The sequence below is a fragment of the Streptomyces sp. NPDC057307 genome, from assembly GCF_042667665.1.
Lineage (GTDB): Bacteria > Actinomycetota > Actinomycetes > Streptomycetales > Streptomycetaceae > Streptomyces.
In genome coordinates, this window is record NZ_JBHUZM010000001.1 from 1 (window position 1) to 57,671 (window position 57,671).

Annotated in this window: 44 protein-coding genes, 1 tRNA gene and 1 pseudogene (1 of these 46 running past the window's edge); 24 read left to right on the forward strand and 22 right to left on the reverse strand. The window is 69.3% G+C overall.

The annotated features are described in order from the left end of the window. Window positions 1–21 precede the first annotated feature (21 nt). Both ACFUN8_RS00005 and dcd read right to left on the reverse strand, forming a co-directional pair. Window positions 22–519, reverse strand: a complete 498-nt coding sequence (locus ACFUN8_RS00005) for a phosphoribosyltransferase (RefSeq protein ID WP_383629400.1) — start codon at window positions 517–519, stop codon at window positions 22–24. Window positions 520–524: 5 nt separating this feature from the next. Beyond that, window positions 525–1,100 (reverse strand): dCTP deaminase, encoded by a 576-nt coding sequence (dcd, locus tag ACFUN8_RS00010; RefSeq protein ID WP_356587497.1) that lies wholly within the window; start codon window positions 1,098–1,100, stop codon window positions 525–527. Between the two features lie 433 nt (window positions 1,101–1,533). Here dcd and ACFUN8_RS00015 point away from each other — a divergent pair. Continuing rightward, window positions 1,534–1,607 (forward strand) — tRNA-Gly (locus ACFUN8_RS00015). A 123-nt stretch (window positions 1,608–1,730) separates the two neighbouring features. Here the strand turns inward: ACFUN8_RS00015 and ACFUN8_RS00020 are convergent. Next, a pseudogene (locus tag ACFUN8_RS00020) lies at window positions 1,731–1,884 on the reverse strand (site-specific integrase); the annotation flags it as partial. A 126-nt stretch (window positions 1,885–2,010) separates the two neighbouring features. On the opposite strand from ACFUN8_RS00020, the gene ACFUN8_RS00025 reads away from it, so the two are divergent. Then, a complete protein-coding gene (locus ACFUN8_RS00025; protein ID WP_383629403.1) occupies window positions 2,011–2,778 on the forward strand; it encodes a DUF4365 domain-containing protein in 768 nt (255 codons plus the stop codon). 55 nt (window positions 2,779–2,833) lie between these two features. On the opposite strand, the gene ACFUN8_RS00030 is transcribed toward ACFUN8_RS00025, so the two are convergent. Then, window positions 2,834–2,995, reverse strand: coding sequence for a hypothetical protein (locus ACFUN8_RS00030; protein ID WP_383629405.1), 162 nt, complete (start codon window positions 2,993–2,995; stop codon window positions 2,834–2,836). Here ACFUN8_RS00030 and ACFUN8_RS00035 point away from each other — a divergent pair. Together ACFUN8_RS00035 and ACFUN8_RS00040 are read left to right on the forward strand one after the other, a co-directional pair. Further along, window positions 2,994–5,285, forward strand: a complete 2,292-nt coding sequence (locus ACFUN8_RS00035) for an AAA family ATPase (RefSeq protein WP_383629407.1) — start codon at window positions 2,994–2,996, stop codon at window positions 5,283–5,285. The two genes, ACFUN8_RS00030 and ACFUN8_RS00035, sit on opposite strands and share 2 nt — an antisense overlap. A gap of 3 nt (window positions 5,286–5,288) precedes the next feature. Next, window positions 5,289–6,605, forward strand: coding sequence for a PE-PGRS family protein (locus ACFUN8_RS00040; RefSeq protein WP_383629409.1), 1,317 nt, complete (start codon window positions 5,289–5,291; stop codon window positions 6,603–6,605). A gap of 113 nt (window positions 6,606–6,718) precedes the next feature. On the opposite strand, the gene ACFUN8_RS00045 is transcribed toward ACFUN8_RS00040, so the two are convergent. Both ACFUN8_RS00045 and ACFUN8_RS00050 read right to left on the reverse strand, forming a co-directional pair. Next, a complete protein-coding gene (locus ACFUN8_RS00045) occupies window positions 6,719–6,940 on the reverse strand; it encodes a hypothetical protein (protein WP_383629411.1) in 222 nt (73 codons plus the stop codon). Window positions 6,941–7,013: 73 nt separating this feature from the next. Beyond that, a complete protein-coding gene (locus tag ACFUN8_RS00050; RefSeq protein ID WP_383629413.1) occupies window positions 7,014–9,329 on the reverse strand; it encodes an N-6 DNA methylase in 2,316 nt (771 codons plus the stop codon). A gap of 461 nt (window positions 9,330–9,790) precedes the next feature. On the opposite strand from ACFUN8_RS00050, the gene ACFUN8_RS00055 reads away from it, so the two are divergent. The 5 genes from ACFUN8_RS00055 to ACFUN8_RS00075 all read left to right on the forward strand — a co-directional run bounded on the left by ACFUN8_RS00055 (window position 9,791) and on the right by ACFUN8_RS00075 (window position 15,497). Continuing rightward, a complete protein-coding gene (locus ACFUN8_RS00055) occupies window positions 9,791–10,435 on the forward strand; it encodes a Crp/Fnr family transcriptional regulator (RefSeq protein ID WP_383629415.1) in 645 nt (214 codons plus the stop codon). A gap of 208 nt (window positions 10,436–10,643) precedes the next feature. Continuing rightward, window positions 10,644–11,552, forward strand: a complete 909-nt coding sequence (locus ACFUN8_RS00060; RefSeq protein ID WP_383629417.1) for a hypothetical protein — start codon at window positions 10,644–10,646, stop codon at window positions 11,550–11,552. A 113-nt stretch (window positions 11,553–11,665) separates the two neighbouring features. Further along, window positions 11,666–13,633, forward strand: coding sequence for a hypothetical protein (locus tag ACFUN8_RS00065; RefSeq protein WP_383629419.1), 1,968 nt, complete (start codon window positions 11,666–11,668; stop codon window positions 13,631–13,633). Continuing rightward, window positions 13,630–14,538, forward strand: a complete 909-nt coding sequence (locus tag ACFUN8_RS00070; RefSeq protein ID WP_383629421.1) for a hypothetical protein — start codon at window positions 13,630–13,632, stop codon at window positions 14,536–14,538. Before ACFUN8_RS00065 ends, ACFUN8_RS00070 begins: the two co-directional genes overlap by 4 nt. A 146-nt stretch (window positions 14,539–14,684) precedes the next feature. Then, on the forward strand, window positions 14,685–15,497 hold the full coding sequence (locus ACFUN8_RS00075; protein WP_383629423.1) for a hypothetical protein: 813 nt from the start codon (window positions 14,685–14,687) through the stop codon (window positions 15,495–15,497). A gap of 1,119 nt (window positions 15,498–16,616) precedes the next feature. Here ACFUN8_RS00075 and ACFUN8_RS00080 read toward each other — a convergent pair. Next, window positions 16,617–18,638 (reverse strand): TerD family protein, encoded by a 2,022-nt coding sequence (locus tag ACFUN8_RS00080; RefSeq protein ID WP_383629425.1) that lies wholly within the window; start codon window positions 18,636–18,638, stop codon window positions 16,617–16,619. A 519-nt stretch (window positions 18,639–19,157) separates the two neighbouring features. Further along, a complete protein-coding gene (locus tag ACFUN8_RS00085) occupies window positions 19,158–19,958 on the reverse strand; it encodes a hypothetical protein (protein WP_383629427.1) in 801 nt (266 codons plus the stop codon). A gap of 282 nt (window positions 19,959–20,240) precedes the next feature. Between ACFUN8_RS00085 and ACFUN8_RS00090 the strand changes: the two genes are divergently transcribed. Together ACFUN8_RS00090 and ACFUN8_RS00095 are read left to right on the forward strand one after the other, a co-directional pair. Further along, the gene (locus tag ACFUN8_RS00090; protein WP_383629429.1) at window positions 20,241–21,893 is read left to right on the forward strand and encodes a SpoIIE family protein phosphatase; all 1,653 of its coding nucleotides are present in this window, start codon (window positions 20,241–20,243) and stop codon (window positions 21,891–21,893) included. A 198-nt stretch (window positions 21,894–22,091) separates the two neighbouring features. Then, window positions 22,092–22,901 (forward strand): SAM-dependent methyltransferase, encoded by an 810-nt coding sequence (locus tag ACFUN8_RS00095; RefSeq protein WP_383629431.1) that lies wholly within the window; start codon window positions 22,092–22,094, stop codon window positions 22,899–22,901. A gap of 458 nt (window positions 22,902–23,359) precedes the next feature. On the opposite strand, the gene ACFUN8_RS00100 is transcribed toward ACFUN8_RS00095, so the two are convergent. After that, the gene (locus ACFUN8_RS00100; RefSeq protein ID WP_383629432.1) at window positions 23,360–23,971 is read right to left on the reverse strand and encodes a TetR/AcrR family transcriptional regulator; all 612 of its coding nucleotides are present in this window, start codon (window positions 23,969–23,971) and stop codon (window positions 23,360–23,362) included. 47 nt (window positions 23,972–24,018) lie between these two features. After that, window positions 24,019–24,528 carry a nuclear transport factor 2 family protein gene (locus tag ACFUN8_RS00105; protein ID WP_383629434.1) on the reverse strand — a complete coding sequence of 170 codons (510 nt, stop codon included), beginning with the start codon at window positions 24,526–24,528 and terminating at the stop codon, window positions 24,019–24,021. Window positions 24,529–25,128: 600 nt separating this feature from the next. On the opposite strand from ACFUN8_RS00105, the gene ACFUN8_RS00110 reads away from it, so the two are divergent. The 4 genes from ACFUN8_RS00110 (at window position 25,129) to ACFUN8_RS00125 (ending at window position 32,341) form a co-directional block, all read left to right on the forward strand. Continuing rightward, entirely contained in the window at window positions 25,129–26,721 is a 1,593-nt protein-coding gene (locus ACFUN8_RS00110; RefSeq protein WP_383629435.1) for a DUF4331 domain-containing protein, read from the forward strand. A gap of 322 nt (window positions 26,722–27,043) precedes the next feature. Next, a complete protein-coding gene (locus ACFUN8_RS00115; RefSeq protein ID WP_383629438.1) occupies window positions 27,044–28,465 on the forward strand; it encodes a tetratricopeptide repeat protein in 1,422 nt (473 codons plus the stop codon). Beyond that, window positions 28,462–30,048 (forward strand): nickel/cobalt transporter, encoded by a 1,587-nt coding sequence (locus ACFUN8_RS00120; protein ID WP_383629440.1) that lies wholly within the window; start codon window positions 28,462–28,464, stop codon window positions 30,046–30,048. Before ACFUN8_RS00115 ends, ACFUN8_RS00120 begins: the two co-directional genes overlap by 4 nt. Before the next feature lie 748 nt (window positions 30,049–30,796). Next, window positions 30,797–32,341: a trypsin-like serine protease gene (locus ACFUN8_RS00125; RefSeq protein ID WP_383629442.1), complete on the forward strand. Its 1,545-nt coding sequence runs from the start codon at window positions 30,797–30,799 to the stop codon at window positions 32,339–32,341. Between the two features lie 93 nt (window positions 32,342–32,434). Here ACFUN8_RS00125 and ACFUN8_RS00130 read toward each other — a convergent pair whose 3' ends face one another. Together ACFUN8_RS00130 and ACFUN8_RS00135 are read right to left on the reverse strand one after the other, a co-directional pair. Then, window positions 32,435–32,773, reverse strand: a complete 339-nt coding sequence (locus tag ACFUN8_RS00130) for a thioredoxin family protein (protein ID WP_383629444.1) — start codon at window positions 32,771–32,773, stop codon at window positions 32,435–32,437. A 130-nt stretch (window positions 32,774–32,903) separates the two neighbouring features. Beyond that, window positions 32,904–34,322 (reverse strand): DEAD/DEAH box helicase, encoded by a 1,419-nt coding sequence (locus tag ACFUN8_RS00135; protein ID WP_383629446.1) that lies wholly within the window; start codon window positions 34,320–34,322, stop codon window positions 32,904–32,906. Between the two features lie 425 nt (window positions 34,323–34,747). On the opposite strand from ACFUN8_RS00135, the gene ACFUN8_RS00140 reads away from it, so the two are divergent. Then, window positions 34,748–35,686 carry a CPBP family intramembrane glutamic endopeptidase gene (locus ACFUN8_RS00140; protein WP_383629448.1) on the forward strand — a complete coding sequence of 313 codons (939 nt, stop codon included), beginning with the start codon at window positions 34,748–34,750 and terminating at the stop codon, window positions 35,684–35,686. Here the strand turns inward: ACFUN8_RS00140 and ACFUN8_RS00145 are convergent. From ACFUN8_RS00145 to ACFUN8_RS00170, 6 genes are all read right to left on the reverse strand, one after another. Beyond that, on the reverse strand, window positions 35,646–36,929 hold the full coding sequence (locus tag ACFUN8_RS00145; RefSeq protein ID WP_383629450.1) for an FAD-dependent monooxygenase: 1,284 nt from the start codon (window positions 36,927–36,929) through the stop codon (window positions 35,646–35,648). The two genes, ACFUN8_RS00140 and ACFUN8_RS00145, sit on opposite strands and share 41 nt — an antisense overlap. A gap of 149 nt (window positions 36,930–37,078) precedes the next feature. Further along, window positions 37,079–38,485, reverse strand: a complete 1,407-nt coding sequence (locus tag ACFUN8_RS00150) for an MFS transporter (protein ID WP_383629452.1) — start codon at window positions 38,483–38,485, stop codon at window positions 37,079–37,081. 242 nt (window positions 38,486–38,727) lie between these two features. Next, complete coding sequence (locus ACFUN8_RS00155) at window positions 38,728–41,247, reverse strand: FtsX-like permease family protein (RefSeq protein WP_383629454.1); 2,520 nt, start codon at window positions 41,245–41,247, stop codon at window positions 38,728–38,730. Next, a complete protein-coding gene (locus tag ACFUN8_RS00160) occupies window positions 41,244–42,071 on the reverse strand; it encodes an ABC transporter ATP-binding protein (RefSeq protein ID WP_383629456.1) in 828 nt (275 codons plus the stop codon). The genes ACFUN8_RS00155 and ACFUN8_RS00160 overlap by 4 nt, the downstream gene beginning before the upstream one ends. Before the next feature lie 339 nt (window positions 42,072–42,410). Next, entirely contained in the window at window positions 42,411–43,265 is an 855-nt protein-coding gene (locus tag ACFUN8_RS00165) for a DUF5707 domain-containing protein (protein WP_383629458.1), read from the reverse strand. A gap of 397 nt (window positions 43,266–43,662) precedes the next feature. Continuing rightward, window positions 43,663–44,667 carry a helix-turn-helix transcriptional regulator gene (locus ACFUN8_RS00170; RefSeq protein ID WP_383629460.1) on the reverse strand — a complete coding sequence of 335 codons (1,005 nt, stop codon included), beginning with the start codon at window positions 44,665–44,667 and terminating at the stop codon, window positions 43,663–43,665. A gap of 108 nt (window positions 44,668–44,775) precedes the next feature. On the opposite strand from ACFUN8_RS00170, the gene ACFUN8_RS00175 reads away from it, so the two are divergent. After that, a complete protein-coding gene (locus ACFUN8_RS00175) occupies window positions 44,776–45,531 on the forward strand; it encodes an NIPSNAP family protein (protein WP_383629462.1) in 756 nt (251 codons plus the stop codon). Between the two features lie 146 nt (window positions 45,532–45,677). Next, entirely contained in the window at window positions 45,678–46,331 is a 654-nt protein-coding gene (locus tag ACFUN8_RS00180; protein WP_383629464.1) for a class I SAM-dependent methyltransferase, read from the forward strand. Window positions 46,332–46,396: 65 nt separating this feature from the next. On the opposite strand, the gene ACFUN8_RS00185 is transcribed toward ACFUN8_RS00180, so the two are convergent. Continuing rightward, on the reverse strand, window positions 46,397–48,007 hold the full coding sequence (locus ACFUN8_RS00185) for a serine/threonine-protein kinase (RefSeq protein ID WP_383629466.1): 1,611 nt from the start codon (window positions 48,005–48,007) through the stop codon (window positions 46,397–46,399). Window positions 48,008–48,330: 323 nt separating this feature from the next. Between ACFUN8_RS00185 and ACFUN8_RS00190 the strand changes: the two genes are divergently transcribed. Continuing rightward, a complete protein-coding gene (locus ACFUN8_RS00190) occupies window positions 48,331–49,554 on the forward strand; it encodes a serine hydrolase domain-containing protein (RefSeq protein WP_383629468.1) in 1,224 nt (407 codons plus the stop codon). Window positions 49,555–49,586: 32 nt separating this feature from the next. Here the strand turns inward: ACFUN8_RS00190 and ACFUN8_RS00195 are convergent, their stop codons facing one another. Then, window positions 49,587–50,420, reverse strand: coding sequence for a class I SAM-dependent methyltransferase (locus ACFUN8_RS00195; RefSeq protein ID WP_383629470.1), 834 nt, complete (start codon window positions 50,418–50,420; stop codon window positions 49,587–49,589). Between the two features lie 144 nt (window positions 50,421–50,564). Here ACFUN8_RS00195 and ACFUN8_RS00200 point away from each other — a divergent pair, with 144 nt between their 5' ends. The 5 genes from ACFUN8_RS00200 (at window position 50,565) to ACFUN8_RS00220 (ending at window position 54,869) form a co-directional block, all read left to right on the forward strand. After that, entirely contained in the window at window positions 50,565–51,512 is a 948-nt protein-coding gene (locus tag ACFUN8_RS00200) for a LysR family transcriptional regulator (RefSeq protein WP_383629472.1), read from the forward strand. A gap of 104 nt (window positions 51,513–51,616) precedes the next feature. Further along, window positions 51,617–52,159, forward strand: a complete 543-nt coding sequence (locus ACFUN8_RS00205) for a DapH/DapD/GlmU-related protein (RefSeq protein WP_383629474.1) — start codon at window positions 51,617–51,619, stop codon at window positions 52,157–52,159. 174 nt (window positions 52,160–52,333) lie between these two features. Further along, window positions 52,334–53,020, forward strand: coding sequence for a DUF4232 domain-containing protein (locus tag ACFUN8_RS00210; protein WP_383629475.1), 687 nt, complete (start codon window positions 52,334–52,336; stop codon window positions 53,018–53,020). Window positions 53,021–53,118: 98 nt separating this feature from the next. Beyond that, window positions 53,119–54,081: a RimK family alpha-L-glutamate ligase gene (locus ACFUN8_RS00215; RefSeq protein ID WP_383629477.1), complete on the forward strand. Its 963-nt coding sequence runs from the start codon at window positions 53,119–53,121 to the stop codon at window positions 54,079–54,081. A 5-nt stretch (window positions 54,082–54,086) separates the two neighbouring features. Beyond that, complete coding sequence (locus ACFUN8_RS00220; RefSeq protein WP_383629748.1) at window positions 54,087–54,869, forward strand: RimK family alpha-L-glutamate ligase; 783 nt, start codon at window positions 54,087–54,089, stop codon at window positions 54,867–54,869. Window positions 54,870–54,894: 25 nt separating this feature from the next. Here the strand turns inward: ACFUN8_RS00220 and ACFUN8_RS00225 are convergent, their stop codons facing one another. Both ACFUN8_RS00225 and ACFUN8_RS00230 read right to left on the reverse strand, forming a co-directional pair. After that, window positions 54,895–56,157, reverse strand: coding sequence for a low temperature requirement protein A (locus ACFUN8_RS00225; protein ID WP_383629479.1), 1,263 nt, complete (start codon window positions 56,155–56,157; stop codon window positions 54,895–54,897). Window positions 56,158–56,387: 230 nt separating this feature from the next. After that, window positions 56,388–57,671: the 3' portion of a peptidase gene (locus ACFUN8_RS00230; protein WP_383629481.1), read on the reverse strand. 21 nt of this gene lie beyond the right edge of the window; 1,284 of the gene's 1,305 nt are visible here — the last part of the coding sequence; the start codon falls outside the window, past its right edge; its stop codon occupies window positions 56,388–56,390.

Here is a 57,671-nt window from a genome sequence, read left to right on the forward strand (position 1 = left end):
GCCCCCCCCGTATCTCACGCTTTACGACTCGAGTATCTGCCCGGTGCGCCGCACGACGGGAGCCTCGACGCTCCAGGGGAAGTTGATCCACTCGTCGGTGCGCTTCCAGACGTACTCGCATTTCACCAGCGACTGCGTCTTCTCGTAGATGACGGCGCTGCGGACCTCGGCGACGTGATCGAGACAGAAATCGTGGACGAGCTTGAGGGTGCGCCCGGTGTCGGCGACGTCGTCGGCGATGAGGATCTTCTTGTTGGAGAAGTCGACCACGTTGGGCACCGGTGCCAGCATGACCGGCATCGCCAGAGTCGTACCGACTCCCGTGTAGAACTCCACATTCACCAGGTGGATGTTCTTGCAGTCGAGGGCGTACGCGAGCCCGCCGGCGACGAACACCCCGCCGCGGGCGATGCTCAGGACGACGTCGGGCTCGTACCCGTCGTCCGCCACGGCCTGCGCCAACTCCCGTACGGCGACGCCGAAGCGCTCGTACGTCAGGTTCTCGCGTATGTCGTCCACGTCCTTCACACCTGTGTCCGGTGGAAGTTGAGGAACGAGCGGGAGGCGGTGGGCCCGCGCTGCCCCTGGTAGCGCGACCCGTAACGCTCGGAGCCGTACGGGAACTCCGCCGGCGAGCTGAGCCGGAACAGACACAGCTGCCCGATCTTCATGCCCGGCCAGAGCTTGATGGGCAGCGTCGCGAGATTCGACAGCTCCAGGGTCACGTGCCCGGAGAAGCCGGGGTCGATGAAACCGGCGGTGGAGTGCGTGACGAGCCCCAGACGCCCGAGACTCGACTTCCCCTCCAGCCGGGAGGCGATGTCGTCGGGCAGCGAGATGACCTCGTACGACGAGGCGAGCACGAACTCCCCCGGGTGCAGGATGAACGCCTCGTCCCCGGCCGGCTCGACCTTCCGCGTCAGATCGGTCTGCTCGACGGCGGGGTCGATGTGTGGATAGCGGTGGTTCTCGAACACGCGGAAGAACCGGTCGAGCCGCACGTCGATGCTCGACGGCTGCACCATCGATTCGTCGTAAGGGTCGATACGCACGCGCCCGGAGTCGATCTCGGCCCGGATGTCCTTGTCAGAGAGAAGCACGCCCCGAGGATACGCAGAACGCGCGGGCCCACCCCAACTCGGGCAACCCCGCGCGCCCCTACCGACCACCTGCGTCAGCGCCGCCCGACCTCCACGGGCACGGCATGCCGCAACCGAGCACAACGCGGACACCGAATAAGCCGCCCGGGCCCGAGCCGCCCGGCGTCAAGCTGCTGCATCGGGAACGACGTAGTACTGAAAACATGCCCTTCGGCACAGCGGACGACGGTGCGCTCCATCAAGTCCATCAGGTCCCTTCCCCAAAAACGCGGACGAGCCCACACATTAGGGGATCAACAGGACAGCCACCCAAGCGGCACTCCGACGACGCAGGCTACGCCCCAACTACCGGCACCGACAGCCGCGTCGAGCACCGAGAGTCGACAATGGGGTAGAGTGTCCACGGAAGCGCCGCTGATCATGGGCGCTCCGCGCGGGTGTAGTTTAATGGTAGAACATGAGCTTCCCAAGCTCAGAGCGCGAGTTCGATTCTCGTCACCCGCTCCACGACGAACCCCCAGGTCACCGACCCGGGGGTTGTTTGCTATCCGGACCCCTTCAGGAACCGTGCACCACCTCTGCACCACCAGTTCCCGTCCTGACTCATTCAGACGCAATGTCGTATGGCCCTCACGCCATCCCGTCCAGCCCGTTCGCGAGTTCCTTTTGACGCTGGATCGGAGTGCTGGTCGGTCAGCGCCGCACGCTCGGTGGACTGTCCAGCGCGCACCATAGTGTCCTTGAGCGTCGTACCAGACCGGGTGGTCAGGGTGTGGCCATAGGTCTCGGGGTCGAATCCCGACGACGGCTCAGAGGAGCACATAGCCGTACACCCCGTGACCTGGGGTTTTATGACGCTCAAGGGAGGGTGCGGCGTAAGCTGGTCACCTCGTGGTATGAGGGGGAATAGATGCCAAAGGTGCCTGAGAGCCGGCGTATCGGACGCATGGCGGTGAATGAGGTACGCGCTCTGCTGGAGAGACACGGCCACATCGTGCAGGAGATTGACGGCGGTAACGACCACGGAGAGGACCTGCACGTCACCTTCGTGCAGAACGGGCGGCGGACAGAAGACTCCCTGGCCATCCAGGTAAAGGGCGGCGTCTCGACGCGGACCAGAAGGGGGCACCGCGTTCCGGTCGGTGATCACGGGGACAACTGGCGCGATGGCAGGCTACCGGTGCTCTGTGTAGTCCATGATGCCGAGCGGGGTGGCCTCTTCTGGGCCAACGCGAGCCGTCAGCTTCGCCGGGCCGATGCACTGCGCAAGAAGGTGAAGTCCATCGTCGTCTCCAGAGATTCTGTCTTGGACGACGCGAAACTTGCTGGGTTCGTGGAGGGCATGCGCCACTACTTGGCTCGAGAACGCCAAGGTGTTGGTAGGTGGGCGGATATGGCGGGCGTCGAGTTTGCCCCGAACGACATCGTCAAACCCTTCGAGAATGAGGTCTCTGAGCCCATGGTCTTCTGGCAGCGCCGCGGGGAGCCCTTCGCGGTGCTGCTCCACCACGATCTGGATTGGGAGCCAGTGCGCATCGAGGAGCGAATGCTCCGCCTCGAGCCGATTCCGTTGGTCGGTAATGTCATCCTCGACATCGCGGAAGCCCACTGGCTCATGGGCTGCTTCAAATCCACAGAGTGGTGGCGCCGACCGGTCGAGCAGGACCACCCCGCCTGACGCATCAACGGTCGGCCGCGATGTACGGCAGATACCTTCTCAGTAGGTCGCTGCCTCAGCGGAGTTGGGCGGTCACGTTGTTGCGGGGCGCCTTGGTGCGCGCGGCGCGGACCGTCGTGTTGTTGAGCGTCGTCGGGAGCAAGGCCCTGCCCAGCGGGTAGGAAACCTTTCTTGAAGTTGCTTTCCGGGCCGGTCCGATGTCGAAGAATGTACCCATGGATGAGGGTGGGCAGTTCCGGGATGGGCTCGCTGCGCGCATTGCGCACTTTGACAGGGAAGGGGCGCAGCGGACTGCCAACCTGGCGGAGGAGGAGCGGCAGCAGGTACTGGCGTTGTTTCCGCTGGAGAGTTGGGAAGGGCTGGACCTGGAGCGGTACGCGCTGGGGCCCGACGGCCGCAGGAGCGGGCTCTCCTTCTGCCGGCTGATGGAGTACGGCACCGACAATTTCGGCAGTATCCGCGGCGGCAGCGCGGCGAAGCACATCGTCTACCAGCACCGGTCGGGCCAGTGGCGTGTCGTGCCCATCGCATTGCGCGGGCTGGAGGTGAGGGAGGCTTGGGCCCAGGTGTGCTCCGAGTTTGTGACAGCCTTCGACGCGGCGCGAAAGGGAGCGTACGAAGTCCTGGACGACCTGGAGTCCCTGTCGTACGGACAGGCACTGACCACCAAGACACTGGCGGTCTATTTCCCCGGTGAGTTCCTGCCGGTGTTCTCAGCCGCGCACGTCCGCCACTTCACCGCACTGCTTGGCGGCAGGCCCCGTGCAGCGTACTCCTCCGGTGTGCGTACGTGGCGGGCCAACCGCGAGTTGCTCGAACTTCTCGGTGAGTTCGAGGAGTTCAGTGGGTGGAGTCCGCATGAGCTGATGGAGTTCCTGTACGCCTTCCACGATCCTCGTCCGCATGACCGTGTGATCTGGAAGATCGCACCCGGAGAACGCGCCAGCCTCTGGGACGACTGTCTCCTGAACCGTCGTATCCGGATCGGCTGGGACGAGGTCGGCAGTCTGGTGCAGTACGAGACCGACCAGGAGCTCAAGGCGGCGCTGGATCAGCAGTGGCCGCGCAGCGCCGGCGGAAACCTTCGGCTCGCACGGCAGATGCTCGCCTTCCGTGACCTGGAGCGCGGCGATCTCATCGTGGCCAACCGTGGAAAATCCGAAGTGCTGGCCGTGGGAAGCGTCGTGGGAGGGTACGCGTACGATCCCGACGCGCAAGCGCACCGGCACACCGTGGGCGTGGACTGGGACACCTCGTACGCGCATAGTTTCGACGCCCCCCGGCACGCCTGGCAGCAGACGCTCGCCAAGGTGCCTGGCAGCTTGATGCGGGAGATACGGCACGGGCGAGATCAGCGCGAGGCCGGGAAACTCCCCGGCCTGGTCGGTGACACCGACGGGGTCGGCAAACCCGGTGTCGTGGAGACTGCCGCCGAGGTGAAGGGGCCCGGACTTGCCGATGAGGAACTTCCCGATGACGTACGGAAAGTACGGGATCTGCTGGAGCACAAGGGACAGGTTGTGCTCCAGGGCCCGCCCGGCACCGGCAAGACCCGGCTGGCGCTCAATGTCGCCCTGGCCCTTGCGGGACACGCGGACCTGATCGAGGCGACTCCAGGAGAGCGGGCGGCGGTTCTGGCGGAACTGTCCGCCGTACCCGAGGAGGCGGAAGGAGGCGGGAAAGCGGGAGCGTCCGATGAGGCGCGGGCGGCGCGGCTCACGATGGTGACCTTCCATCCGTCCTACGGATACGAGGACTTCGTCGAAGGTTTCAGGCCGGACACGACGGCGGACGGGGCCGGGCTCCATCTGAAGATGAAGGACGGGGTCTTCCTCCGGGTCTGCGCCGCGGCCAAGAAGTCCCCGGACGACATCTACCTGATAGTCGTGGACGAGATCAATCGCGGTGATCTGCCGCGCATTCTCGGCGAGTTGATCACCTTGCTGGAACTCGACAAACGCGGATCGGTCTCCATCACCCTTCCGACCAGTGGGCGACAGCAGACCGTGCCGCCGAACGTCCGCATCATCGGCACCATGAACTCCGCCGACCGCAGCGTGGGCCACATCGACTCCGCGATCCGGCGCCGGTTCGCATTCCTCGACGTACCGCCGGACCTGGACTCTCTGGACGGCGAGGTCGAAGGGCTTGGGCTGGCTTCCTTGCTGGAGGGCCTGAACGAGCGGCTCGACGCGCAGTTCGGCCCGAATCATCTGCTCGGCCAGGCGTACCTTCTCGCCGACGACCGACCACTCGCCACCGCGGAGCAGCTCTCACACGCCTTCCACCACGAAATCGTGCCGCTCGTGACGGACTACTGCCTCGGCCGACCTGAAATGCTGCGGGCCGTGCTGGGCGAGTTGGTGGACGACAGGACAGGAAGAGTCGTTCAGACCAACCCGACGGACCTTCCGGGCATGCTTGCCAAGGTCTTCGTCACGGTCGGCACGACCCAGTCCGTCGATGAGGACGGCACGTCGGCCGAACTTGAGTGGGCCGAGGGGTAGAGGGTGCCGCACGGAGCCGCCAAGCTGAAAGTGACGCTCGACGAGTACGAGTCCGGGAAGGTGCCGAAATCCAGTCTGAGCTCCGACGATCTCGACAGGCTCCGTGAACTCAAGGGCGTCGGGATGGTCGAAAGGAACGACCACTGCGTCCTCACCGCACGGACGACTACCGGGGTTCTGGAGCTCAGCCGCATCCGGCTGGTGCTCCGCCCCAAGTTCCCCATCGCGGGAAATCGACTGATCGACTGGCTCTCGTATGCCAACGGACAGGCCGGCACCGTCGACGAGGCCCTGCGCAATTGGCCTCTCGGCGAGGACGGGTACGCAGGGCTCGTACCCGCCGCCCTGCTGTACGAGTGTCGCCTGCTGCTGCGCCGCGGTCTGCGCAGGGACTACATACGCCGACACCGCGTGGACACCACGCTGCGGGGTCGGCTGAACGTGGAGGCGCAGGCCACCAGATGTTTCGGCGCGGTCGACCAACTGCACGTCGACGCCTTCGAGTACGAGGACGGCGGCTGGGAGAACCTGGTGTGCGGAGCCGCCCTGGCCGCCGCAGCCGAGCAAGTGACTGATCCGGTCCTCAAGCACCAACTGACCACCACGGCACGGGACTTCCCAGCCTCGTCCCAGGTCCAGGACGCGTTGCCGCTGCTCGCCCGTGGGCAGTACTCCGTACTCAACGACCACTACCGGCCCGCCCATGCGTGGGCACGCATGGTGCTCGGTGGCGGCGGCCCCAACGATCTGCTGAACCCGTACGGCTTCGGGGCGCAAGGGCTGCTGCTCAAGCTGGAAGATCTCTGGGAGAGCGTGGTCCAGCGGATGGCGGCCGAAGCAGCGGCTGCTGTCGGTGGCCGGTGGGCCCGGCAGGCGAGCCACCACATCCGGACCCACGGAAGGCACCCAAGGCAGGGGAGTGTCTCCCCGCCCTTCCGCCCCGATGTGCTGCTGTCCTTCGCCCAGCCTTCCGCGCTCCCCGGAACCACGCCCTACCTGGCCGTCGACGCGAAGTACAAGAACTACGCGAAGGACAACGTCTCCCGTGAGGACCGCCACCAACTCCTGACCTACATCGCCGGCTACACAGACCCCGGCAATCCAGTGGCCCTGGTGGTCCACCCCGACCCGGAGGGACCGTCCGACCACCATCTGAAAATCCGTGGGCCGCGTGGGTTGGTCGGGCACATCCTGGTGCTCGGCCTGGACACTCGCAGCGATCCGAAGACCGCGGCCGAGCCGCTACGGGAGGCGGTCGCCGATTTCGCCGCATCCATGGCCGGCCATGGCCGAGCACCGACCGGGAAGGTGGGCAGCTGAGCCTCAGGCCGCCGGTATCCACCGCTCGTCACTCGTCCGGACGCGGAACCCTCAGGCCGATGGCCCGAGGGTTCCTTCAACCGGGCTCAGCCGCCTGAGACGGTCGATCCGGATCAGCCCAGCCGCTTGAGTTCGCGCACGGCCGCGGGCAGTGCCAGGCACAGGGCGAGCGAGGTCGCGAAGCCGCCTCCCCCTGCCAGAACGGCTTCAGTGGTGTCAGCGCCTGCTCGAAGCACCAGCAGGCTGACGACGAGGCCGACCACCATGGAGCAGGCAACGTACAGGGCCAGCCACAGCTGCCACGTACGGCCGGAACGGACTGTCGATTCGGGCATGGACTCGATCCTTTCGAGGGTCACGGACAAGAAGAGGGAAGGGCGGGTAGGAGGAAACGGCGGTGGCAGGCCGTCACAGTGGCTCGGCCAAGCCGTGGAGCAGGTGTTCGGCGAGTTCGGCGCGCAGCCGACTCAGTGCCGAGGCGTACGAGGCGTAGGCGTCGACGCGTTGACCGAGCTCGCCGAGGAGGCCAACGCAGCGCCGTTGTTGCCCGATCGGCGGAAAACGCATCGGAAGGTGGCCCAGAGCGGCGGAGCTCAGTGAGGGAGCCGCTGTGGCTGCGGCGCGGTGGGACATCCACTCGCGCGCGTACTGGAGGCCGAGGTAGGCGTGGAGGTACAGGGGGTCGATCTCGGCATCCGGACGTACACGCAGACGCATCACGTTCGAACTGAGCAGCCATCCGGCCTGCGCGCCGGCGACCAGGGCGGGTTGTTGCTGCGCACCCGTCCGCACGCAGACGATGTCGTTCGGAAGCAACTCGAATTTCTCGAAGCGCTCGGCTGTCTTCCACGGCACGCGCGCCCTGGGTTCGTCCGCGATTCTTCCTCCGACGAGGTCCTGCGGGAAGACGAGAGGAACACCGGCGTCCGCCGTGCGTGCCTCTGCGGGGAGGCGGGTGTATGACGGACCGGACTGGATCTCGCACAGATCGTCAAGCACCGCCTCGACCCAGCCGCTGGGTCCCGTGCTGCCGCCGTAGCCGTTCTCCGTACCCAACTCAGGCTGCTCCAGCAGGCGAAGCATGTCCGCATACTCTGCTGCCTCATCACTGACTTCGCGCAGCCGGGCCGCAACAGGAACAGCACCATAATTTCCACCCCCGAGGTAATCGGCAGGGCGCAGCGAATACTCCTCGCCGCGGATGTCCGCGCGTGCCTTGACGACAGCCGAGAAGCCTCGGTCGGCAGCACGCAACGCGTATCCCTCTCCCTCCGGGCACTGCTCGCCGTCCAGCCACGGGCGGACCACTGCCGTGATCGCGTCGCAATCCGTGTCCCGCAGCACCCGTCGACGCCGGACTTTCGCTCCCAACTCCTGAGCATCGACGAACAGGATGTCCTCTCGTACCGGGTGATCGACTCGTCGCAGCAACCACAGAGAAACCGGCACTGGCGTCGCGGAGAACAGGTGCGACGGCAGCGTGATGACACACTCCACAGCCCCTCTGCGCACAAGGGCGTGGCGGATCTCGCGCTCGGCAGTGTTCACCGAGTTGCCTGCCTTCACCGGCATGACCACCGCCGCTCGGCCGCCGGGTGCCAGCCCACCGAGGACGTACTGCACCCAGGCAAAATTGTCATTGCCGCGGGGTGGTGATCCGTACGACCAGTCTCCCGTCCGGCGCCCGGGACCAGGTGCGTCGCTCATGTTGAACGGAGGGTTCGTCAGCACGGCGTCGGCGCCGTACTCGCGGTCGGGTGGCCATCGGTCGGACCGGGTGCTGGTCAGATTCGGCCGCACGCCGAGGTGGAGAAGGTACAGACTCGCGACCGCCTGCAGCCGGCCGTCAAGCGTCTCGCCGTACACGATCCCGCGCGCGTCTCCGATGCGGCGATACGCAGCCGCCAGCATCTCTCCGCCCCTCGCGTAAGGGTCCAACACCGTGGCGCTCTGTCCAGGAGCAAGCACCAAAGCCGCGGCCAACGAGGCCAGACCCGCCGGGCTGCAGAACTCCGAACTTTGCAGCCCCTCCCTGGCGCTGAACGATTCCCACACAAGTTGGAATGCGCCAACCTCTGTGCCTGCCGCTGTCCGTACCGCCGTTGTGAGGTCGTCCCAGCTCCGCGGTTCCAGTTGCAGCAGGCTGCTTCGCATGTCGGTGCGGTCGCCGTTCCGGCGCAGCGTGTACTGAGCCATGTCGCCGAGTGAGCGGAGAAGCCCTGGCACGTCTCGTGAGCTCTGACCTGCCGACATGGCATCCTCAATTCGGCGCCACTGTTCCGGCTCCGCATGTCGCACGTACATCACGATGAGGCAGAGATTGACGAAATCTGCCATCGGCGCCGGACCCCGGACCCGATCCGCAAGTTTGCCCATCAGCTGATCAACGGCCTTCTTGTCCTCGGCCCCGGTGCGCTGAGCGGGGCTCCCCGCACCTCTCCGTGCCGCCATCGGTCGACCACTGCCGGTTCGTCCGAATCGATCGGCATAGGTGGTTCCCGCCTGCTCCCCGTTCAGCAACCGCGGTTCCGGAATGGTGCGGTTCGCCAGCCAGCGCCCGATCTCGGCCTCGTGGAACAGCTCTGTATCACCTGATCGCACCGGGGTGGGAAAGTCTCCGTGCCGCCGCGCCCAGTTCGACACGGCCGGGCGACTGACACCGACGCGCTCTGCGATCTGGTTCCGGGTAACAAGACCGGCTTGTTCTTCATGTGACAACTCCATGGCGACTCCCGAAGGTTGGGCTGGTTGAACTTTCCGACGTGAGGACCGTACGAGGGGGAAGGCGCACCGGCAAATGCGCATTCACGGTGCTCACTCCGCTTGCGTGAGGGAACGACGAGCCGTCCGACACCTGACCGTTGTCGCTGAACCAAAGAAGCAAGCAGAGACTGGGGCACTGATGCGCGCACTGAGGACCCCGATAGCGGGATTCCATCATTATGGGGGTTAACAAATCTGCTGACGTGAGCAGTACGCGATGGACGGGACTTCTCCCCGTCCAATCAGCTCGACCCGTCTGGGCGAGCACAGAAGGCCCGGACCCTCGTTCTCGGACAAGGTCGCCCGACTCGCGGCGGGAGCGGTCTGCCCGGCGTAGAACTCATGAGGGCGGGCGGGGGTGAAGACGTCTCGCGCACCGGGCCGAGGCCGGCCCCGCAAAAGGCTGACGGGGAAGGCGACGAGTGCTGTCGGACGAGACATGGCGTGAGCTGCTTGGGCAGGGAACCACCCGCACATTTCGCGAGCGCAGTGTGATGTTGAGACAGGGTTCCGCAGGAACGCACCTGCTCGCTCTCACCGACGGCCTGGCCAAGGTCGTATGCCGGGAGCCGGGCGGAGTCGTGACCTGGCTGGCCTTCCGGGGGCCGGGTGACCTGTTGGGTGAGGTGTCCGTCTTCAATGGGACCCCGCGTACGGCGGAAGTGGTCTCGCTCACCTGCTGCACGGCTGTCGTGCTGGAAGCGGAGAGGTTCCGCCGGTTCGTCGAACGGCGCGGTCTCGTAATGGACTTGATGCGCCAGGCCCTCTCCCGGCTGCGCGAATCCGACGCACACCGCACCGAACTGCTGACCCTGCCGGTGGTCGTACGGCTGGCGCGGGCGCTCCTGCGTTTGGTCGAACTCACCGCGCCCGGAGCCGAGTCCGACGTCGTACGGCTGACCGGTCTGAGCCAGGAGGAGATCGCCCAGGCGATCGGCGTGACCCGCAACGCCGCCATCACAGGACTGCAACGGCTGCGGGAGTCGGGCGCGGTCGAGACGGCCCGCCGGGCGATCGTCATCAAGGACATGAAGGTGCTGCGCGACTGGGCGACGACCGCCCGGTAAACCCCGACGGCGACGGTCTTCTCTCCCCTCGGTTGAATGAACGCTGTCCGCCCGAGGGCGGGCTCCCCCACGTGAGCACGCCGCCGCTGTGACGTGGGACACCCGCGAAGCGCCCTCCACTGTGCAGTCGGACGGACGGATCCGACAGAACCTCGAAGCAGCCGGCCAACGGCTTCGTCCCCGCCCCGCTTCCACGAGGAGATCCCGCATGTCCACGTCCGTTCCCGCCCCATATTCCGAGAGCCGAGCGCTGCCTCCCTACCGCGCCCTGTTCGCCGTTGACGCGAAGGACTTCACGGGCCTGCCTGCCGTGCAGCACGGACCGGTGAGCCAGTTGATCCCCGAACTGGTCGACCAGGCGCTGGAGCAGGCCGGGCTGCACGAGCTGCGTGACTCGAAGCGGTTTCCGGCCAACACCGGGGACGGCGTGGTGTTCGGTTTCGACCCGGCGTTGCTGCCCTTCGTCCTCTGGCCGTTCCTGGGCGTGCTGGACGACATCCTCGGCGCGTACAACAGGCAGAGTGTCGGCCCTCGCATCCGGCTCCGGGCCAGTGTCCACGTAGGACCGCTGCCGGACGCGGACAACCCCGGCGACGGCAACGGCACCGCCCGCAACGACACGCACCGACTGCTGGACTCCCGTCCGGTCAAAGCCATCATGGCGGCGGCGAGCGAAGAGGTCACCCACCTGGTGGCGGTCATCTCCGAGCGCGTCTACGAGGACGTCGTGCTCGGCGCGTACACCGGACTGCACCCGGACCGCTGTGTGGAGGTGCCGGCCACCGTGGAGGGGAAGAACTTCGCGCAGCGGGCCTGGCTGTACGTCCCGTCGCCGTCGGGAAACCTCGTACAGGCGGGTGTACGGCCGCGCGAGGAGTCTGCGGCGCAGGGCAGCGAATCCAACGATCGGGAACAGGACCCGGTGACACGGCCCGGCACACGGTACAGCGGCAACAAGCAACACGTGGGCGAGGGCGCCGCCGTGATGGGGAACGTTGGACGGGACGTCACGTACACCGGCGGGTCCACGTCGTACCGCGGTACCAACCAGCACTGGGGCAGCGGCGACAACGTGACGGGTGACAAGCAGGTCGGCGGGGCCGGAGACGGCCGGTGAGCGCTGAGGCCGGTGCGGATGGGGGCTCGATCGGTTCGGACGCCGACGAACGAACGGACGCCGGGAACTCGTACCGGGACAACCAACAGCGGCTGGGTCAAGGCGCACAAGTCATGGGCCCGGTGGGCGGCAACGTCACCGTGATCAACGGAGCACCGCTCGACGAGACCGTCGCGGACCTGATCGTCCCCCCACGACTGCGCGAAGGTCCCTATCCTGCGGCCGATGTCCGCGCCCGACTGCGCGCGTTCGCCGAACCACCCACCTTCAGACAGTGCCGCAAGGTTCTGGACAGCCACATTCTGGTGCTGAGGGCGGGCAGTGGCACCGGTGCGAGCACAGCGGCGTTCGCCTTGCTCGCGGAGCGGTACGGAACCGACGGCATCACCGGTATCGACTCCCCCGACGACCTCTCGCGCTGGCGCCCGGCCGAAAGGCGCGGATACCTGCTGCAGGGGCTCTCACCCGCCGCTGCCGTCTCTCTCAGCGAGGTCGTGCTCACCGGACTGGCCGAGCAGTTGCGCCTGTCGGGCGCCCACCTGGTCGTCACCGTACGGTCGGAGACGAAGCTCCGTGTCGACACGGAGCCGTGGCAGGTGGTGCACCTCCCGCCACCATCGGTCGAGGTGGCCTCGAAGCGCCTCAAGACCATGCAGGACGCGGACAAACTCACCACCGAGCAGAGCGCCGAAGCGCTGGGACACCTTGTTTCCGCCGACTTCGCCGACTATCTGCGCGCCCATCCGCTGCCACAGGACGGTGTCGAAGTGGCGGAGGGACTACGTGAACTCGTCGTATCCGGAAAGCCCGCCGCATCCGTACTCGACGATCTGCGGGCCGGCAGCATCACGGCGGCCCGGAAAGCGCTGGCGGAAGCGGGCGACCGGGCCGACAGACTCTCCCTGATGGCGGCGATCTCACTGCTCTCCCAACAGGACCGTACGGTCCTTGAGAAGTTCAGCGCGATTCTGCGTCCCCACATAGAGGAACGCGGTGGCCGGGCACCTGACGCGTCCGGGCTGCCTGAGCCTGTCGATACGCGGAGACCGGCCACGGAGAGGTCCCGAACGGGACGCGACCTTCTCGGGCCGTCCTTCGAGGAGCGGCTGGAAGCCGTCGGCGCACACCAACTGCCGCTCCGCTTCGGATCCGCGCAGCGCTATCCGGTCCAGCCGGTCGCGTTCTCCGGCCGGCACAGGTCGGAGGCCCTGCTGCGCTGCCTGTGGCTCGACTACGAAGGCATGGCGGACCTGATGTGGCGAACCTTGGGAGAAATTCCCCACCACTCCGGCATCGAACTGGCTGCGGGCCAGGCGATCGGGAAGGTACTGGCCCACGCGACCGGCCCGGACACGCTGCGCCAGTTGTATCCCTTCGCCGTCTCGGACAGACGCTGGCAGCGCCGGCTAGTGGCCTACGCGCTCGGCGAGATGGTCCAGCACCCCGCTCTCACCAGCGCGGTACGGGAACAGTTGCGGCAATGGAGCCGAGCCGCTCCCATCCCTCTCCGCTGCACCGTGGCGGAGACCTGTGCGGGCAGCTACGGCCTGGCCCGGCCTGCCGTCGCCCTGAAGCTGCTGGACTCCGTGCTCAACGGTCCGGACAAGGAGTTAGAGGACAGACTGCGTACCGCGGTGTCCTTCGCTCTGAGCACCCTTCTCTCCGAGGACGCCAACCGCCCCCTCGTCCTCGACCGCCTACGGGAGTGGCAGCGGGCCGCTCCGGGCACACAGCAGCACGCCTTGGCGGTTCACTTCATCGAATGGGTCAGCCTTTCGACCTTCCCCCGGCCAGGAGCACCGGGCGAACGGCGTGTGCGTCTCGCCGACCTGCTCACGGACCACCCCGAGCGGGCCTTCGATCTCGTGGTCACGGCCTTGAACCACCCCGCCACCCACGAAGCGATGGCGAAGGGGCTGTCCCTGATCGAGAGCGACCCGGCCCAACGGCGTCGGACCGCCTTCCCGGACTTCCTCTCCGCACTCTCCGGTACGGCCCGAACCAACCGCGGCGTCCTGCGATTCGTCCTACGCCGCCATCGCGTACGTACGGCCTCCTCAGCAGAAGGGTTCGCCTCATGACCAGTCCGCTCATCGCACCTCTGACATCCTCGCCGGTCTGGCAGTTGCTCCGCCTCCGCTTCAGTGCCCCGGAGAACCGGGCCCTGGTGTTCCTCGCGGACGGCGGCACCGATGGAATGGTGCCGCCCCGTGGCGGCGACTACTGGGGCTATCCTCGGCCGACATTGCGCGCGGTCCGTCAGGAAGACTATTTCGACATCGTGTGGGTCTCGCTCACGGAACGGCGGATCTCGGTCGACATCCCGCGCCGACCGCCGAAGCCCTCTGCCCGGTACGAGGTCGCCTGGCGAATCAGCAACCCGGTCGTCGCGGCAAGGAACCGGATCACCGAGGAACAGGCGGAGCATCTGGTGGCCAGCCACATCAATGAGGCCGCCACCCTGCCCGGCGCCGCCGCCCCGCTGCGGCAGCCGCCACCTCACTTCGGCATGACCGAGGTCGAACCGCCCGGCCAGCCCCGGGTGATCGACGGCTTCGGCCTCACGTACTGGTTCCTGGATCCACCGGCCGCACTCCTGCCCATCCCCGGCACTGGTGCGGAACCCGCCCTCCCGTCGGGCTTCGGAGAGGCCCACCGTGAGGCGTACCGCTTCTACCGGGAAGTGATCGCGGGCGGCCCCGTCGGCCTGGCCGCCCTCTGGCTCCTGAACCAGCCGGAACAGGCGAAGGACGTGCTCGACTGGACAGTCGACCACCGCAACCTCCTGTCCGACAAGGACAGTTGGGAACACACCCTCGCAGCGACGCTCCAGTCGCTGACACCGGAGGACCGGGGCTTCGTCGGAGTCAACCTGGCGCGTGTCCTCAGCGACATCGGGGTCCCGCAGGGCGACGAGATTCTGCACCGGCTCGGCCACGCCGAGGGGGCCGGGGGCTGGAACGGATCGTACGGCGATCCACGCTGACCCCGGCTGCGTTCTACCCGTCGAGTGCCGGACGAGGACGAAGGGAGCCGCGCGCAGTTGCTCGACGTATCGACTCGCTGCGCTCTGTCGCCGCCTCCGACTACGCTCGATCAGACAACCCTGTCCACGCGCGAGAGGTTGCCGAGATGGGCGACGAGGATGGCCTGTCCCCTGAAGTGCGACGCAGGATCGAAGAAGCTCAAGCCAGGATGACGGAGGAGCTTTTCGAGGAAACGCTCCGCACCAAGATCAACTTCGAGCCCGACGATCTGGGCACGTTGCTGGATCTCGTGGCGATCGGCATCACCAACAGCACGTGGCGCAATAGCTGCGTCGAGAACTGGCATGCCGAAGGGCGGCTGTCCGACGGCGACATGATGCGGATCAACAGCCACACCACGGATGCCATCCGCCGGCGGCTGGCCAGGTGGACCACCGAGATCGGGATCACCTCAGCCAGTGGCAGCGCACTGGCTGAGGTCGACATGGAAGAAGTGGACACCTTCGCCATCCGCCTCTTCCGATGGACAACAAACCCCAAGCGCAAGCTCACCACTGGCATCACGCTCGGTGAACTGGCACGTACTGCGGAAGACCTCAGAGAGTATGAGGACCACGCAGATGTGAGTCTCGGCGGATTCGCCGGGCAAATGGAAGACCGGGGAATCCGATTCGGCCTGCTCCGGACGGCGTGCCATGGCGCTCTCGCCTGCTCGTGTTGGTGGAAACACCCTGCCTGGCCAGCTCTTGTCGAGCGTTACGTCTCCGTCCTCGATAACCCGACTGACCCTCACTGGGGCCCCGGCGGTGAATGGCGCACAAGGCTTGGCGCCGAGCCGCATTCCGTACAGGACCGCGCCGGACTGCGAGCCACGTTGTTGAAGGCCCCGTGGAAGCTGGATGACTGCGCTGCCACGTGGGTCACGGACTCCGGGATCGGGTACCTGTCCCACTCGTGAGGAGCACCATGCCCGACAACATCCGCCCAGCAACCATGCGCACACGGCTAACGCCGGGCTGAGAACTCGAACTCTTCCGCCCCCATGAGAGGTGCTGGTTGAGCCAGACATGGGACGAAGACCATCCCCGATCGAAGCAGACAGGACCATCGGAAGATGCGATACGCACAACAATCGCCGAGAGACTGTCTGGGGCGACTGGCGGACAGCCTGTCACAGGGATGCGATCCTTCGCGCGAGCACACCGCCCCGTGGCCCCGAACGCGACGTCCCTCGTCGTACCAGCCGAGGCCGCCCGAGCCGCCTTCGTATCCGTCCGTTCGCCGGCCAGCCCCATCCCAGCCCTTCAGTGCGGCACACCAAGGTCAGAAGCGGTCAGTCCAACCGGATCCAGCGCAGCTCGTAGACCCAAGTAATACCTGGCCGGAGCCCTGTGGTGCTCCAGAGCGCCGTTGATTCCCAAGCTCAGAGCGCGAGTTCGATTCTCGTCACCCGCTCCACGACAAAGGCCCAAGTCGGCGACTTGGGCCTCCTTTGTTATCTGGACTATGCAGAAATACCGGCGCGCACTTCGTATGCCCCTAAGTGGCTCGTGCGCCCCTGCCCAAAGACTCCTGGAAAGGAAGGTCACGCCGCTGCGCCCAGGTCCACGCCCGATACAGAATCCCGTCGAGGTTCCGTGGGGACGCTACGGACAATCCTCTTCAAACTTCGCCGCAGCGAGGTGGGGCATCTTGCTGCACACCGCTTCCAGGGGTACCGCATCCTTGGCGGGGCAGTCCTCTTCGAGTTTCACCGCGCCAAAGTCCAACTTGGTCTCTTTGGGGACCGCCTTGCCTGTCTTGATGTTCTGTGGACAGACTTTCCTGTGCCGATCAAGGGCTTGCATTCGGCCCCGGCCCAGGCTGTCGATTGCTGATGAATACCGATCCCGAAGCGACCGAAGAGATGTGCGCTCTGGGAGATTCTTATCAATCCACCCCATTCGCCCATGCGATCCTGGTGGATCAGGTGGAAGATGCCAACGTCTCACCCGGGCCACTCGAAGCTCCTCGTGACATCATCGCCCCACTCCTCCCCAGGTAACCGAGGGTTGCCTGGGCCAAGACCTGGTAGACCTCACCCGGCGGTGGTTTCGGTGAGTTGAGGGCGTTTGGCCGGGCGGCGTTCAAGATGGGCGACTACGCCGGTGTAGAAGCGGTCCACGGCATCGTCCACGCTTCGGATGAAGCCGGAGTCGCCGTTGCCGCGAGTGCTGCCCATGCCCTTCAAGAGGGAGAGCCGGAAGCCGGCGATCTGGGCGCCGTCTCGTGGGAGGATGTCTGCCGGCTCGGGGCGGAGCCGTTCCAGAGTGCCGCGCGGGCCCCCGCCCTGCCCCTCGATGAGGGTCTCGATATGCAGGTCGGCCGGCGCTTCGGCGAGTTGACGGATCAGGCGCTTGGCCCAGGTGAGTGGATAACCCTGTTCCGGTGCGGGGATGTCGATGGAGGTGCGCAACCTGCCGGTGCGCAGGTCGGCGGCCAGGGACAAGGCACCCTGCGTGCCGTCGATACGGAGTTCGGCGTGCAAGCGGCCGTCCTCGCAGAGATGGTTGGCCAGAGTGACGCGGCGGGTATGAGGGTCGGTGCCGCGTTTGGCCCGCTGTACAGGCAGAACTTTCTGGCCCAGTTCACCACCGAGCCGCAGACAGACCTGGCGGACGAGGCGTTCCCAGCTCTCGACCACCTGGATGGCGTGCGGGTCGCCCTGGCAGAGAGTCTCCTCATCGATTCCCTTGCGTACCGGCACCCAGGCGGGTCCCATGTTCTGGAAACCGTGACAGCCGGAATTCTCGTGCTGGAGATACTGCAGAAGTTCGAGGAGGAGCCAGGCATGGGCGGCGTTGCCGACGCCTTCGTGACGGATCAACATCTGCGCCTGGTGAGCGACCTCCGCCCAGGACAGATGCCACAGCGCCACTTTGTGCTTGCGCCGGCCGTCCACCTTGACATCCACCGGGGGCCTGCCGTCCAGAGCCACGTCGTTCGACAAGGTGATCACGGCCTCGTAGCCGCGCCTCGCCGCGATGTCCATGTAGTCCTGCACTTGGGCGGCCCTGAGCGCGTTGCCGTTGGTCTTCGTCTCCACCAAGGCGGTCCACAACTTCCCCGCGCGCTCGACGCGAATGACGCCGTCAGGCCGCTTGGGTGTGTCACCGTGCGGCAGTGAGACCTCCGTGAAGGTCTCCGTACGGCCGGCGGGAGCGCCGAACGCGGCGGTGAGCCTGCGCCCGTACTCCGGCACCTGCGCCATCACCGAGAGCAGGATGGAAGTCGCCCTCATCTCCCTTTCCCGATCGCTTTTTAGAGACGGGACAGGGAAGAGTCGGGCATGTCGCCACGCGTCATTCTCGGCGAGTGACTTCCCGCCCGTCTTGGGAAGAACGACCTTCTTCTTGGCGGTACGGGGACGCCGAGGCTCGGGCACACCGACGACCTTGGGCGCTGCCGGCTGCTCGGGCTGCGTCGCCGAGGGCTTCATGGCCGGAGTGCCGAACACCGCGGCGGAAGGCGCCGGGGCTGCCTCCGCCACCGGCACTTCGGGTTCCTCCTCGGACGCATCGTCCACATCGATGCCGAAATCCGTTGCCAGACCCGCCAGACCGCTCGCGTACCCCTGGCCGACGGCCCGGAACTTCCACGCCTCCCCTCGCCGATACAGCTCACCAAAGATGAATGCGCTCTCCGTATCCGCGTCATCGATCGAGAACGTGAGAAGTGGCTCGCCAGTACGGTCGGCCAGCGTGATGCGCAGCTCGTCCAGATCGCCGAACCGCGCGCCGCCATACCTACTGGCCGCCAGGACTACGCATTCCACACCAGACGACATGGCGCTCAGATCGAGGGTGATCCGGTCCTCGCTGCCGTCGGCAGTGGGCGTCTTGCCCAGCAACTGCACGCTGCCGTCTGCCGAAGCCGGGTTGTTGTAGAAGAAGAAGTCCGCGTCACTACGCACCTTCCCGTCCCCGCCCACCAGCAGCAGGGAGACGTCCGCGTCCCCGTCCCCTGTCGCGCTGCGCCAGGCCAAGCTCAGAACCACAGCACTGATGTCCTCGCTCAGGACATCCAGTCCGACATTGGCACCCTTGACCATCTCCAGCATGCGGCCCCCAGCCATGCGACCACGCCGGACCCCGCGACGTGGGCCGACCGGTCATGCAATGTGATCCAAAGCACACTCCCCATGTGCGAAGTGAACCCTAGCGTGCGATGCGCCCCCCTAGAGGGCCAATAGGACGATTGGGTACCGATTCCCCCGGTCCGCGCCCGTCAACTGGTGTCCCGCACGCCGGCAGACGGCCTACTCGTACGCACACCAACGCTCCCGAGTCCGATCAAGTCGGCTACGACCCACCCAGGCCGAGATATTGGCTGACCAGAGCACTGAGGTGCCCTAGGCGCCGCGAATTCCCAAGCTCAGAGCGCGAGTTCGATTCTCGTCACCCGCTCCACGACGAAGGCCCAAGTCAGCGACTTGGGCCTCCTTTGTCGTCTGGACGTCCTTGCGACCCATGCCGTTCGCGTGCCGTGGCGACCCCTCCGACCAGACCGAACGTCGAGGATGGGACTGAGCCGTGCGCACGTGAATCGTTCGCGGAGTTCTGTCGGATGTGTGTAGCGCTCAGGACGAACTGCGTTGCAGCCCCGAGTAGCCGATCCCTCGGATTTCCTCAGCCACAGCCGACAGGCTGGTCGCCTCGTTCAGGCCCGACACGAGGGCAGGGCTCAGCGGTCGCAGTGCGTACACGCGGCGGACCGCTGCGTGGTTCACGGGGACCTCGTAGTAGTCCTCGGCGAAGCGCTGGTACGCCTTTGGGGAAGGGTCCGTGAGGAGGTGGAACAGTCGGTTCGCACCGTCGGGGTCGTCGTAGCCTGCTGGGAAGTCGATCGTTCCGTGTCTCCACCGGGTGTCAGCCGTCTCACGCCATATGCAGGCCGTCACGGCAGGCACGTGGTCCCCGTTGCTGAAAGCGGGTTCCTCCACACACGAGCGGAAGTGCGTGGGCACCCCGTCGATCACGCCCGGCCAGACTTCACCGTCGTTTGCGCCCAGGCTCATCGGTGACTCGTGATCGAAACCGCGCACGTAGGCGCCCGCCGCCGAGAAGACGATGGAGTACTCGTCCCCCGAGCCGTTGCGCATCGAGGCCATCTCCTCACCCTCGGCCCAGGCGGAGTTGAAGGAGTAGTACCGGTACTCCCAGTCAGGGCTGAGGATCGCATAAACCCTCAGGCAGGCCCGCCTGGTCCCGGGTGGCAGCCGCAAAGGTGGCAGGGCGCCGCTCAGTGAGTGCACCGCCCGGTCGGCGCCGCGTGCGGCTGCCGCCTCCATGGAGAGGTCCAGGACTTCGGCCGGGCCGATCACGTGGCCGGCCGGGCGATGGACGGCGGGCGGCGTGACGAGGTCGATCAGGCCGGTCATATCCGGGACACCAGGGCCGCGGAGGTCCGTGCCGAGTCGCGAAGGCACGGTACAAGAGCGAAGGGCCAGGGCGTGCTGTTGTCCCGTATGCGGGGGATGATCGAAGTATGAGAGGCGATGATCCGCTGGTGTTCGGTGCGGAGCCGGGCCTACAGGGCTGTCAGGAGGCGGTGACGGGGACAGCCGCGTCGGTGACGGGTCCTGTCCGGCGGGTCCGGGCCGAAGGCGCCGCCGATCATGGCGGCTCCGTGCGGTCGTCGGCCCGGCGGCGGGGAGGGGGCGGTGAATGAAGGATTTCTCCTCAGGCGGTACGAAGCCCTCCTGGGCGCCGTGCCGCAGTCGGTCTGGGTGTTGTCGGCCGACGGGGTCGTCACTCTGTTGATGGGCAGCGGGATGCCGGAGAAGCTGTGGCACCCCGACGGTGGGAGCACATGGATGGATGCGGTGCATCCGAAGGACCGGGACTGGTTCCAGCGGGCGTGGCGCAAGGCTACTCAGCAGCGGTCCCCCCTCGACACGATCGTACGAGTACGGCTTGAGGACGCCCCCGACCGTTTCCGCCACATCAAGATCATCGCCGCACCTGTCCTGGACCGGGGCGGGGAGCTGGAGTGGGTCGGTACCGCCACCGATGCCGAGGACCACTGGCGCACCCGCATGCGGGAGAAGCTGCTGGCTCGTATGGCACCGGTACCGGCCGCGCACAACCTGTCCGAGGCCTTTCTGACCAGTGCGGCGGCCGTCGTGCCTGAACTCGCCGACGCCGTCGCCATCTTCCACGTACCGGGCGACGCCGAAGCTACTTTTCGGACTTCCGAGGGCGTACCGGCCACGGCGTCGGCAGAGCGGGTGGGGCTCGCCCCCGGGCTGCCTCCCATGCATCCGTTGGACGCGGACTTCTTGCTGGGACCGGCCGTACTGAAGGCCATCGAGAGCCAGGAGGCAGGGCTGCTGACCTTCCCGCCCGGAAGGCCGCCCGAAGACAGTCTGTCCAAGGTCTCCGTCCGGTGGCTGCGGAAAGCCGAGGCGACGAGCGTGACCCTGCTGCCCGTCGTGGTGGACGGCCGGACTGTCGCGCTGGCGACGACAGCGACCTGCCGGGGCAACCCGCCCTCGGACAAGGCCGACCTGTACCTGCTGCAGGACGTCTTTCAGCAGATGAGTGAGCCCCTGCGCCGGACGATGGAACTGCAGAGCATCCGCGACATGGCCCTCGTACTGCAGCAGTCCTTCCTGGCCGTCCCGCCGTCCGTCGAAGGTCTCGTCATCACGGCGCTCTACCATCCGGCCGACTCGGCCGCCGAGGTCGGCGGCGACTGGTACGACGCCGTCCGGCTCTCGGCAGACTCGCTCGCCCTGTCCATCGGCGACATCGCAGGTCACGACCTGGACGCGGCCACCGCGATGGGGCGTGTCAACAGCATGCTGAGAGGACTCGCCTACGACAGCGGCCCGGCCGCCAGCCCGGCGGCCACCCTGAGCCGACTCGACCGCATCGTGCAGGCGCTCGACAGCCCGTCGATGGTCACGGCGGTGCACGCGGTCCTGCACCGGCGGGCGGACGATGCCTGGCACATCGCTCTGTCCAACGCCGGCCACCCTCCGCCCCTGCTGATCCCGGCCGACGCGCCGTCGCGATACCTGCACGACCTCACCGCCTCGGACCCACCGCTGTGCGTCGGCGAGGCCCTCCCCCGTACCGACCTTCACGCGGTCATCCGGGAGGGCGACACCCTGGTGCTCTACACCGACGGACTCGTGGAAGTGCCGGGCACGGACATCGGTGACCGTCTCCGGCGCCTGCGTGAGCACACCGACGCGCTGGTCCGAAAGGGGGTGTCCCAGTTGACCCTGATCCGAGGGCTCCTGCCGCCCGTCCAGAACCGCTGGGACGACATCGCCGTCATCGCCCTGCAAGCCCGGAGGGAGCGGTGATACCCCGCCCTGCCGATGGCTTTCCGCCCACCGATGGCTTTCCTACGGTTCCGGGGATACGCAGAGCGGGCGGCTGGCCGGTTTGGCCGGCCGGCTGGCCGAACACATGCTCATCCCACTGTTTCCGCTGTTTCACTTGCGACCGGAAAACCACGTTTATACCGTTACCGAGCCGTCCCTGACCGAAAGAGGCGCCGCATGAATGCACCGCACGATCGACAGAGCGGACTTGCCACCTCGCGCGCCCACTCCGCCCGGGTGTACGACTACATTCTGGGCGGCAAGGATCACTATCCCGTTGATGTCGAAGCGGGTGACGCCATGTGCCGGCACTGGCCCGCCCTGCCCGTCCACATGATGGAAAACCGCCGGTTCATGCACCGCGCCGCCCGCTTCCTCGCCGAGGAGCGAGGCATCCGCCAGTTCCTCGACGTCGGAACCGGTCTGCCGACCTCGCCCAATCTGCATGAGGTCGTGCAGGAAGTGGCGCCGGAATCACATGTGGTGTACGTCGACAACGACCCCGTCGTCCTCGCCCACGCCCGCGCCCTGCTGCAGAGCTCGGCCGAAGGGGCGACCGCGTACGTGGACGCCGACATGCACGACCCCGACACCATTCTGGACAGCCCCGAGTTCCGTGACCTCATCGATCTGAACCGGCCCGTCGGCCTGATGCTGATCGGCATCCTGCACTTCATCCTGCCTCCGGACGACCGGCGCCTGATCAAGCGGCTGCTGGAACCGCTGCCGTCCGGCAGCTATCTGGCGATGACCATCGGCACCGCGGACTTCGCACCCGAGGAAGTCAACCGGGTGGCAGCGGAATACCGGCAGCAGAACATGCCCATGGCGCTACGCGATCTCCCCACCGCCACATCGTTCTTCGATGGACTGGAACTGCAGGAGCCAGGAGTCACCCAGGTGCACGCCTGGCACCCCGGCCCCGAACAGGCCGGCATCGACGGCCGCGACATCGCCATGTACGGGGCGGTTGCCAGAAAGCCCTGAAGTGGTGACCTGCGCCGGGATGATGCCTCGTGCGATGCGGTGCGGGGCGGTACGGGGCGGGTGGCCGGGCTTGTCCTGTGAAGGAGTGGGCGAGCCGTGTGCCGTGATGGGCGGCCGGCAGTGCCGACCCCGGGGCGGCGGGAGCGCCTCCTTATCGCCAGCGGCAGCGATCGGCCCCCGCCCGCTACCTGTCGTCTTCGCCGACCGCGCGGCGTGGGGCGCCCTCGCCTACTTCCTTGCGTCCGGATGGCGGAAGACCACGGCCTGCTGGGAGGACAACGACTTCTCGTCTCCGCTCGTCTCCGCTCGTCTCCGCTCGGGCCCCGAACTACCAACTCCTTCTTGCCGCAGTCCTCAATGAGGCTGTAGGCAGTACCCCTCACGGCTATGTCGCTTCCGAACGTCCAACCTCCGGCGGGCAGTTCGAGTAGTTCACGCGCTCTGTCGGCCGGCCGGTGTCAGCCGTCGGCCAGTGACGCGAGGACGATCTCTCGCGCCGACTGGACCGTGGGCGCGAAGGCGGCCGGATCACGGCCGATGCGTTCCGCGCCGGCGCGCATGACGCCCGACAGCAGCTCCACCGCGAGGTGCACGTCGCCGACGTCGCGGAATTCCCCGCGCGCGATGCCGTCCCGGACGACGTTCTCCACCTCGATCACGATCGCGTGGAACGGGGTGTCCGGCCCCGTCGGCACCTCGGAACACTCGACCGGCGGGGCGGCGCTCGGTCGGAACATCAGCTGCAGGATCTGGTCCATGAACGCCTCCAGGACGACCCCGATGATCTCCCGCATGCGTTCCGTCGCCGGATCCGGCGATCGCGCGGCGATCACGGCCACGCGCTCGACCGTGGGCCGGCCCGCCCGCTCAGTCAGCGCCAGGACCAGCGCGTTCTTGTCGCGGGCGTAGTTGTAGAGCGTGTTGCGCGCGAGTCCGGCCCTGGCCGCGATGTGGCCCATGTTGATCGAGTCGTAGTCGCGTTCGAGCAGCAACTGCCGCATCGCCTCGGCCAGATCGGTCCACACCATCTCGTGGTGTTCCTCGATGCTGGCTCCCCTGATCCGTGGCATCGGATCATTCTCTCCTTACGACGGCTTTCCGAGTGCCGGGGTCGCCGCTAGGCCGTGTCCGCCTGCCCGGCGGCGGCGAGTCGCGCGTTCTCCTGGTACGTCGAGGTGAGCTTTACGCGAGTGAGCCGCCAGCCGTCGGCCGTACGTACCGCCTCGTTGTCGTAGAAGCCGACCACCAGCCAGCGATTGGGCCCGTCGTCGGCGGCCTCCTCCGGGAGCCAGTGCTCGGCCCGGACGTGCGCGTGGATCTTCGCGATGTCGCCGTCGAGGTCGCCGTCGCCGCCAATGTCGCCGTCAACGGCGCCGTCGAGGTCGATGACGTGGCCGCTGATGACGTGGTGGGTCGCCAAGAAGGGCGCGAAGGCGCCGCGGAGGACCTCGACGTACTCGCCGACCGGCACGACCATCGGCGGCATCCCGGTCACCGATTCGAAGTCGAGCGTGACCTCGTCGGTGTAGACACGGCCGGCCAGTTCGCCGAACTGCTTCAGATCCGCCATGTCGGCGTACCGGCCCATCAGTTCGATCAGCTCGATGCGATCACTGACTGCGTTCATGGAATGCCCCTCTTCGTTCAAGCCAGATTTATGCGACAACCTGTCGTAAAAAGATTACGACGATCTGTCGCAAACCTCAACCGCCTCAACCGCCTCAACCGAAGGAGGCCCCGAGACCGTGGGCGGCTCGGGAGCGAGCCGGTCACCCTGAGCCAGACACCGCTCTACGACGAACGCCCTGATCGGCGGTCAGAGCCCTGCTTGTTGCCGGGCTCGGTCCGGGGTCGCGGGCCATCGATCGGGCTAACGGGTCGTCTCGTGTCGCGCCGCGTTCCGCGCCCCGGTTCGACCTGCCCTCAACGGCGCGTCACCTGGGGTTTCGCGTCGGCCCTCCGCGTACCCGAGTGCCAGCGCCCGGCGAAATGGGCAATTACTCACCGTTCCTCATGCTTGTCTGCCTTCTGCGTGCCGGACACCCGGTGCGCGGTCTTCCCCGACCGGCGAAGACGCCCAGACCCCGTGTCTTCGTCGAAGCCGCCCGGACGCGTACCGGCGTCCCGGCCCGCCGGTCGGGCGATCACATCAACCAGCCGAATCCCGCCTCCTGCCGTGCGGCCCCGCCCCACGCCGGGAGGCGGTTCGCAGACGAGAGGAACACCTTTGAAGACCACTTCCGCACGGCCGCGTTCGCGGCGCACGCTCGATCAGTCCCTGGTCGTGCTCGGCGCCGGCGCGCTCGCCACCGGGCTGGCCGTGCTCAGCCTCGCGCCCGGTATCAGCGCCGCGTCCAGTCACCGCGAGGCGCCGATGACCGCCGGTGACCCGCGGGCCGACAACACGGACGTGTACGCGTTCACAAGCCCGGACCGCTCCGACACCGTGACCCTGGTCGCGAACTGGATCCCGTTCGAGGAGCCCAACGGCGGCCCGAACTTCTACGCGTTCGCGGACGACGCCCGCTACAACGTCAAGATCGACAACACCGGTGACGGCGTCGCCGACGTCACGTACACCTGGCGCTTCCGCAACGAGGTACGGGACGCCGAGAACCAGTTCCTGTACAACACCGGTCCGGTCCGCAAGATCGACGACCCGAACCTCAACTTCCGTCAGACGTACGACCTGACGGTCACCGAGGGCGGCAGCACCCGCACCCTGTTGCGGAACGCCCCCGTCGCGCCGTCGCGCGTCGGCAAGGCGTCGATGCCCAACTACGGCGCCCTGCGCGCCCAGGCCGTCCGACAGGTGCCGGGCGGCGCGAAGGCGTTCGCGGGTCAGGCCGAGGACCCGTTCTTCGCCGACCTGCGGGTCTTCGACCTGCTGTACGGCGGTGACCTCAGCGAGCGCGGCCAGGACACCCTCGCCGGCTACAACGTCAACTCGGTCGCCCTCCAGGTGCCCAAGAAGTTCCTGGCGCTGCGCGGCGACGCCGCCCGTAACCCCGTCGTCGGCGTGTGGTCCACCACGGACCGCGAGGGCGCGGACGTCATGGGGGACCGGAAGAAGACCCGCGACAGCCTCCGGCAGGTCTCGCGTCTCGGCAACCCGCTGGTCAACGAGGTCGTCGTACCGCTCAAGTACAAGGACGCCTTCAACTCGATCTCGCCGGACCAGGACCGCACCGTGCAGCCCGTGGTGGACAAGGTCTACGACCCGATCCTGCCGAAGCTGATCCAGCAGGTGTACGGGATCCCCGCGCCCAAGACGCCCCGCGACGACCTCGCCGAGATCTACCTGACCGGTATCTGCAAGGCGTGCGGGCCGATCAAGGCCGACCTGAACGCGCACCGGCTCAACAAGGACGCCGACCCCGGCCGGATCTTCCCGGCCGAGGAACTGCGGCTCAACATGGGCGTCAAGCCCGCCAAGAAGCCGCAGCGGCTCGGCGTACTCGCCGGTGACCTGGCCGGCTTCCCCAACGGGCGCCGGCTCGCCGACGACGCGATCGACATCTCGCTCCAGGCCGTCGAGGGCGCCGCACAGACCGGCAAGCTCGTCCCCGCGCTGGCCGCGGGCGACAAGGTCGACACCAACGACGTCGGCTTCGGGAGGACCTTCCCCTACCTGGCGCTCCCGAGCACCACGAAGTCGGGCACCACAAAGTCGGGCACCAAGAACCGGGCAGTCGAAGCCGACCAGGCGTCCAACGCACTCGACCCCACCGACGCCGCGGCCATCGGCGGCGTAGGCGCACTGCTGCTCGGCACCGGCGGCTTCCGCCTGTGGCGCCGCAGGAACACCAGCACCGCCTGAGCGAACAGCCGAAGAGGCGAACAGGCAAACAGGCACCGCGAGCAGCGGACAGCTGAACAGACACCACGACGTCGCGCCCGTACGCCGCAGCGCCGCGGTGATGCAACGAAGCACCGAACGCCGAAGCACCGAACAGCGAACACGTAAGCACCGAACACCGAAGCACCGAAGCACCGACTGACCGAAGGACGACCGGCCGACCACCGGTCCGCCTCTGGCCGGACGGGGGGCCCCGCCCCCGCCCGGCCGCCATGCGCGACACCGCGCACGCACAGACACAGGACCCCACCCCCACATCTGTACGCGCTCCGCGAGGAGGACCGTGCCCCAGCAGACCGGCACCCCCGACCCGGCCCCGGATCAGGCCACCGACCCGAACTTCCGTCCCCCCGGCCGCAGAAGGCTGCGCGCCGCCACCGTCACCGTGGCCCTGGGCGCCGCGCTGTTCATCGCCGGAACGGTCGGGCTGTCGCCGCTGAACCAACACCCCGGAACCGCCAAGGACGAGCGGCCCGGGGGCAGTTCACCCCGTGGATCGATCGACGCGCTGCGAGCAGAGCTGCGCAGACTGCCGGAGAACCCTGTCGGCTGGGCGCAGTTGGGCATGGCGTACGTCCAGCAGGGCCGTACCACCGCCGACCCCGCCCTCTACGCCAAGGCCGAGTCCGCCCTCCGCAGGTCGCTGAAGGTCCAGCCGCGTGACAACTACCAGGCCGAGACCGGCATGGGCGCGCTCGCCGCCGCCCGCCACGACTTCGCCACCGCGCTGACCTGGGGCCGGAAGGCCGCCGCGACCAACCCGTCGAACGCCGCCGCGCAGGGGGTACTCGCCGATGCGTACACCCAGCTCGGGCGGTACGAGGAGTCGTACCGTGCCGTACAGCGCATGACCGACCTGCGCCCCGACACCTCCTCGCTCGCCCGCGCCTCCTACACCTGGGAGCTGCGCGGCGACATCCCGCGCGCCCGCGCGCTCATGAGGCGCGCGCTGAACGACGCGGCCTCGCCGTCCGACCAGGCGTTCGCCCGGCTCCATCTCGCCACGCTGGCGCAGGAGTCGGGCGACGCCGCGACCGCGCTACGGGAGGCGTCGGCCGGTCTTCGCGGCGCGAAGGCCGACGCGCCGCTGCTGGAGGCGCGCGCCCGCGCGCACGCCGCGCTCGGTCATGACCGGCAGGCCGTGGCCGACTACACGGCCGCCGTCGCGATCGTCCCGCTGCCGCAGTACGTCCTCGGCCTCGGCGAACTCCAGCAGTCCCTCGGGCGGGACGCGGAGGCCCGTACGCAGTACGGCATCTTGCGCGCGCAGGAGCAGGTGCGCCGGGTCTCCGGCGACCCGGCCGACACGGACGCGATCCTCTTCGAGGCGGATCACGGCGACGCCGAGCGGGCCGTCACGATGGGGCGCGCCGCCGTCGAGACGCGGCCGTTCATCGCCGTACAGGACGCCTACGCCTGGGCGTTGCACCGCGCCGGGCGGGACGCGGAAGCCCTGCCGTACGCCGACCGCGCCCTGTCCCTCGGGACGCGCGGCGCGCTCCACCGCTACCACCGGGGGATGATCCACGACGCGCTCGGCGACGCGCCGGCGGCACGGAAGGACCTCGAAGAGGCGCTGGCCGTCGACCCCCACTTCCACCCGCTGCACGCACCGCGCGCCCGGACCGCCCTCGACCGCGCCCTTGACCGCGTCCCTGACCACGCCCTCGACCGCGTTCCTGACCGAAACGAGGGCACCTCATGAATCCCGCATCGCGCCGTGTCCTCGCGGCCGGGCTCCTGCTGAGCGTCGCGGCCGTCGCCGGGGGCGCGACCGCGCCCGCCGCCTCCGCGCACCCACTGGGCAACTTCACGGTCAACCACCACACCGGTCTCACGCTCCACACCGACCGCGTCGACGCCCTCCTCGTCGTCGACCGCGCCGAGATCGCCGCAGCCCAGGAGTTGCCGGGCGTCGACCGCGACGGCAGCGGCGCCGTGAACGCCGCCGAGGCGCGTCAGTACGCGCGTACGGCCTGTGCGACCACCGCCGGCGGACTGCGCGTCAAGAACGGCCGAACGGCCCTCGCCTTCACCGTCCGGAACAGCGGCTTCACCTACCACCCCGGCGAGGCCGGGCTCCCCACGAGCCGGCTCCGGTGCGCGCTCACCGCCCCGACGGATCTGCGACGACCGGCGGACGTCACCGTACGCACCACCTACGACAGCCGCCGGATCGGCTGGCGGGAGATCACCGCGCGGGGCGACGGTGTCACGCTGAAGACGAGCGACGTACCCGCCGCGTCCCCCACCGACGAACTGCGCCGCTATCCGACGGACCCGCTGGCGCCCCCGCTCGACCAGCGCTCCGCCACCCTGCGCACGGAACCGGGCGGGTCGAGCGGGGGGTCGGCGTCCGCCGCCGCGCTGCCCGGCGCGGACTGGGTACCCGGCCCCGTCACGGCCGCGCTGGACAAGGTGTCCGGAGTCTTCGACTCACTCGTCGGTACGCGCGAACTCACCGTCCCGGTGGGGCTGTTGGCCCTGCTCCTCGCCGTGGTACTCGGCGCCTCGCACGCGGCTCTGCCCGGCCACGGCAAGACCATCATGGCCGCCTACCTGGCGGGCCGGCGCGGTACCCCGCGCGACGCGGTGACCGTCGGCGCGACCGTCACCCTCACCCACACCGCCGGGGTGCTCGCCCTCGGGCTGCTGCTGCCGGTGGCCACGACGCTCGCCGGGGAGACGGTGCTCACGTGGCTCGGGCTGGCCAGCGGGCTCCTGGTGACGGGGATCGGGCTGTGGCTGCTGCGCTCGGCCGTACGGGGTGGGCCCACGCACGGCCACCACCATTATCACCACGGGCATGGACCTCACGAGCACGCTCACGATGCGCATCCGGCTCCGCATCCGCACGGTGACGGTTCGTCCGCCGTCGCCGTACTCACTCCCGTCCATACCGAACCGCACATCCAGGCCCACACCCACACCCACACCCGCCCCGTCGCCGCGACCCGTGGCGGACTCATCGGCATGGGCATCGCGGGCGGTCTCGTCCCCAGCCCTTCGGCCCTCGTCGTCCTCCTCGGCGCCGTCGCCCTGGGCCGTACCGCCTTCGGCGTACTGCTCGTCCTCTGCTACGGACTCGGCATGGCCGGCACGCTCACCCTCGCCGGACTCCTCCTCGTCCGCCTGCGCGACCGCGTCGAACGCAGCACGCGTACCGCTGCCGCCACCCGGTGGAAGGGCCTGCGGAAACTGGCCCGTTGGGGCCCGGTGGCCACCTCCACCCTCGTCCTACTGGTCGGCACCGGGCTCACCCTGCGGGCGGCTTCCGGCCCCTGGTGACCTGTAACGGCGTCAGCCTGACGAGGCGTGACGAGCGCCCTAGTCTGTATTGCCGGACCGAGCAGAGTGAGGACGATGCGGTACTGCGAACGTCATGAGATGCACAACTGCGCGGACTGCGCTCCGCGCGCGACGCGCAGCAGTGCGTCCACCGGCGAATGGGACCAGTGGCCGACGGCTGCGATCATCATCCACGCCAGCGGCAAGGCCCACGTTCCCGGCTGTACGCACATCGTCCCGGCCGACATCCGACCACCCGTTTACGGCTGGGTGCTCACCCCCTCACCGGGAGCATGGCGCCGCCTCTCGCCCTCGTATCAGCTCCGTGCGACGGAGGGGAATACCAGGCGGGCGGCCGTAAGCCGCTGCGAGACCTGCGACGCCACGCAGTAGGACCGACCGAGGGGACCGTAAGGAGCTTGAGGAGCAGTTGGACAGAGCGCGAGTTCGACTCTCCGTCGCCCGCTCTGTACGAGAACCCCAGGTCAGCGACCTGGGGTTCTTTGCTGTCCAGACCCCTCCAGGAGTCTCGCACCACCTCCCGGGCCCGATCCGGCCCGTCCGGACACGCTGATACACAATCGCGCGGCTGCCGCGCCGTGCCCGATACGTGGGAGAGACCTGCCGGTGGACCGCCGGGTCCAGGCTCGTGCGAGGTCGGAGGGGAGAGCCGACTGCTGGGCGCTCCGTTCCGTTCCGTACCAGCCTGTCGGAGCGATCCGGCGGCAGATGAAAAGGGGAGTCACTCATGCACCTGTCGACAGGCCGAAAGGCGGCGGCCGCCCTGACTGTGGGCGGCGTGCTCACCGCGGGCCTCGTGGTCCTTCCACCGGCGCAGGCCGTCGTGGGTGGCACCGAGTCCACCCGGGCCTACTCGTTCATGGGCTCGTTCCAGCCGTCCTACCCAGCCTCGTCGCACCCGGACAAGCACGGCTGCGGGGTCGAAGTCCTCGCGCCGCAATGGGTTCTGACCGCCAGTCACTGCGCCGGCCGGAACCCGACCAATGCGAAGGCGGGTGTTCCGCGTGGCTGGAGGGTCCGGGTCGGGTCGCTGGACACCAATTCCGGGGGCGAGGTTGCCGAGGTCGACCATTACTACCGGCTGGCGACCAGTCACGACGAAGGGGGGTTCTGGGGCCGCGACCTCGCGCTGATGCACCTGCGGACCCCCGTCGGGGCCGAGCCGGTGCGAATCGCCTCGACCACGCCGCCGGACAACACGCCCGTCCGCATCATGGGCTGGGGCATGACCTGCGACGACACCGACAACGCGGCGTGTTTCTCCAGGAGGCTGCGGGAGGCCGACACCGTGGTGCAGCCGGTCTCGACGTGTCCCTCGGCCGAGCCCAGTGGAGAGTTGTGTATCGGCAGCCCCGACGGCAGCGTCGCCGCGTCGAACATGGACTCCGGTGGGCCCGCTCTGGTCCGCGACGGCGACCGGTGGGCCGTGGCCGGTGTGGTCAGTGGTCCCGACGAAAGCGGCAAGACGCTGTACACCGATGTCACCCGGCACGCCGACTGGATCAACGGCATCATCACGGGCACCGACGTGCCCCCCGATGATCTGATCCCGGACGTGGAGGGCACGGTGGACCTGAGCGGCTGTGCGGGCTCCGTGGTCCGCACGCCCACCTCCCGGCCGCGGGACCCGGCGCTGTTGCTGACCAACGGGCACTGTGTGCAGGGACAGTGGCCCGCGCCCGGAGCCGCGTTGGTGGACCGGCCGGCCGACCGCGCGGTACCGATCGCCGACCGTCAGGGCTACATCCAGACCACCGCCCGTGCGAACCGGCTGGTCTACGCGACAATGACCGGCACCGACATCGCGCTCTACCGCCTGGACAAGACCTACGCGCAGTTGAAGGCCGAAGGCGCGAAGATCTTTCAGCTCGCCACCGCCCCCGTGCGTGCGGGTGACCCACTGACCGTGGCGTCCGTCGGCAGCCGCCACCAATGCACCGCCGAAGCCGTGGTCCCGCATCTGCGGGAGGGCGGCTACCGGATGAACAACTCGATCCGCTACGCCGCCGGAGAAGACTGCGCCCCCTGGCACGGTGATTCCGGTTCGGCTCTGCTGGCCCCTGACAGCACCACAGTCGTGGGAATCCACAACACCCACAATGACGCCGGCGAGCAGTGCACCGACAACAACCCCTGCGAAGTGGGCCCGGACGGGGAGGTGACGTCCGTACAGGGCCGTAGCTACGGCCAGCAGGTTCACATGATCGCGGGGTGTCTGGTGAAGGGATCGAAGCTGGACCTGTCCCGCCGGAGCTGCGGCCTCACCGCCTGAGCCGCGCCTTCACCGCCTGAGCCGCACCCTCACCGCCTTGCGCGAGCTCCCAGGGCACTCACTGGTGCACTCGCCGCCCCCGTACGCGCCTGCTCACAGGTGGGCGTCCAGGAACTCCCCGAGCGCCGTCCTGGACATCGGGCCGCTCCCGGCCGCCATCGCCTCGCCCCGGTCGATCAGCACGAGGGAGGGCGCGCCGGTGACGCCGTAACGCCGTACGGGGCCGGGGCACCTTGCGATGTCGGCCCGCACGACGATCAGTCGGCCCTGGTAGTCGTCGGCCACCTCCCGCGCCAGGGCGTCCATTTCCTTGCACGCTGCCGCGACCTTGGGCCACACCCCGTGGAAGTACGCGAGCACCGGGACGTCCGCCCTAGTCAGGATGAACTCGAACTCGGCTTCCTCATGGGGTCGTTGGACCCTGTTCGCCATCGGCACTCCTTGACGCTCCACTCGATGCGAGGCAGTGGGTGCCTCCTTGTGTCCCTAGGACGTATCCCAGACGTATCCCCAAGACGTATCCCCGAGACGTGTCCCCCGACCGCGACGGCCGTGCCGCCCGTCAGTGGGCCCTGCGCGCTCGGGCCGCCTTGCGGGCTTCCGCCATCGTGCGCGCCTCCGCGGCCTTGCGGGTTTCCTTCGGCGGGCGGCCCGCGCGGGTGCCCATACCCCGGAACGCCGCGTTACCGGTCTTCGCCCCGTCCTGCACCGGCGGGCGCTTCGCGCCCGTGATGCTGGTCAGCGTCTCCTCGCCGGAGCGAACCTGGGCGACCGTGGGCCGGATCCCGGCGTCCGACATCATCCGGTTCACGTCCCGGCGCTGGCCGGGTGTGACCAGCGTGACCACCCTGCCGGACTCCCCGGCACGCGCGGTGCGCCCGCCACGGTGGAGGTAGTCCTTGGGGTCGGAGGGCGGATCCACGTTGACGACGAGGTCCAGGTGCTCGACGTCGATGCCACGGGCGGCGACATTGGTGGCCACCAGCACCGTGATCGCCCCGTCCTTGAACTGAGCCAGCGTGTGCGTACGCTGCGGCTGCGACTTCCCGCTGTGCAGAGCACCCGCCTGTATGCCGCTGCTCCGCAAGTGGCGGGTGAACTGGTCCACACCGTGCTTGGTGTCCAGGAACATCAGCACCCGTCCGTCCCGGGCCGCGATCTCGGTCGCCGTCACGTACTTGTCGGCGGGATGGACGTTCAGTACGTGGTGCTCCATCGTCGCGACCGAGCCCTCCGCCCGATCGACCGCGGCGAGCACCGGCTCGCTCAGATATTGCCTGACCAGTTGATCGACGTTGCGGTCGAGCGTCGCGGAGAACAGCAGCCGCTGCCCGCCGGGGGGAGTCAGGTCCAGGGCCTCCGAGACCTGCGGCAGGAAACCCATGTCGCACATCTGGTCCGCCTCGTCCAGCACCGCGATCCGCACCCGGTCCAGGTGACAGTCCCGCCGGGCGACGAGATCGGCCAGCCGTCCCGGTGTCGCCACCACGATCTCGACACCCGCCCGCAACGCCGCCACCTGCCGGTTCATCGCCAGCCCGCCGACCACAGTCACCGAGCGCAGCCCGAGCGCCTCCGCGTAGGGAGCCAGCGCCTCGCTCACCTGCTGCGCGAGTTCCCGTGTCGGCACCAGGACCAGCGCGAGAGGGCGCTTCGGTTCGGCGCGCCGGCCCGCCGTACGTGCGAGGAGCGCAAGCCCGAAGGCGAGGGTCTTTCCCGAGCCGGTCCGCGCGCGGCCGAGGACATCCCGGCCGGCCAGCGCGCTCGGCAGGGTGGCCGCCTGGATCGGGAAGGGCTCCCGTATCCCGAGCCGCGCCAGCACCTCCATCAGCTCGACCGGCAGCCCCAGCTCCGCGAAGGAGCCGGCCGGCGGGAGGCCGGGCGCCGGCGCCCCCGGCACCGAGAGCTCGCCCCGCGGGGCCCTCCCCCGGTCGGACCTGCCGGATCCGGAGCGACCGGTGGCCGACTGCTTCGCCTTCATTGGGGATTCCTCGTCTCGACGCCCTGAACGGACCTGGGCCCGTGCCTTGTCCGGCACGGGCCCAGGATCTCTGCAAGCGTGCCCCAACCTTACCAGCGCGGGCCTCACGGCGACGGTCCCGCGGCCCGGCCGGGCACCCGGGGATGGGCGTGCCAGTACGTGCCAGGTGGTCAGCGTACCCAAGCCAGACATTCCAGAGATAAAGCCCGACCTGTCGCGTCGGCGGCCGGGAGGGGGCGCCCGGGGGGGGAATGGCACCCCGATACAGGTCGTCGCGCGGCTCTGCGCGCTCCCGGCAGGGCGCCCGGCGCCGGGGTCGAGTACAGGCTGCTGTACCGCCCATCGGGGTGTCCACGGCAATGATCCGCGGCCCTGTGGCTGGTGTGCTGGACGCATCGCAGCAGGCCCATCCGAGAGGACACGCGGTGACCGTCCAGACCACCTCAGGCATCCGAGGCGCCTTCCAACGCGCCCCGCTGACCTGGTTCTTCATCCTCGCGTACGCACTGAGCTGGCTGGCTTGGGCGCCGTACATCCTGTCGGAGAACGGGCTGGGGGTCTGGCACCACGACTTCGGCGCCGGCGGCTCCGGTCAGATCCTGGGGGTACTGCCGGGCGCGTACCTCGGCCCGATCTGCGCGGCCCTGCTGATCACCTACCTGACCGAGGGCCGTCAGGGGCTGCGGAACTGGCGGGCCCGGATGACCAAGCTCCGGGTCGGCTGGCAGTGGTATCTGCTGGTGCTGGTCTCGGTCCCCGCCGCGCTGACCCTCGCCACCGTCGCGATGACGGACACCGAGCCCGCACTCCCCGGCGCCATGGTGTTCGCCATGTATCTGCCCGGCCTGCTGGTCCAGATGATCACGACCGGCCTCGCGGAGGAGCCCGGCTGGCGCGAGTTCGCCATGCCCCGGATGCAGAACCGCTACGGCCCGCTCATCGCGACCCTCGTCGTGGGTGTCCTGTGGGGCGCCTGGCACCTGCCGCTGTTCCTGACCGACTGGGGCGGCGGGCGGGGCCTTGACCCGATGGGCGTGGTGGAGTTCATGGTCACCGCGCTCGCCTTCAGCGCCGTCATGACGTGGGTGTTCAACCGCTCGGGCGAGAGCATGCCGCTGGTCATGCTGCTGCACACCAGCGTCAACAACTTCTTCTCGATGGCCTGGGCCGACATGTTCCCGAAGCTGACGGACAAGCAGGGCTCCCAGGCGTTCCTGATGGCCGCCGTCACGGCGGCGCTCGTCGTGCTGGCCGTCACCCGGGGCCGGCTGGGCTTCACGGCCGAGCCGGCCGTGCACGCCACGGAACCGGTACCTGTCGGTGTCACACCCCCTCCGACGGCCGGCTCCTCCCCCGCCCCGTGACCGTCGGGGGGCGCGCCTGGACGCAGGGCGTGGGTGTCGGTTCCGGCAGGGTGAGTGCCGAGTGGGCCGGGCGGGCCGGCGGCGTGGGGACGGTGTGGAGGTTGCGGAGCCTGTCGTTGCGCTGCTCCAGGGCCTCGGCCGTGGTGGGGAAGAGGGTGGCGCCGCCCTCGCCAACCAGGTCCTGGTTCAGGGCCACGAACGCGCGGGTGTCGTGTTCGTAGGCGGCGAAGCCCGCCGTGTGGCTCCGGTCGGACAGGGCGGCGGCGAGCATGTACGCGCCGACGAGCGCGAGGCTCGTGCCCTGGCCGGTCAGGAACGAGGGGGCGTACGCGGCGTCGCCAACCAGCGCGACCCTGCCGCTGGACCAACGGGGCATACGGATCTGGCTGACCCCGTCGAAGAACACGTCGTCCGCGTCGCGCATGGCGGCCAGCATGCGGGGGACTTCCCATCGCGCGTCGGCGAAGACCTCGGCGACCAGGTCCCGTTGGGCCTCCGGGTTACGGAACGCGTCGAACGGCGGTTGCGGCTGGGCGAAGTTCAGGAAGGCGTGGACGGCGTCGTTGTCCCCCACGGCGTAGAGAGCCGCCGACCGGCCCGGGGTGTTCCACATGACGGTCTCGTGGGAGAGCCCGAAGGTGTTGGGCATGGTGAAGATGGCGAAGCGGTACCCGAGGTAGCGGTGGAACGGTTCCTCGGGACCGAACAGGATCTCCCGCGTGTGGGAGTGCAGACCGTCCGCTCCGAAGACCATGTCGAAGGTACGGCTGCCGCCCCCGTGAAAGGTGATGTCGACGCCGTGGGTGGTCTCGTGGAGGGTGGCGACGGAGTCGTTGAAGAGGAACTCCACGTCGTCACGGACCGCCGTGTGGAGGGCTTCGGTCAGATCCCCGCGGCGCACTTCGAGATCGCGTCCCGCGACACCGCCGGTGACGGTGTGGGGGTGGATGGAGGCCACCGTGCCGCCGTCCCCGTCGAGGAAGGTCAGCCGGCGCAGGTCGATGTGCGCGTCCTGGAGCCGTGGCAGGATTCCCATCCTGCGGACGACCTCCAGTGCGGTGCCACGTATGTCGATGGGGTAGCCGCCGCTCCGTGGTGTGGCCGCTTTCTCGACCACCGTGACCGCGTACCCGTGGCGGTTCAGCCAGTACGCGAGGGCGGGACCCGCAATGCCGGCCCCGGAGATCAGGACGTTGCGCCTCAGTGTGGTACGGATGCCCGTCGGCTGCTCGGTGGGGGTCATTCCTTGGCTCCTTTGTTCATGGTGCGGATGCTCATGGGCGGACGTTCGCGCTGCGGACGTTCACGGTGTGGATGTTCGCGGTGCGGATGCTCGCGCTGCGGATGCTCGCGCTGCGGATGCTCAGGGGCGGACGTTCGCGCTGCCGACGTTCAGGGGCGGATGTTCGCGCTGCGGACGTTCAAGGTCCGGACGACAAGCAGGGACAGCGCCGTGAGGGCGCCGGCGATGACGAAGCCGGTGACGAAGGCCGATTCGGCCGGGACGTCCGACCCCGACGGGGTCGCGGCGGTGAGAAGCGCCCCACTGAGCTGCACACCCACGGCGAACCCGATCACGCGAGTCACCAGGACCAGGCTGGTGGCGATGCCGGTGTCACTCCGGTCGACGGACGTGGCGGTGGTGGTCACCAGCGCCGTGACGCACAGGCCGTTGGCGAGCCCGATCAGCGCCTTGCCGACGACGAGGTGCCAGACCTCGGTGTGTACGGCAGCCAGGGCGAGCAGGCCGAAGGCCATCAGGACAACGCCGGTGGCGACCACGGCGCGTGAGCCGAAACGCCGCGCCCCGATCCCGCCGAGCGGCCCGGCCAGCGTCGCGGCCACGGCGCCAGGCAGCAGGAAGAAGCCGATCTCGGTGGCGCTGGCCCCGAAGCCGTACGCGTCGTCGGACACCGCGAACAACTGCGGTACGAGATAGACCGCCGCCGAAGTGCCGACGCATATCAGGAACGTCAGCACGCACGACTTCCACACCGCGGGCCGTGCCAGCATGCGCAGGTCGACCATCGGCGCCGCCGCACGGCGCTCGACGGCCACCCAGCCGCTCACGAAGGCGGCCAGAAGCAGGATGAGGGCGACGAGCACGAGTGGCTGCGAGGCGATGTCGGGTGCCAGCGCGAGTACGAGCATAAGCGTGACCAGCGTCCCGCTCAGGAGAAGCAGACCGGCCCAGTCGACCCCGCCGTCGTGGGACTTGCCCGGCGGGTCCGCCGGCATCAGCTTGCCCAGCAGCAGGGTGGACCCGATGACCGCGAACGTCGGCAGCGCGAACATCCAGTGCCGGGACAGCCCTTCGGCGACGGGCCCGGCGGCCAGCGTGCCCGCCATCCCGCCTCCCACGAAGAGCCCGCTGACCACGCCGATGGCCACCTTCGACTCTCCGTCGGGGAGGTGTTTGCGTACGAGGATGAACGACAGGGGCAGCGCGCCCACCATCGCTCCCTGCAGTACCTGGCCGAGCAGCAGCACAGGCAGGTTCGGCGCCAGGGCGGACACCAGGCCCCCGGCGGAGACCACCGCCATCAGCCGGATCAGGACCCGTTTCCCGCCGTAGCGGTCGCCGAACTTGCCCGCGACCGGCGTGATGAGCGCGCCGGTGATGAGGAGCACGATGCTGAGCAGCGCGCCTTCGGCCGGACTCATGTCCAACTCCCGCTGCAGGAGCGGGAGCGTCGGCGTCACCACCGACTCCAGGGCACCGGTGGCGACCGCCAGCAGGCCGAGTGCCCCGACAGCGGCCTTCCCGATGCGCGCCGAGGGGGGCAGGGTTGTGGTCATAAGCGTCCTTTCCGTCATTGCCGGACGAGTGAATGAGTAAGGCGGGCAGGTGAGTTGGGCGAGCAGGTGAGGGAGGTGTTGGGCGTACGCGTGGCGCTACCGTTATGCGGACGTACGCGCGCAGCCGTCCCCGCCGGCCGTCGATGGCGCGGTCGCGGTCGTGGGCGTTCGTGGGCGCGGTCGTCGCCGTCGCCGTCGCCGGGTGGCCGACGTGACGCCGGCTACCGCTCCGTACGTACGCGCTACGACCAGCGGCGCAGTGCCGCCCGCGCCGGCAGCGTCACCGCGAGCAGGGTCAGACCGCCGGCGGCGGCCACCAGGGACCCGTACAACAGCGGTGGTACGTACGGCAGTTCGCCGGTCGTACCGCGCATCATCGGGATCAGCGTGGCCGCCGCGATCGCGGAGCCGAGGACCACGCCCACCGTGGAGACCAGCAGCCCCTCCCAGTGGAGCATCGTCAGCACCTGGCGCCGGGTGGAGCCGACGAGGCGCAGCGTGCCCAGCTCGCGGCGGCGGTCGAGGACCGTCATCACCAGGGTGTTGACGGCGGCGACTGCGGCGAAGCCGCCGAGGACCGCGGCCATGGTGTTGTTCAGCCAGGCGCCCAGCTCCGCGTCGAGGCTCCGCTCGGTGGCGTAGCCGGAGGCGTCGGTGACCTGCCCCAGCGCGGCGAGCGACTTTCCCGAGCCGCCATGAACCAGCAGCGTGCTGTCGAAGCCCGAGGTGACATGCCCGGTCAGGGCCGCCCGGTCCATGGTCACCGTGGCCAGACCGAGGCCCCGGCCGTAGATCGCGACGATCTCGGGGTCGGCCTTGGTGCCGTCGGGGAGGTAAAGCGGGAGCCGGTCGCCCACGCCGACGTCCGCGGAGGTCGCCAGGCTCTTGTCGATGGCGATACGGTTCCCGCCGAGCCGGTCGAGGCTGCCCTTGCGAACGTCCAGATCCTGCACCTTCGCGAGTTCGGCGCCGGAGCCGGTGACTCCCTGCGTCGCCGCGCCCTGCAGCGACTTGAACTCGCCTGAGCCGATCGGCACCAGCACCTGTGTGTTCAGCAGGCCGACGGCCGCGTCCACGCCCGGTACGCCGGCGGCGTTCGCCGCCGCGTCCACCGGGAGGCCCGCCGGATGCGTAACCACGTGGTCGGCGGTGATGCCCGCGCGCACCTGCTTGTCGGCGACGCGGCTCTCGCTCGTGTACATGAAGACGAGGGTCGACGCGAAGGCCACGGCGAGCACGATCGGAGTGATCGCGGAGGCCAACCGGCGTGCGTTGGTACGGGAGTTGGCGGCGGCCAGTGACGCCGACGCGCCGGCGCCGCGCAGCGGGAGGCCGAAAAGGCCCGCGCACAGCCGTGCCACCAGTGGGCCGAGCAGCGCGACGGCGAGCATGAAGAGCATGACGACGCCGAGGGCGGCGCCGGCCGCGTCGTCCCCCGCGGAGTTCGCGGAGACGCCGGTGAGGATCGTGCCGCCGACGAGGGCGGCGATGCCGAGCATCGTACGGATCACGCCGGGCCGCAGCCGCTCCACCGACGCCTCGCTGAGCGCCTGTCCCGGCTTGATCCTCGCGGGCCTGCGTCCGGCCATCCAGCCGGCGCCGAGCGCGGTGAGCAACCCGATGGCGACGGCGCCGAGAAGGGGAATCCCGGAGACATGCACCTGTACGGCCTCCGGGACCGCGCCCCGGTCCCGCAACTGCCCGAACCACCAGTGCGCGAGCCCGATGCCGGGCAGACAGCCCAGGATCCCGGCGACCGGCGCGATGAGCAGTGCTTCGGAGGCGACCGCGCGGCGGATCTGCCGGGGGGTGGCGCCGACGGCGCGCAGCAGCGCGAATTCGCAGGCTCGCTGGGACACCGACAGGGCCACGGTCCCGGCCGCTGTGAAGATCGCGACGATGGCGGCTATGCCGCCGAAGGAGCCGCCGATTCCGAAGAGCGTCACCTTGGCGGAGGCGAGGCCCGGGTCCTCGATGGCGCCCCGGTCGTCGCCGGTGTGCACATCGGCGCCCGAGCCGGCCAGGGCCTTCCTCACGGAGTCGGCGAGAGCGTCGGAGTCGGTGCCGTCCTTCGCCAGCACGGCGATGGCGTCCGCCTTGCCGGGGTGGTCGGCGAGCGTGGGGGCCTGGGCGTCGGCGAACCAGGCGATGGCGCCCCCGGTGCCGGTCCCGGCGTCGGTGTCGGCGTCGCGGGTGGTGTCCGCGGGCCCGGCCTTGGCGACGCCCGCGACGCGGAAGTCCTGCCGCCCGGAGGCGGTCTCCAGCGCGACGGTGTCGCCGACGTCGGCCTTCGCGGCGCGGACCGTGGCCGCGTCGAGCACGACCTCGCCGTCGCGGGGCGCGGAGCCGGTGATCAGCGCCGTACCGGTGAAGGCGTGCGAGCCCCAGCCGTGGCCCGTGAGCGCCTCGCCGCCGTGGCGCACCGGGAAGGTGAAGTCCGCGACGGCGGCGGCCACACCCGGCGCCCCGGCCGCCTTCGCCGCCAGCCCGGCGTCCAGCCGTGCCGTGTCAGGCAGCGGCACGGCTTCCTTCTCGCGGTCCTCGCCGCTGCCGGTGACGACGTACTCGTACTGGTCCGCCGCCGCGACCACCGGCGCCCTCGCGTACCGCTCCGGCGGCACGGACGCGCGCAGTCCGGTCTCAAGCAGGATGCCGCAGGCCGTGACGATCAGCGCCGACATCATCAGCGCGACGAAGGTCCCCGCGAAGGACGAGGGCTTGAAGCGGACGGCCGAACGGGCGAGCCCGTTGGGGAGCCTCATGCCGCCGCACCCGCCATCGCGCCCGCGTGGGAGGTACGGGCGGTGAGCGTCGCCATCCGAGCCGCGATCTGCTCCGCCGAACCGCGCTCCAGGCCGCCCGCGAAGGCGCCGTCGGCGAGGAACAGCACGTGGTCGGCCCAGGCCGCCGCGGCCGGGTCGTGGGTGACCATGACGACCGTGGCGCCGAGGGTGTCCACCGCGTGCCGGAGCAGGCCGAGGACCTCGGCGGCGGTCACGGTGTCGAGGGCGCCGGTGGGCTCGTCCGCGAACACCACGTCGGGGCTGGTGACCAGGGCACGGGCGACGGCCACACGCTGCTGCTGGCCGCCGGAGAGTTCGCCGGGCCGGCGCCGCGCCTTGTCGGCGAGCCCGACCTGCGCGAGCACCGCGGCGGCCCGGCCGCGGTCCTGGCGCTCCCCGGCGAGCCGCATGGGCAGCAGGACGTTCTGCTCCACGGTCAGCGACGGCAGCAGATTGAAAGCCTGGAAGACGAACCCGAGGCGACTGCGGCGCAGCTCGGTCAGCTCGTCCTCCTTCATGTCGGTGATCTCCGTACCGCCGAGTCGCACGGACCCTTCCGTCGGCCGGTCGAGCCCGGCGGCGCACTGCAGGAAGGTGGACTTGCCGGACCCGGACGGGCCCATGACGGCGGTGAACGTGCCGCGCGGGAGGGCGAGATCGACGCCCGCGAGCGCCTGCACGGAGCGCGCGCCCCGGCCGTACCGCCGCCGGACACCGCGCAGTTCGACGGCGAGCCCGGGTGTGGCGGCCGGACCCTCCGGCCGGTCGTCCGCCTGCTGTCGCTTACCGCTGCCTAGCCTCATGCCGTGCCCTTCCGCGTTCTTCTCGTGCTGACGGAACGCAGAGTGCGGGGACGGCCGCGCGCCGGGCGTCATACCTGGGAGCCAACGTGGATCCAGTACCGAGGTAGGGGTGGAGCGGGGCGGTCCGGGCCACCGAGGCGCGGCGGGCAATCGCTGAAATGGCGGCGGCCGCCCTGCACCTCGGATGGAGGTGGGGCGGCCGCCGCTTTCCGCGTAGTTCCGTGAATCCGTAGTTCCGTGGGTCCGTAGTTCCGTGGGTCCGTAGTTCCGTGGGTCCGTAGTTCCGTGGGTCCGTAGTTCTGTGGGTCCGTGGGTCCGTTACGGGGGGGACTAGGCGGACTACTTCACGTCGACGTAGTCACCTGCGGCGCTGACCGTCGCGGTGGACGCGATACCCGCGTAGGTGAAGCGGTAATAGCCGTCGGCGGACGCCGTGACCGTGGTCTTCAGCGCGCCGCCCGTCGTCGACTTGATGCCCTTGACATTGGTGTAGTTGGTGGTGCCCGCCTTGCGGAATTGCAGCACCACCGACTGGCCGCTGAGGCCCACGTACTTGTTCGACTCCCAGTCGGCACGGGTCAGCGCGCCGGTGACCGTGACGGTCTTGCCCTTCACCACCGGCTCGGGGGACGCGTTGACCGTCAGCTTCGACATGCGCTGCAGGTTGAAGCCCTTGGCGTTGTCCTTCTGGACGTAGTCGGCGTCCGTACCCTGAGCGATCGCCCAGACCTTCCAGCCGCCCGCCAGCTTGTTCAACAGGTCGTAGTTGGCGTCGACGGTGTAGGTGTGCTTGCAGGTGGAGGTCGTGTCGTCGACCTGGGTGCAGACGGCCTCGGCCTCGTTGGGCACCCCGCCCCCGTCCAGGTTGTCGAAGGTCGAACCGTGCCACAGCACCGCGGTCGCCCACTCGATGCCCGAGTCGTCGGTGGCGGTGAAGCTGACCGTGAAGGTCTTCTTCGTGGTCGCGCCCATGACGACGGACTTGCCGCCGTTTACGACCACGTTCGAGATTGTGGTGTCTCCGCTGACGTCGTCGGCCGCCACGTCGACCGACGACTCGGCCGACGCTTCGGCCACGGCGTTCTTCGTGAACGAGGAGACGGTGTTGCTGTCATCCGCCTGCGCCGCCGGAACGGCGAGAGCGGAGAGGGCCAGGGCGCCTGTCACTGCGGCGACAGAGGCACGAATGCGCATGTGTTTCCCCACGTCTGAGAAAGGGGCGCACGGAAAAACTCTCTTGCGTGCTTCCGTGGCGTCCGATCATCCAGTCAATCTTTGGAGTCTGCTGACTCCGTTGATCAGACATGGGGTACCGGTGAATGGTTGTGCGATTCCGTGAAATTTCCTCTCGCATGCGTTATGCGGGGCATTACGGAATCCAGGGCCAATTACCTCTGACTGTCGACCGACTGGGTAATGAATTGGGAATTGCAGGTTACGAGTTGCGGAATACTGCACGACGGCGTGGCAGGACTGCCGCGCCGCCCCGGACCCACCACCTCTTCTTTGGCCGGTTCCCGCAGTTCACCCCGTTGCCCCGCTGCCCCGTTGCCCCGCTGACGTGGTGGTTTGCCGGTCCGTCGGGGCGGCGTCACGTCCCCGTCCCCATCCCCCCGGGACCGACGTGTCCGTAGGTCCGGGCAAGGGCGTACGCCGTGTCCGCCACGGCCCGGCGCAGTTCCTCCGGCGCGACGACCTCGACATCGGTACCGAGCCGCAGCAGCTCGCCGCACGCGTGCTCGGTGCTCTCGGTCGGGATGACGGCCTCGCTCCAGCCGTCACCGCCAACTGGGCCTGCCGTGGCGGCGAATGCCCGTACCACCTCGGCGGGGACGTTGGCCGCCAGCCGCTCGCGCCCCCTGGGAGACAGCCGGATGGTGGCGGTGCCCGTGTACCGACGCGTTTCGAAGCCGTCCAGGTAGGACGACCAGTACTCACCCAGGACGAAGTCCTGCGGCCGTTCGAAGTGCTCGTCGCTCAGAGCCGCGTCGAGAACCTGGGTGATCCGGTAGGTGGCGGTCCGGCCCTCGGCCGCCGCCACGAGATACCAGGTGCCCGACTTGAGCACCAGGCCGTAGGGATACAACCGCCGCTCCACCTCTCGCGGTTCGCGCCAACGGCGATAGCGCACGTCCACCGCTCGCCGGCTGAACACCGCGTCGACGAGCAACGGCAGATACGGGGTCGCCTCGGCTTCCCGGTACCAACCCGGAGCGTCCAAGTGGAACACGGCGTCGGTGCGGGTCGCCTCGTCGCGCAGGTCCGCGGGCAGAGCGGCCAGCAACTTCAGCCGCGTCGCGGCCACTTCGTCGGCCAGCCCCAGATCGGCGGCGGGCGCGGGCAGTCCGGCGAGGAACAGCACCCTGGCCTCGCGCTCGCTCAACCCGGTCAGCCGGGTGCGGTAACCGTCGAGCAGCTGATAGCCGCCGGTACGGCCCTGCTCCGCGTAGACCGGGACGCCGCTGGCCCTAAGACGGTCCAGGTCGCGGTACGCGGTCCGCACGGAGACCTCCAACTCGTCGGCCAGCCGTCGCGCCGACATACGGCCGCGGGTCTGGAGCAACAGCAGCATCGACAGCAACCGGTCGGCGGACATGCCGAGGATTCTGCTCCGAAACACTGACAGGTGCTGGCACACCCGGGTCCTACCGTCGGCCCAGGTCGGTCCAGCCGGCTCGAAGTACGAGAAGGAACGGAGTACGCCGTGCCCGGAACCGACCCTGTCGGCCACCCTGCTGTGATCGAACTGCGCCAGTACACCCTGCGCCCCGGCCGACGGGACGAGTTGATCGAGCTGTTCGACCGCGAGTTCGTCGAAACGCAGGAAGACACCGGAATGATCGTCCTCGGCCAGTTCCGCGACCTCGACGATCCGGACCGTTTCGTCTGGCTGCGCGGCTTCGAGGACATGGAGACCCGGCGGGACGCCCTGTCGGCGTTCTACGGCGGGCCGGTCTGGGCCGCGCACGGCCCCCAGGCCAACGCCACCATGCTCGATTCCGACAACGTCCTGCTGCTGCGGCCCGCCCCGGGCTGGTACGGGCCGGCCCGGAGCGGCTTGGCGGTGTCCCCGTCCGAACGGTGCCGGCCGGACGCCGCGCCACCGGACCGGTTCGTGGCCGCCGCGCTGTGGCACTTCCCTCCGGACACCCACAGCGGCGCCGAACTGATCCAGGACGGCCTCGTCCCACAACTGCGGCGGACAGGGACCGCACCGTTCGCCGTACTCACCACGGAGACGGCGGCCAACACATTTCCCGCGCTCCCGGTCCGTACGGGGGAGAACGTCGTCGCGGTCCTCACCTCGTACCCGGACGAGACCGCCCACCGCCGCCACCTCGCCGCCGCGATGGCCCAGCCCCTCGTACGGAACGAAATCCTTCCGGCCATCGAACGGGCGCAGACCGCGGCCTCTCAACTCCTGCGGCTGGCGCCCACCGCCCGCTCACTCATCCGCTGAGGAACGGGGCGGTGGCATGCGGGCCGACAGGAACCGCGCCGGTGGGTGTGGCGCGGTTCAACTCGGGCTCGTAACAAGGCCTTTCACCGGCCCGGCCAGCTCTCGGGTCAGCTCTCCTGTCAGTGCTCCGGTCTAACGTCGCCCGCATGGCTGACCCCTCCTTCCTGAGCGCCATCCGCGAGTCGTACGACACGGTCGCCGCCGAATACGTCGAACGCGTCCCGCCTCCAGCCGCGCTGGACCCACTGTCACGCGCGATGCTGGCGGGGTTCGCCGAACTCGTGCGGACGGCCGGTCCGGGGCCGGTCGCCGATCTGGGATGCGGCCCCGGCCGCATGACGGCGCACCTGGCCGGGCTGGGGGTGTCCGCCTTCGGCGTCGATCTGTCACCGGAGATGATCGAGCTGGCCCGGCACGCCTATCCGAACCTGCGGTTCACCACGGGCTCGATGACCGCGCTGGAGATGACGGACGACGAACTCGGCGGCATCCTGGCCTGGTACTCCACCCATCACACGCCCCCGCAGTGGCTGCCGGCGGTGTTCGCCGAGTTCCACCGCACGCTCGCCCCCGGCGGCTACCTGCTCTGGGGAAACTTCGTCGGCGACGAACGGCTCCAGCCGACCCAGGGCTACGGCCGTCCGGTGTCGTACGAGTCCTACCTCCTGCCCCTGGACCGCGTGATCGCCCTGCTGGAGCAGGCCGGACTCGTGATCACCGCGAGGCTGGAACAGGAGCCGACCGGCCGGGTGAACAGACCCCACGCCTGCCTGCTGGCCCGCAGGCCCGAAGAACCCTGACGGGACTTGTTCCCGCCCCTCGGAGCGGCTGGTCGACTCCGTGACCGGGCTCCGTCGGGGAGGGTCTAGGCCGCGTCCCGCCAGATCGACAGGGCGCCCTGGAGGAAGGCGATGTCCGGCATCGCCGTCGACTTCGTCGAGATCACGAACAGCGCGATGTCACCCGCAGGGCCCTTGATGCAGATCTCGGTGCCGTTCGCCGCGCCGGCGAGCGGGAGGGTGTGGTTCTTTTCGTCCTTCAGCAGTCGGCGGCACTCTTCGAGGGTGCCGCCCGGTTTGCCGTACAGCTGGAGGAACACGCTTGTGTCGCTCTCCAGTTGGCAGCCGATCGACGGGCAGGCGAAGCGGATGTCGCCCGTGCGGCCCTTCGGCTCGGTGTCCGGGTCCTTGAGATTCACCGAGTTCTTCGCGTCCAGCATGATCAGGGGGTACGGCTCGGGCCTCGGCTCCCGGGGCGAGGCTGCCTGTTCGCCGGCGTCGTCCAGAGCCGCTGGGCCCGAGGTGTCGGAGGTGTCGGTGTCGGGATTCGACGTGTCGGGGCCCGAGGATTCGGAGTCCGGGCCCGGGGTGGACGTCGACGAGCCCGTGGTGTCCCGCTGGTCGGTCCCGCTCGTCGCGTCCAAGACCCGCCAGGTCAGGGCCGATATCAACAGCGCGCCCCCGGCCAGACCGGCGGCCATGAACAGCGTGGTGCGCCGTCTGAGGGTCCTCCGTGCAGGCCGGGTCGGCGGCAGACCGGCGGTCCGGCCGATCAGCGGTTGCGGCTGTGCCGGGGTGGGGTCCGGCACCGGTGGTGGGACCGCGACCGCCGGGCCGCTGATCTCCCGCCACACCGACGGTGTCCCGTCCGCTCCCAGTCGCTGCCGGCACCACTCCACGACCTCCGCCGGCGTGGCCCGCTCCGCCGGGTCGGCGGCCAGGCACCGGGCGAACAACGGGCGCAATGGCTCGGGCAGCAGGTCCAGATCGGGTTCGGAGTGCACGATCCGGTAGAGCACGTAGACGCCCGGGCCGTCGCCGTAGAGCGGCCTGCCCAGCGCCGCGAACGCCGCCGTCTGCGCGAGGGCGAAGACATCGGTGGCCGCCGTGACCTCTGCCCCGGACGCCTGTTCCGGGGCCATGTACGCGGGCGTGCCGACCGTCTGTCCCGTCGCCGTGTACGAGGTTCCGTCGGCCGCCAGTGCGATGCCGAAGTCGATCACGCGCGGCCCGTCGGCGGCCAGCAGCACGTTCGACGGCTTCAGGTCCCGGTGCACGATGCCCTCGGCGTGGATGGCCTGCAACGCCTCGGCCATCCCCGCCATCAGCCACAGCACGGCGGTCACCGACAGCGGACCGCGCCGGGCGACGGCCTCGGCCAGGGACGGGCCGGGCACGTACAGCGTGGCCAGCCACGGTGGTACGGCGTCCGCGTCCGCGTCGATCAGCTCGGCGGTGTACGCGCCCCGGACCCGCCGGGCCGCCCTGATCTCCCGGCCGAACCGCCGCCGGAAGTCCGGGTCGTCCGCCAGCTCCGGCCGTACCACCTTGATCGCGACGGGCCGGCCGCCCTGGGTGTGCGAGAGGTAGACCCGGCCCATACCGCCCGCGCCCAGCCGGGCGGCGAGCCGGTAGCCCGCCACCACGGACGGGTCGGCCGGCTGAAGCGGCTGGAAGACATCCGTCACATCACTCATCGGCCTGCTCCCCCCGTACTGATGCATGGGCCAACGACAGCAGCCTAAGGGGCAGGGTCATGAGGGCGTGGTCCCGGGGCCGACGGGAGGCGCGGGGCCGACGGGAGGGCGCGGGGCCGACGGCGAGTTCGGGACCGACGGCAAGCGTGGGACCGACGGCCGGGTCAGGACCGACGGCCGGGTCAGGACCGACGGCCGGGTCGACTCCGTCGTGGCGCCGAATGAGTGGACTCCTCGGCGCCCGGACGGCAAGGGAGCGTCGGCCACGGGACCGGATGGTGATGTTCAGCGGTCCGCCCCCCCTTCTGGAAGAGGCGCCCCACATGCGACGTACTCCCTCCCGCCGTCTGGTGGCCGCCGCGCTGCTCGCGGCCTCCGTGCTGGCCCCGATGACCCCGATGGCCGCCACCGCCGTACCCGCCACGGCCGTCTCCCCGACAGGAACCGCCCCGCACGACAAGGCCGGCCCCACGTCCGACGGTCTCGGTCGTGAACTCACCGCCCGGCTCGACAAGACCATCGCGGAGGTCCGCGAGCAGACGGGCATCCCCGGCGTCGTCGTCGGACTGTGGATGCCCGGCAAGGGAAACTACGTCCGCGCGACCGGCGTGGCCGACACCGCCACCGGCAGGCCGATGTCCGCCGACACCTCCGTGCGGATCGGCAGCGAGACCAAGACGTTCACGGTCACCGCGCTGCTCGAACTCGTGGACGACGGCCGGATCGGGCTGGACGACCCGATCTCCGAGTACATCCACGGCGTGCCCAACGGTCACCGGATCACGCTGCGCCACCTCGCCGAGATGCGCAGCGGACTGTTCCCGTACACCGCCGACCCCGACTTCACACACGATCTGCTGAGTAACCCGGAGCGCACCTTCACGCCCCGGGAATCGCTCGCGTACGGCTTCAAGCACCGGAACACCTTCGCGCCGGGGACGCAGTTCCAGTACTGCAACTCCAACCTCGTCCTGCTCGGCCTGGTGATCGAGAAGGTCAGCGGTCACCGGCTCGCCGACTTCATCCACGAGCGAGTGCTCGGCCCGGCCCATCTGCACCACACGCTGTTCCCGAAGGGCGCCGAGTTCCCCGCGCCGCACCCGCACGGCTACACCGACCAGACGCTGAGCGGCGACACCGCGGACACCACGCACTGGAACCCCAGTTGGGCCTGGGCGGCCGGGGCGATGATCTCCAACCTGAACGACCTGCGCCGCTGGGCCCCGATCGTCGCCACCGGGACGCTGCTGAGCCCCGAGACCCAGCGGCAACGGCTCAAGACGCTGCCCACCGGCTTCCCCGGCACCACCTACGGCCTCGGGATCTTCAAGGCCGACGGCTGGATCGGGCACAACGGCTCGATCCCCGGGTACGAGACCGTGACGGTCTATCTGCCCTCGAAGAAGGCCACCCTGGTCATCATGATCAACACGGATATCCCGTACGAGGGCCAGGAGCCGTCCACCGTTCTCGCCCGGGCGATCACCACGATCGCCACGCCGGACAACATCTACGACAAGGACAGCTCGATCAGCCCGCGCCCGTAGCGCCGCGCCGGCCGCCTGTCAGGGCCTGGTGGTCAGTTGCGGCGGGCCGTGACGAGCCAGGCGCGCGAGTCGAAGTACACGCCGTCGCCGGTGTCGTGGGCGGCGAGGGTGGCGCGTAGCCGCGTGCGTGCCTGCTCGGCCGCCGCCGCGTCAAGGCCGACGAGAAGGTCCTGGAACTTCAGCAGGCGAAGCACGCTGTCGAAGGCGGTGGCGGTGTCGGGGCCGTAGTAGACGGGCTCATGTACGTCGGTGAAGCCGACGTCCATGAAGCCCGCCGCCGCCAGGATGCCTTCCGTGACGACCGGGTCGGCGAGTGAGAACGCGTTCGGACCGGGGGCGGGAGCAGCGGGAGGAGTGGGGGGAGTGGGAGAAGCAGGGGGCGCGGGTGTCGCTGTCGCCGCGGTGAGACTCCGGCGGATCGCGGAGGCCCATTCGTTGGCGTCGCGGTCCTGCCAGACCAGCAGCACCAGGCGCGCGCCGGGGCGCAGGGCGCGTCCGACATTGGTGAACGCGGCGACCGGGTCGGCGAAGAACATCGTGCCGAACCGGCTGATACAGAGGTCGAACCGCGCCGGTGGGAAGCCGTGGACCTGGGCGTCGGCCTGTTCGTAGCTGACGTTGGGCGGTCCCTGTTCGGCACTGAGCCGGCGGGCCCGTGCGAGCATCGGCGCGGAGATGTCGATGCCCAGCGCGCTTCCGGTGACGGCGGCGCGGGCCGCCTCGCGCGTGGTCCGGCCCGTGCCGCAGCCGATGTCGAGCACACGGTCGCCGGAGCCGACGCGGGCGGCGGCGCGGAGGTGTTCGTTGTGCAGCCGCAACTCCGCGTCGTAGTCGAACAGTTCCGTCTCTGCTGTCTCTCCGGACATCACGATCACCGGATCCTCTCGATGCCGATTTCAACTGCTGCTCGGTATCGTGCCGTACGGTCGGCGGCCGCCAGGTCCGGGGCGCACAAACAACCGATCCCCGCCCACCCACAACGATCAGTTGTGGGTGCCTAAGGTGAATCAGTGGACACCGAGGCATTGCGATCGTTCGTCCGGGCGGCCGAGCTCGGGCAGCTGCGGCGTGCGGCCGATGAGCTGGGCGTGACACAGCAGGCGGTCTCCAAACGGATCGCCGCCCTGGAACGGGAGCTGGACGTCCGTCTGTTCACACGTACCGCCCGAGGAGTCGAGCTGACGCTCGACGGTCAGGCTCTCCTCCCCCACGCCCGGAGCGTCGTCGTGGGTGTCGAGCGCGCCGTCAGCGCGGTCAGACCGGGCTCCCGCGCCCTTAGGATCGACGTTCTCGGTCTGCGGAGCGCGCAGGCCGTGGTGCTGCACGACTACTGGCGGTCGTATCCCGGAACCGACCTCGACGTGGTGACCCTCCGGGTCGACGACCCGCGCGTAGCGGTCGCCGCCGTCGAAGCGGGGGATGTCGACGCCTCGTTCCGTACCGTCACCGACCCGGCCGCACTGCCGCCCGGCGTGCGGATGATCCACGCCTTCGACTCTCCGCTGGAGCTTCTCGTCGGCCCGGGACATCCGCTCGCCTCCGCGCGGGAACTGACGCCGTCGCAGTTGCGCGGACACCGGATATGGATGCCGGGTATCGCGCCCCGGAGCGAATGGGGTGAGTTCTACGACCAGCTCGTCACCGAGTTCGACCTCCGCATCGACGCGGCGGGCCCGCACTTCGGAGACGAAGTACTCCTCGACACCCTCGCGGACTCGGCGGACGTGGCCACGCTCGTCGGGGCACGCGACCGGTACGTCTGGCCGACGAGCCACGACCTGCGCCGTATCCCGGTCGTGAACCCGACCCTCGTATACCCGCTCTCGCTCATCCTCCCCCGGGCGAATCCGCATCCGGGGCTCAGTGGAGTCATCGCCCACCTCGGAAGCCTGCCAAGGCTCCCCGGGCCGGTCTGGCTCCCGTCCTGGGCGACGGGCGACGGCGTGAACGGCCGCTGACAGCAGCCTCCAGCAGCGGCCCGGCGAGGCTCTCCAGTCTGGCGACTGACTGTCAGTCACCCAGACAACCGACACCACCGATACACCGGAAGAAGGAATCCTGTATGTCCGACGACCGTCTGATGCGCATACACAGCGCCGAGTTCCAGGCCATGGCGGAGAGGGTCCTGCGGGTCACCGAACTCACCTCCCGCCTGAACGTCCTGCCCTTCGACGACGAAGCGGGCAAGGCGGAACTGTTCGAGCAGATCCTCGGCAAGCCGCTGCCGCCGCGCGTCACGATCTATCCGCCCTTCTACACGGACCACGGCCTTCAACTGGACCTCGGCGAGCGCGTGTTCATCAACCAGAACTGCACGTTCCTGGACTACGCCGGCATTCGGCTCGGCGACCGCGTGATGATCGGCCCGAAGGTCACGTTCATCACCGGCGGCCACCCCGTTGATCCCGAGGAGCGGCGGCTCTACCTCACGGGCGCGCCCATCGATGTGGCGGAGAACGTGTGGATCGGCGCCGGTGCCATGATCCTTCCCGGCGTCAGTATCGGGCGCGACGCAGTCGTCGCCGCCGGCGCGGTCGTGACCGATGACGTTCCGCCGGCGAGTCTGGTGACCGGCGGTAAGGCCACCGTGCATCGGCGGTGGTGACGACCCCTTCGCGCGAGCTGTGTAACAGCGGCGTGCCGGGGCCGTGCCGACGACGTCATGGACGTGAGACCGCGTGAACCAGCAGCCATGAGCGGCCCATCCTGATGATCGTAAGCACGAGGTACGAAGCACCTGCCACCCCCGCAGCTGTCACTCCGAACGGAAGAAACTCCAATGAACCGTCGTCTGCGCACCGCCGTTGCCGTCACCGCCGCGCTCGGTGCGGGCCTGCTGATGACAGCGTGCGAGGGCGATGACACGTCGTCGGCGCCGACCGGCGCCCGGTCCTCCGCGACCGCCGCACCGGACTCGTCGACGGCCCCCGACGAAACGTCCGGCGACGGCGACGGTAAGGGCGAGGGTGCGGGTGCGGCTGCGGGTGCGGGCAAGAGCAACGGCGGCAGCGGGACCGGCACTTCGGGAAGCGGCGCGAAGGACGCCGGCGACAAGAGCGGCTACGGGCAGACCTGCGGTACCAACGACCTTTCCTGGAGCGTCAGTTCCGAGTCCCAGGCAGGCGGCTACTTCCTGATCAAGGCCGAGGCCAAGACCGGTATCACCTGCGTCATACCCGCCGCGCTGCCGGTCGTGGCGTTCGGATCGGACGGCACCGAGGCCGAGCCCGCCGAGCAGTCCGCCGGTAACGACATCACGCTGCGGGCGGGAGTCGCCGCCTACGCCGGTGTGAACCCGAAGACGACGGACGAGGACGGCGGCAAGGAGCTGTCCGACCTCATCGTCTCCGTCGCCGGCGACGACCCGAACCCGGTTTCCCTGGAGGTCGACCCGTTCATCGTCGACAAGCCGATCGTCACCAGCTGGCACACGTCCGCCGCTGACGCTGTCCCCTTCTCCAGCTGAGCTGAGCTGAGTCGAGTTGAGCGAGACTGGCTGAACGCGGAGACGCCGCCGAAGCCGGCCGATGTTCAGCACCCCGGGCGGCCAGGAGAAAGAAGCCGATGAGACTCTGCTTTCTGGTGGAGGAGCGCTACCGGAACGACGGCATGCCCGGCGAGGTGATCCGGCAACTCACCGCCTGGGGGCACCAGGTGGACGTGGTGTGGCCGGGGAGCGCACTGGTGCGGCTGCCCGAGGCGATCCAGGCCGGCGTCCATGACGCCTGGGTGCTCAAGACGGTGTCCGGGGGTCCGGGGCTGACACTGCTGGAGTCCGCGGCGGCGGTCGGGCTGACGACCGTCAACGACGCCCGGTCGATCCGCGCCGTACGCGACAAGGCACTCGCCGCGGTGATCGCGCACCACCGGGGGCTGCCGATGCCCCGGACGTACGTGGTCGCGCACCCCGAATCGCTGGCGGAACTGCCGGACAGTGAGTTTCCGCTGGTCGTCAAGCCTGCCGACGGTAGCTCGGGACGGGCGGTGCATCTGGTGCGCTCCCCCGGCCAACTGGCCGCGCTCACAACCGAATTGGCGCGGGAGGGGATGCTGATCGCCCAGTCGTACGTACCCAACTCGGGGACCGACCTCAAGGTGTACTGCGTCCGCGGCGAGCTGTTCGCGGCCGAGCGGCGCTCGCCGCTTCAGCCGCACCAGTCGCATCACTCAGACAAGTCAGACCAGTCACGCCAGTCGCATCAGCCGCATGAGCCTCTGCGCGAGCGGCGCGTGCCGCTCTCCGCCGAGGTGGCCGGGATGGTCAGGGACGTGGGGCGAATATACGGGCTCGACCTGTACGGCGTGGACGTGCTGCTCGGCCCGGACGGTCCGGTGATCGTCGACGTCAACGACTTCCCGAGCTTCCGGCCCGTACCGGACGCCGTGGCGCGGGTGGCCCGCGCCGTACTGGAACTGGCGCGTGAGGGCGGGACGTCACCGGCCCCCGTCGTACCGCTTCCGCTTCCGCTGCCCGGCCCGGTGCGGATTCCCGTACAGATCTCGGCGACGCCCGGCGAGCGACGATGAGAAGGCTGCGGATCGGCCTCCTCACCCACCGTCCCGACCACCCCCTACTCACCGCCACCACAGCCCTCCTGACGGGCCGTCATCACATCACGGTGATCGATCCCGGCGCCTCGTCGTCGTCCGGACACCTCGACGTCTGTCTGTTGAAGGCGCGTACCCCGTCCGCGCTGGCGCTCGCGCGGTCCTTCGAGGAGCGCGGCGTCCCGGTCCTGAACTCGTCCTCGGCGACCGGGCGTTGCCAGGACCGTACGCGGATGGCCACGCTGGCCCGATCCGCCGGACTGCCCTTCGCGGCCACCCGGACCGCACCGAGCCTCGAACGGCTCGCGGCGGAGACCGGCCTCGGCTATCCGCTGGTCGTCAAGAGCCGCCACAGCCGACGCGACGACCTCGTCGCCCGCGTCGACGACGCCTCCGAGCTGACCGCCCTGTGCCGCACCTGGTCCCAAGAGCCCGTGGTGACACAGGAGTTCACCCCGAACAACGGCTGGGATCACAAGCTGTGGGTGATCGGCGACCAGCTCTTCGCCGGCCTGCGCCGCTCGGAACTGGCACCGGAGGGACGCTCCCCGACGCTGCCGCTCGCACCGGACGAGCTGCCCGACGGGTGGGCGGCACTGGCCCGTTCGGTCGGTTCGGTGTTCGCACTCGACGTGTACGGCGTGGACGTGATCGAGACGGCCGGCGGCGCCCCGCTGATCGTGGACGTCAACGCGTTCCCCGGCGTACGGGGCCAGAGCGGCGCGCCCCACGCACTGGCGGCACTGACTCTGCGGGCAGCCGCCTGATCGGTGATCGGCGGGTCCGACCGGGTTACGCGTCCTGCTGCCCGGCAGGCGCGACGGCGGCGAGGTAGACGCCGGCGGCGACCGTGGCCGCCGCGACCGCTCCGGCCAGCGGAACGGCCCAGTGCCCGGCGGCACTGGTGGCCAGCACCAGCACCGCGCCGATCGGTGAGACCAGATGCTGCGCCGTACTCCGTTTGAAGTGGCGCGTGTGCACCGCCCACACCGTGATCATGAAGAGCGCGGTGGGGACGGTGACCGCCAGGGAGCCCGTGAGCGTGGAGATGTGCGCGTGGTGGGTGACCTGTTCGACGGCGACCTCGATCCCGGCGCCGATCGCGGCGGCGGAGCCGAGGATCACGTAGTGGCCGTATCCCCAGACGAACGCCTGCCGGTTGGAGATCAGATACTCGTGGATGGGCACAGCGAAGTAGATCCAGAACGCCGCGAAGACGATGACGAGTCCCCCCGCCGCGATCGGCAGCAGCTCGCCCAGGGCCGCCGACTCGTCGAGCGCCGACTGCACCGCCACGGTGGCGGCGGAGATGGTCTCGCCGAGCATGATGATGGTGAACAGCCCGTGGCGTTCGGCGATGTGGTGCGGATGCCACGGGGTCCGCCGACGGTGCTCGGCGAAGGCCGGTACGGCCAGTTCCGCGACGACGAGCAGCAGGAACCCCCAGGTCCAGGCCGCGTTCGGCAGCAACAGCAGCCCCACCCAACCCAGCTGCACCAGGACGAGCCCGGCCGCGTAGCGCAGTGCGGTCGTCCGGGCGGCCCCGCTCTCGCCGCGCGCCGCCCGCAGCCACTGCAGAGTGAGCGCGATACGCATGATCAGGTAGCCCGTGATCGCGACCGTGTAGTCCGCCTGGTCGAAAGCGCGCGGGACTCCGGCGGCCAGGACCAGGACGCCGGCGATCTGCACCAGGGTGGCGAGCCGGTAGGGGACGTCGTCGCAGTCGTACGCGGAGGCGAACCAGGTGAAGTTCACCCACGCCCACCAGATCGCGAAGAACACCAGCAGATAGCCCGTGATGCCGTGCCCGGTGTCCCCCTCCGCCAGCCCGTGCACCAGCCGCGCCCCGGCCTGCGCCACCGCCACGACGAAGCACAGGTCGAAGAACAGCTCCAGCGGGGTGGCGGCCCGATGCGCCTCGCGAGGACTACGGGCCCGCATCCGGACCAGCGGCACCACGGCCCGACCGTGCCCGGTGCCGGTGCCGGCCCCGACCCCCGTCGCGGTCGCCTGCCCCGTCCCCTTCGCCGCCTCCGTGGGAGAGTCCTCACTCATCAGTGCGCCCTTCCGCTCGCGCCACCCCGGCGGCGGCCACCTGCCCTCTCGGCACAGTGCCCCACATCCGAGCGGCCCGCAGCCGGGGCTCGCGGACGGCGGCCGAGGCGATCATCGACCACGACCCACGGAAACTCCCGAGGTGCCGTCGGCGAGACGGCCAGGAACGGGAAAGGGCGCCCCCGGTGACGGAGGCGCCCTTTCTCAGGGTGTGGCGGGGTAGGACCGCGTCAGGAGGCCGAGTTGGTCTGGCGGCGGCGGACGGTGAAGACCGTGACGGCGCCGAGTGCCAGCGCCGCGCCGGCCGCCGCGGCGAGCTGCGGGAGCGGCGAGGAGGAACCGGTGCTGGCCAGAGAGCCGTCCGTGGTGTTCGCCGGGGTGGTGGACGTGCCGCCCTGCGGCTTGGTGTCCGGGGTCGGGGTGGTCTTGCCGGGCGCGGCGTCGTCCACGTCGCCGGGAACGCTGCCGGCGGCGAGGAGTTCGAAGGCGTACTCGGTGGAGAGGTTGCCGCCGCAGGACTCGTCATTGTTGAAGTAGTCACCGGCGACGAACGCGAGGCCGTCCCCGGCCGGGGCCTTGGCGTCGACCTTCAGGCGCAGCTTCACGTCGGCGTGGGCGCCGGCCTTCAGCGGGCTGATGGAGCCGGCGTAGCCGTCGCCCACGTTCTTCCAGCCCGGGGACGCGGTGGTCGACCACTGCAGGTGGAAGGCGTCGTCGATGACGTTGTAGCCGCCCTTGTCCGTGGCGTGGAAGTAGACGAACGGGGAGACCTTGTCCAGCGTCTTGTTCGTGCCGTTGGCCACGCGGACCGAGAAGTCGGTCGTCGAGCCCGCGACGATCTTGGACGGCAGGCCGTGAGCGACGGTGGTGAGCTTGCTCTCGAACACGCAGTCCGGCTCGTTGGGCTCCTCCGGCTCCTCCTCCTTGGCGTCGGCGAGCGCCTTGTCGGCGGCCTCCTTCGTCTCAAGGGCCTCCTTCAGGGCCTTCTGGACCTTCGAGTACTCCCGCGCGGCGGCGACGCGCGCGTCGTCGGCCACCCGGCCGGCCGTCGCGGCCTTCTCGTCGGCGGCGGTCTTGGCGGCCCCCGCCGAGGCGGCGACGGTCCCGGCGTCGGCGACCGCCTTCTCCGCGGCCGCCTTCTCCTCGTCGGTGGCGGTCTCGGGCAGCGCGGCGAGTGCGGCCTGGGCGTCGGTGAGCGCCTTGTCGGCGTCCTCCTTGGCGGTGGCGGCGGCCGCCGCCTCCTTCCTGGCGGCCGCCGCGGCGACGGTCAAGGGCGCGTCGTCGGAGAGAGCCGCCTCAAGAACGATCTGTCCGGCCCGCTGCGCGGCGAGGGCTTCCTCGTACGCCTTCTGCGCCTGCTCGGCGGCCTTCTCGAGTTCCTCGATGGACGGTTTGCCCCGCTCGTCCTGCTGCGCCCGCACCTGCGACCCGGCGGACGGCTTGGCGTCGGCGAGCGCGGGCGTGACGGTGAGGAGGACGACGGGGGTGGTCACGGCGGCGACAACGGCCGTGGC

Bases quoted from the DNA above. Each gene is read 5' to 3' on its own strand.
- ACFUN8_RS00025 (WP_383629403.1), top strand. From the start codon at position 2,011: ATGCCAAAGGTGCCTGAGAGCCGGCGTATCGGACGCATGGCGGTGAAT.
- ACFUN8_RS00035 (WP_383629407.1), top strand. From the start codon at position 2,994: ATGGATGAGGGTGGGCAGTTCCGGGATGGGCTCGCTGCGCGCATTGCG.
- ACFUN8_RS00030 (WP_383629405.1), bottom strand. From the start codon at position 2,995: ATGGGTACATTCTTCGACATCGGACCGGCCCGGAAAGCAACTTCAAGA.
- ACFUN8_RS00045 (WP_383629411.1), bottom strand. From the start codon at position 6,940: ATGCCCGAATCGACAGTCCGTTCCGGCCGTACGTGGCAGCTGTGGCTG.
- ACFUN8_RS00050 (WP_383629413.1), bottom strand. From the start codon at position 9,329: ATGGAGTTGTCACATGAAGAACAAGCCGGTCTTGTTACCCGGAACCAG.
- ACFUN8_RS00060 (WP_383629417.1), top strand. From the start codon at position 10,644: ATGTCCACGTCCGTTCCCGCCCCATATTCCGAGAGCCGAGCGCTGCCT.
- ACFUN8_RS00065 (WP_383629419.1), top strand. From the start codon at position 11,666: ATGGGCCCGGTGGGCGGCAACGTCACCGTGATCAACGGAGCACCGCTC.
- ACFUN8_RS00070 (WP_383629421.1), top strand. From the start codon at position 13,630: ATGACCAGTCCGCTCATCGCACCTCTGACATCCTCGCCGGTCTGGCAG.
- ACFUN8_RS00075 (WP_383629423.1), top strand. From the start codon at position 14,685: ATGGGCGACGAGGATGGCCTGTCCCCTGAAGTGCGACGCAGGATCGAA.
- ACFUN8_RS00080 (WP_383629425.1), bottom strand. From the start codon at position 18,638: ATGCTGGAGATGGTCAAGGGTGCCAATGTCGGACTGGATGTCCTGAGC.
- ACFUN8_RS00085 (WP_383629427.1), bottom strand. From the start codon at position 19,958: ATGACCGGCCTGATCGACCTCGTCACGCCGCCCGCCGTCCATCGCCCG.
- ACFUN8_RS00095 (WP_383629431.1), top strand. From the start codon at position 22,092: ATGAATGCACCGCACGATCGACAGAGCGGACTTGCCACCTCGCGCGCC.
- ACFUN8_RS00100 (WP_383629432.1), bottom strand. From the start codon at position 23,971: ATGCCACGGATCAGGGGAGCCAGCATCGAGGAACACCACGAGATGGTG.
- ACFUN8_RS00105 (WP_383629434.1), bottom strand. From the start codon at position 24,528: ATGAACGCAGTCAGTGATCGCATCGAGCTGATCGAACTGATGGGCCGG.
- ACFUN8_RS00120 (WP_383629440.1), top strand. From the start codon at position 28,462: ATGAATCCCGCATCGCGCCGTGTCCTCGCGGCCGGGCTCCTGCTGAGC.
- ACFUN8_RS00125 (WP_383629442.1), top strand. From the start codon at position 30,797: ATGCACCTGTCGACAGGCCGAAAGGCGGCGGCCGCCCTGACTGTGGGC.
- ACFUN8_RS00130 (WP_383629444.1), bottom strand. From the start codon at position 32,773: ATGGCGAACAGGGTCCAACGACCCCATGAGGAAGCCGAGTTCGAGTTC.
- ACFUN8_RS00135 (WP_383629446.1), bottom strand. From the start codon at position 34,322: ATGAAGGCGAAGCAGTCGGCCACCGGTCGCTCCGGATCCGGCAGGTCC.
- ACFUN8_RS00145 (WP_383629450.1), bottom strand. From the start codon at position 36,929: ATGACCCCCACCGAGCAGCCGACGGGCATCCGTACCACACTGAGGCGC.
- ACFUN8_RS00150 (WP_383629452.1), bottom strand. From the start codon at position 38,485: ATGACCACAACCCTGCCCCCCTCGGCGCGCATCGGGAAGGCCGCTGTC.
- ACFUN8_RS00155 (WP_383629454.1), bottom strand. From the start codon at position 41,247: ATGAGGCTCCCCAACGGGCTCGCCCGTTCGGCCGTCCGCTTCAAGCCC.
- ACFUN8_RS00160 (WP_383629456.1), bottom strand. From the start codon at position 42,071: ATGAGGCTAGGCAGCGGTAAGCGACAGCAGGCGGACGACCGGCCGGAG.
- ACFUN8_RS00165 (WP_383629458.1), bottom strand. From the start codon at position 43,265: ATGCGCATTCGTGCCTCTGTCGCCGCAGTGACAGGCGCCCTGGCCCTC.
- ACFUN8_RS00170 (WP_383629460.1), bottom strand. From the start codon at position 44,667: ATGTCCGCCGACCGGTTGCTGTCGATGCTGCTGTTGCTCCAGACCCGC.
- ACFUN8_RS00180 (WP_383629464.1), top strand. From the start codon at position 45,678: ATGGCTGACCCCTCCTTCCTGAGCGCCATCCGCGAGTCGTACGACACG.
- ACFUN8_RS00185 (WP_383629466.1), bottom strand. From the start codon at position 48,007: ATGAGTGATGTGACGGATGTCTTCCAGCCGCTTCAGCCGGCCGACCCG.
- ACFUN8_RS00190 (WP_383629468.1), top strand. From the start codon at position 48,331: ATGCGACGTACTCCCTCCCGCCGTCTGGTGGCCGCCGCGCTGCTCGCG.
- ACFUN8_RS00195 (WP_383629470.1), bottom strand. From the start codon at position 50,420: ATGTCCGGAGAGACAGCAGAGACGGAACTGTTCGACTACGACGCGGAG.
- ACFUN8_RS00205 (WP_383629474.1), top strand. From the start codon at position 51,617: ATGTCCGACGACCGTCTGATGCGCATACACAGCGCCGAGTTCCAGGCC.
- ACFUN8_RS00210 (WP_383629475.1), top strand. From the start codon at position 52,334: ATGAACCGTCGTCTGCGCACCGCCGTTGCCGTCACCGCCGCGCTCGGT.
- ACFUN8_RS00215 (WP_383629477.1), top strand. From the start codon at position 53,119: ATGAGACTCTGCTTTCTGGTGGAGGAGCGCTACCGGAACGACGGCATG.
- ACFUN8_RS00225 (WP_383629479.1), bottom strand. From the start codon at position 56,157: ATGAGTGAGGACTCTCCCACGGAGGCGGCGAAGGGGACGGGGCAGGCG.